Origin of the sequence: Microbacterium phyllosphaerae (assembly GCF_017876435.1) — a bacterium.
GTDB lineage: Bacteria > Actinomycetota > Actinomycetes > Actinomycetales > Microbacteriaceae > Microbacterium > Microbacterium phyllosphaerae.
Genome location: NZ_JAGIOA010000001.1, coordinates 1 through 57,671, shown reverse-complemented (window position 1 = coordinate 57,671; position 57,671 = coordinate 1). Strand labels below are relative to the sequence as shown.

Here is a 57,671-nt window from a genome sequence, read left to right as displayed (position 1 = left end):
GCGGTGCCGAAGATGCGCAGGATGCCGGGATCTCGACGGTGTACCAGGAGGTCAACCTCGCACCCAACCTCTCGATCGGCGAGAACGTGATGCTCGGTCATGAGCGCAGGGGCGTGTTCGGCATCAACTGGACGGCCACCCATCGCGCCGCGACCGAGGCCCTCGGCCGCCTCGGGCTCGGCCACCTCGACACCCGCAAGCCGCTCTCGACCCTCTCGATCGCGCTGCAGCAGCTCGTCGCCATCAGCCGTGCGATGGCCATCAAGGCCAAGGTGCTCATCCTCGACGAGCCGACCTCGAGCCTCGACGCCGCCGAGGTCGAGGGGCTCTTCACCGTCATCCGCTCGCTGCGCGACCAGGGGGTCGCGATCCTCTTCGTCTCGCACTTCCTCGATCAGGTCTACGCGATCAGCGACCGACTCACCGTGCTTCGAAACGGCCGGTACCAGGGCGAGTACCTCACCCGCGACCTCGACCGACACGCCCTCATCTCGACCATGATCGGCAAGGACCTCGACGCACTGAAGTCCCTCGGCGGCAATCGCCGCCGCGCCCCGAGAGACACCGACGAGAAGCCGCTGCTGTCTGCAGTCGGCATCGCCAGGCGGGGTGCCGTCGAGGCGACCGACCTCGACATCCGCCCCGGTGAGGTCGTCGGTTTCGCGGGCCTTCTGGGTTCGGGTCGCACCGAGCTCGCTCGTCTCCTCTACGGTGCCGACCGCACCGACCAGGGTGCGATCGAGTTGCACGGACGCCGGATCGATCTGCGATCGCCGTCCGACGCGCTGCCGAAGAAGATCGCCTTCTCGACCGAGAACCGACGCGACGAGGGGATCATCGGCGACCTGACGGTGCGCGAGAACATCGTCCTCGCGGTGCAGGCCGAGCGCGGGTGGGCGCGGCCGATGAGCCGCAAGGAGCAGGATGCCATCGTCGACCGCTACATCGAGCAGCTGAACGTGCGCCCCGCCGACCCCGATCGGATGATCAAGAACCTCTCCGGCGGGAACCAGCAGAAGGTGCTCCTCGGGCGTTGGCTCGCCACGCAGCCCGAGCTGTTGATCCTCGACGAGCCGACCCGCGGCATCGACGTGGGCGCGAAGGCCGAGATCCAGGAGGCGGTCGCAGAGCTGGCCGAAGACGGCGTCGCCGTCGTCTTCATCTCGTCGGAGCTCGAAGAGGTGGTGCGACTGTCGGAGCGGATCGTCGTGCTGAAGGACCACCGCAAGATCGGCGAGATCCAGAACGGCCCCGACGTCACCGCCCAGGTGATCGTCGACGTGATCGCCGCCCACGGGGTCGAGGCCGCCGCCGAGACCCTCGACGACGCCGACGGCGCGCTGCCGGATACCATCGGCCACACGACTGACAAGGAGGCAGCGCGATGACCGCCGCAGCCGGCACCACCATCTGGCGGGATCTGATCCACAAGCCGTTCTTCTGGGGCATCGTCGCGATCCTCGCGCTGCTCGCCCTGAACGTCATCAAGGATCCGACGTACCTCGCGCTCTCGATCAACCCGAACAACGGCAACCTCGTCGGCAACCTCATCGACATCCTGCGCCAAGCGGCGCCCGTGATGATGATCGCGATCGGGATGTCGCTGGTCATCGCGACCGGCGGCATCGACCTCTCGGTCGGCTCGCTGATGGCGGTCGCCGGGGCCGTCTCGATGGAGTTCCTCAGCGCCGCCGGCGACTCCTTCGGCGCGGCGCTCGCCGCGGTCGGACTCGCGCTGGTGATCACCGGCATCCTCGGGGCGGTGAACGGACTGCTCGTCGCCTACGTCGGGCTGCAGCCGTTCATCGCCACCCTCGTGCTCATGCTCGCCGGCCGCGGCATCGCCAAGGTGATCACGGGCGGACAGAACACCACGGCCTCGAACGACGCCTTCCGCTGGATCGCGAACGGCTTCGTGATCGGCATCCCCGTGGTGTTCATCCTCGCCGTGCTCATCGTGCTCGCCGTCGGCTGGGTCGTGAGACGCAGTGCGCTGGGGCTCATGATCGAGGCGATCGGCATCAACCCGCGCGCCAGCCGCATGGCGGGCATCAAGCCGAAGGGCCTGCTGCTCACGGCGTACATCATGAGCGGCATCCTTGCGGGCATCGCGGGCATCATGTCGGTCGGCAGCGTCATGACCGTCGACATCTCGCGCACCGGGTATCAGCTCGAGCTCGATGCGATCCTCGCGGTCGTCATCGGCGGTGCCTCGCTGGCGGGCGGAAAGTTCTCGCTCAGCGGGGCGTTCGTCGGAGCGCTGCTGATCGCCACGCTCGACAAGACCGTGCTGTATCTCGGCGTCTCGTCGTCGGCGACCCCTGCCTTCAAGGCCATCGTGATCGTCGTGCTCTGCCTGCTGCAGTCGCAGCGGGTGCGCAGCTGGTTCCGCCGGCGCCGCACAGCCCGACCGGTCGAACAGCTGCTGCAGAAGGAAGAGGTGTCGGCATGAGCGCCCTGACCGTCAGCCCCAGCCCCACCGTGCGCCCGGCCGAGACGATCGCCGACCGCGTGCGCCGCATGATCAGGGCGAATCCGTCGGTGCTGCCGACCATCGCCTCGGTGGTCATCTTCGTCGGCATGGTGATCTTCGGCGAGGTGGCCTACGGCCGCATCCTGCAGTTCAACACGCTGTCGAACCTGCTCATCAACAACGCGCACCTCATCGTGCTCGCCGTCGCGCTGACCTTCGTGATCCTCACCGGGGGCATCGACCTCTCGGTGGGCTCGATCATCGCGGTGTCGTCGGTCGCGGGCGTCATGCTCTCGAACGCCGGGTGGAACGCCGTCGCCGTGATTGTCGCGATGATCGGCATCGGCGTGCTCTTCGGCATCATGTCCGGCGTGCTGATCCGGTATTTCAACGTGCAGCCGTTCATCGCGACGCTGGCGATGATGTTCCTCGGGCGGGGCCTCGCCTCGCTGCTCAGCACCAAGCCCGAGCGGCTCGGCGAGGATTCACCCATCCGCTGGATCGGCACGCAGCTGAAGATCATCGACGGCCCCAAGGTGAACGACCTGGTGATCACTCCCGCGGTGCTCGTCGCGGTCATCGTCGTGGCTGCCGCGTTCTTCGTGCTGCACCGCACCCGCACCGGGCGCACCGTCTACGCCATCGGCGGCTCCGAGAGCTCGGCGCTGCTGATGGGGCTGCCGGTGCACCGCACGAAGGTGCTCGTGTATGTGATCAGCGGCGCTCTCGCCGGTCTCGCCGCGGTGCTGTACACCGCGCGACTCGGCACCGCTCAGAACATCACCGGCATCGGCTGGGAGCTCGACGCGATCGCCGCCGCGGTGATCGGAGGCACTGTGCTCACCGGCGCCTACGGCTACGTGCTCGGGTCGGTCGTCGGTGCGCTGGTGCTCGGTCTGATGAACGTGCTGATCACCCGCGACGGGGGCATTCCGCCCGAGATGACGACCATCATCACCGGCGGCATCCTGCTCGTGTTCGTGCTGCTGCAGCGAGCCGTGACCCGAAGACGCGAGTAGCTCCGGTCGAACGGCAGCGACGAACGGCCCCCTCTCGATCGAGAGGGGGCCGTTCGCCTGTTCCGCGTGCGGGGGTGCCGGTTCAGGTCGTCGGGATCCAGACCCGCATGGTCGACGGGCCGCGCCTGGCCCAGTCGTGATAGGCGATGAGCGGCGTATCGACCGTGTCGCCGGTCGAGCGATGCCGCACCGGCAGCACGACGTGACCGTCGCGTTCGACGGGATCGCCGACCACGACCGCGTCGCCGACGTCGGCTCCGAGATCGATCGACTCGAGGGCCAGGACCTCCGGCCCGCGCTCGATCACCACACTGCCGCGCACGGCATCCACCATCGGATGCGGTGCGGTGGCGCGCGCGACGATCGGCAGGTGCAGGTCGACGATGTCGCCGGCGCGGAACGCGCGCGTCACCGACACGGAGCCGACCGGGGCCGCCTCCGACGACTCGACCTCGCCACCGCTGTGCACGCGCACTGTCGCTCCCTCGGCCCATGCCGGCACGCGCAGCGTCAGAGTGAACTCGGCATCCGCGCGGAGGGTGATGCGGATGCCGCCATCGGCCGGATACCCCGTCTCGACGTCGAACGCCACGACCCGGCCGTCGGGGAGCGTCGTGCGGACGGCCGACGGCGCGTACTGGTGCACCTGCACGCCGTCGTCATCCGCCGTGGCCAGATAGGCCGCGAGACTCGCGAAGGTGCGGGCCACATTCGGCGGGCAGCACGACACCTCGAACCACGGGGCCCGCAGCGACGACGAGGCGCGCGGCGACGTGGCATCCGGATCCGCGGGGATGCCGGGTGTGCGCTGGTGCAGCGTGTTGGCGTAGAAGAAAGAGCGGCCATCGTCGCCGGGCGAGGTCGCGACGACGTTGAACAGGGTGCGCTCGATCAGGTCGGCGTACTGCGCCTCGCCGGTCGCGAGCAGCAGCCTCCACGAGAACATGATCGAGCCGATGCCTGCGCAGGTCTCGGAGTAGGCGCGATCCGGCGGCAGCTCCCAGTCGTCGCCGAACGCCTCGTCCTGATGGTGCGACCCCTGGCCGCCCGTGACGTAGGTGCGACGTTCGACCGTGCGGTCCCACTGCGACCGGAGCGCGGCGAGCAGCGACTCGTCCGACAGCTCCGCAGCGACGTCGACCGCGGCGGAGGACAGGTAGTTGGCCCGCACGGAGTGCCCGCGCAGCGCCTCGGCGTCTCGCACCGACACGTCGTCCTGGAAGTAGCTGCGACCCCATTCGATCTCGCCCAGAGACCCTCGGCCGTGGCGTTCGACGAAGAGGGCGGCCTGGTCGACATAGCGCTGCTCGCCGAGGGCCCTGCCGAGCTCCGCGAGACCGACCTCGACCTCGGCGTGCCCGCAGATCGCGTCGCGCCCGTCGGCGCCGAACTCACGGCAGACGAGGTCGGCGGCGCGGCGGGCGATGTCGATCAGCCCGTCGCCGGCGTCCGGTCTCGTGCGCACCCGGGCGACGGCCGCCTGGAACAGGTGTCCGAGGCAGTAGAGCTCGTGCCCCCACTGCAGGGCCGACCAGCGCTCGCCCTGACCCTCGCGCCCGAACATCGTGTTGAGGTATCCGTCGGATTCCTGCGCGGCGGCGACCCGGTCGACCACGCGGCGGAACCGCCGCTCGAGGTCATCGTCGGCCGCGGCATCCGTGCGTCCGATCTCCCACGCGAGAGCCTCGAGGTACTTGTAGATCTCGGAGTCGGCGAACTCGCGCCCCCGGCGCCCGGCGGGAAGCGTGCCGGCGGCGGCGAGGTCGAAGTTCGGCAGCCAGCCCTCCGACTCCAGACGCGACTCGATGTGCGTGAGCGTGGCCGTGCCGTTGACGGCTTGGCGATCGCCCCAGAAGCCTCCCGTGATGCGCACCTCGTCGAGGCCGAGGGGGCGCAGGCGTCCGCGCGTGGGAACCACCGGAGCGGCCGGTGTGGTGGTGTCGAACATGGTCATCCCTTGAAAGCGCCGGACATGAAGCCGCGCACGTAGTGTCGTTGCAGGATCAGGAAGAGCAGGATGCAGGGGAGCGCCAGCACGACGACCCCCGCCTCGGTGGCGCCGTAGTCGACGACGCCCTGCACCTGCCCTCGGAGGTTCGCGACCGCGAGCGGCAGCGTCATGCGGTTGGTGTCGTTGATGAGGATCAGCGGGGCCATGAAGTCGTTCCACGCGGTGAGGAACGCGAACAGGCCGACAGTGACGAGTCCCGGCTTGACGGCAGGGAGCAGCACCCGCCACAGGGCGCCCCAGCTGGAGCATCCGTCGACCATCGCGGCCTCGTCCATCTCGCGCGGGATCGACTCGAACGAGATGCGCATCATGAACATCGAGAACGGCAACTGGAACATGGTGATCACGAGTGCGACGCCGACGAGCGAGTTCTGCAGGCCGACCGCGTTGAGGATCACGTAGAGCGGAATGAGCAGCGTCGCGTACGGCACCATCAGGATCGCGAGCGTCAGCAGGAACAGGGCGTTCTTGCCGGGGAACGAGAAGCGCGCGAACGCGTAGCCGCCCAGCAGCGAGATGAACAGCGTGAGCGCCACGGTGAGCACCGAGACGAACAGCGAGTTGCCGAGGTACACCCAGATGCCCGCCTGGTACTCGCCGAGGGCGGCGTAGTTGCCGAAGCCCCAACCGTCGGTCTGGCTGGTGCCCGCCATCGGGCTGACCGACGAGACTCCGGTCCAGATGAGCGGGTAGAGGAAGATCACCGCGAGGGCGGTCGTGAACACCCAGTACGGGATGCCGAAGACGACGCGGGCGGCCTTCGAGCGGTACCGGGGCGCGGTGGGCTGATGATTCGGGGCGACGATGGTGCGTGTCAGTGTCTGGGACATGATTCTCAGCTCAGTTCTCATCCGTGCGGCGGAACGCGCGCAGCTGGAAGACGTTGATGACGATGAGCGCGAGCAGCACGATCACCGAGAGGGCGCCGGCGATCCCGAGGCTGTTCTGCCCCTGGAAGGCGACGTTGTAGATCAGCTGCACGACGGTCATGGTGCTGTTGTCGGGGCCGCCCTTGGTGAGGATGTAGAACTGCTCGAACGCGAGCAGCGACCCGGTCACGCACATCACGGTCGTGAGGGCGAAGGTCGGCTTGAGCAGCGGCACCGTGATGTCGCGGAACGTCTGCCACCGGTTCGCGCCGTCGATGCGCGCGGCCTCGTAGACGTCGTCGGGGATGCCCTGGAGTCCCACGAGCATCAGCAGCATGTAGAAGCCCGCGTAGCGCCAGACGATCAGGAAGATCGTCGACCACAGCGCCCCCTCCGGGGTGCCGAGGAAGGTGATTCCCCACGACTTCATGAGGTTCGCGAACGGGCCGGCGATGGGGGAGTACAGCACGTAGAAGAGCAGCGAGGCGGATGCGAGTCCCAGGGCGCTCGGGATCAGGAACGCCGTGCGCAGGAACCCCTTCCACCGGGTCGACTCCTGCACGAGCAGGGCGAGTCCGAGTCCGAGTCCGATCAGGATGACGGTCGTGATGACGGTGTAGAGCAGGGTGAAGCGGATCGAGTCCCAGAAGAGGCGGTGCGTGACGGCATCCGTGTAGTTCTCGGGGAAGTTGATGCCCCGGTTGCCGCTCAGCAGCGGCCAGTCCGAGGCCGACATCTGAACGACGAGCACCAGCGGCACGATGAACAGCAGGGCGACGAAGATCGCGGTCGGGGCGGCATACAGCCAGCCCTGCACGGGGCCTCCGAAGCCGGTGCGCGGTCTGCGGCGAGGCAGCGGGGGTGCGGCCTGGGTCATCTCGTTCTCTTCCGATCGGGAGTGCGGGGCGTGCGGGAGGATGCGGGGGCGACGCGATGCGCGGCGCCCCCGCACGAGATCACTGCGACAGGATCGCGGTGATCTCCTCGTTGTCGGCGGGGACCGAGTCGTCGCCGTTCAGCACCGCGTTGCGGACGAGCGTGAGCCACGGGCTCCCCGGTGCGTTGAACGCCTGCTGGAAGTTCAGCGCCACCGGGGTGTCGCCCTGGGCGGCGACCTCGTTGATCGTGACCAGACGCGGGTCGGCCGCCGCATACTCGTTGTCGGCGAGGTCGCCGCGCGAGACGGCGTTGCCGTCCTTCGCGAGGACCTCGACCTGGGCGTCCTCCGACATCATCCAGTTGAGGAAGTTCCACGCCTGTGCGGACTTCTTCGAGTCCTTCGAGATGCCGATGCCGTCGCCGCCGACGAAGGTCGAGGCGCCGCCGTCGACACCGGGGATGCCGGCGACTCCTGCGTCGAACTCGAGGGAGGGGAGCAGCGTCGCCGGGAACGGCATCACGCCGACCTTGCCCTCGCTGAACGCGGCGGTCCAGGTGGGGCCGGCCTCGTCGGTCGAGCTGGGGAGGATGGCTCCGGCGTCCTGCAGCTCGGCCCACGTGTCGTACACGGCCTGGGCGGAGTCGCCGTCGAGCAGGGACTCGGTGCCGTCGTCGCTCATGACCTCGTCGCCGGACGCCCAGATCGAGGGGAACCAGGTGAAGACCAGGCATCCGCCGCAGTTGAGGCCGGTCGCCGTGCCGTACGTGTCGGGCTTGTTCAGCGCCTGCACGGCCATGGCCGCCTCGGCGAACTCCTCGAGCGTGGCGGGTGCCTTCTCGGGGTCGAGGCCGGCCTCGGCGAAGAGCTCCTTGTTCCAGAACAGCATCGAGAGGTCGAGCGCGAAGGGCAGCACGTACTCGGCGCCGTCGACGGTGCCCGCCGAGAGGTGACCGGGGTTGATCTCGTCCTTGAAGTCGAGCGCGTCGATCTGCTCGGACATGTCCTGGAACAGGCCCTGCTGCGCCCAGTTGGGCACGTAGACGATGTCGGCGGCGAACAGGTCGGGCAGCCCGCCCGACCCTGCGGCGGCGCCGACCTTGGCGACGTAGTCGTCGTTGGGGACGACCGTGAGCTCGACCTGGTTCTCGTGGCTCTCGTTGTAGGCGTCGACCAGCAGCTTGGCCTGGCGCTCGATCGGAGCGCGGGTCCACAGCGTCAGCGTGGTGCCGTCATCCGTGCCCTCGGCGGGGATGGGTTCGTCGGATGCGTTGTCGTCGGCGGCGGGCGCGCAGGCGGCGAGACCGCCGACGAGCAGGCCTGCCGCGATCACGGCGGCTGCTGCCCGGCGTGCGGCGTGTGTACGGGTGGTGTTCATGGGCGGGGGCTCCTCTGGGCTCGTCCTCGAGCGGGTGCGGTGTGGCGCTTCGACAGTGCAGCGCCGGGTGTGGAGATGAGGTGGAGATCGGGTTCTCCGAAATCTACGAAAACCCTTTCGAAAAGGTATAGCGTGGTTTCGGCGGGGGCGTCAACCCTCGTTCCGATAACCTTTCAGCAACAGGGAGCGGGATGAGCGACACGACGGGAACAAGGGCGGTGACCCTCGGCGACGTCGCCGCGCGCGCCGGGGTGTCGATCTCGACGGCGTCGAAGGCGCTGAATGACCGGGGAGACGTCTCTGCCGCGACGAGGGCCAAGGTGCGGGCGATCGCGGAGGAGCTGGCCTTCACGCCCAACGCCATGGCACGAGGGCTCCTCGCCGGACGCACCGGAACCGTCGGCCTGCTCACGAGCGACCTCGAAGGCCGTTTCATGATCCCGATCCTGATGGGAGCCGAGGACGCCTTCGGGGCGGGCCGCATCAACGTCTTCCTCTGCGACGCGCGCGGTGACGCGATCCGCGAGCAGCACCACCTGCGCGAGCTGCTCAGTCGCCGGGTCGACGGAATCATCGTCGTCGGTCGCCAGACGGATGCCCGCCCCTCGCTCGGGCAGGAGATCCCCGTGCCCGTCGTCTACGCGTACGCGCCGTCCGACGACCCGCGCGACCTGTCATTGACGCCGGACAACTACGCGGGTGGACGCCTCGCGATCGAGCATCTGCTCGCCTGTGGACGCCGGCGCATCGCGCACATCTCGGGTGACCCGACCTATGCCGCAGCGCAGGACCGCCTCGCCGGGGCCAGGGCCGCGCTCGCCGAAGCCGGCCTCGAACTCGTCGGCGAGCCGATGTTCTCGGAGTGGACCGAGCACTGGGGGCGGGATGCCGCGGCGATGCTGCTGAACCGGCATCCCGACATCGACGCCGTGTTCTGCGGCTCGGACCAGATCGCTCGCGGCGTGCTCGACTCGGCGCGGGATCTCGGACGCACTGTTCCCGACGACCTCGCGGTGATCGGCTACGACAACTGGGAAGTGCTCGCGACGAACGCGCGACCCGAGCTCACCAGCATCGACGCCAACCTGCAGCAGCTGGGTCGTCAGGCGGCGCTTCGGGTGTTCGACGCGATCGACGGGATCGACATCGGAGAGGGGTCGCACCACCTGCCGGTGCGCCTCGTGATCCGCGGGTCGACGATCGCCCGACGCTGAGGCCGCCCCTCGCGTCTTCGAATCGCGTGAATGACCCCGTTTCCTCGCGAAACAGGGTCATTCACGCGATTCGAATGCGGTCCGTCCGATCAGACGTGGTCGCGCCAGGAGTGCTGCGGGTCGAACCCCAGGATGCGGCGGGCCTTGTCGATCGACAGCAGCGTCTCGTTCGGGCCGAACTCGTGGGCGACCGGCACATCGGGGAAGACCTCGGCGAGCAGCTCGGCGTTCGGGCGGGACATCACCGTGTCGGCCGCCGCGATGATGAAGTTGTCGAACCCGGGGGCCGCCACCTCGAGCGCGCGCTCCACGGCCTGTGCGCCGTCGCGCGCGTCGATGTAGCCCCAGAGGTTCCACTTGCGGCGCAGGGCGTCGGCGTCGAAGTCGGGGAACTCGGCGTAGTCCTCCGGGTTCATCACGTTCGAGAAGCGCAGCGCCGTGATCGAGAGATCGGGATGCCAGCGCACGAGCTCCCTCGCCAGCTGCTCCTCGAGCGTCTTGACCAGCGAGTACACCGATTCGGGGCGGGCGGGGTAGTCCTCGTCGACGGGCACGTAGGGCGGCGGCACATCGAACGGCAGGCCCAGCACGGTCTCGCTCGACGCGTAGACGACGCGCCGGATGCCGAGGCGCACCGCCGCCCAGAACACGTTGAACGTGGCCGGCATGTTGTTGTGGAACGTGGCGACATCGCTGCGGATGCCGGGGGCCGGGATCGCGCCCAGATGCACCACGGCGTCGATGCCGTCGTGCCGGTCGCCGACGGCTGTGAAAGCATCCACGACCTGGCCGTAATCCGTGAGGTCGACCTGCACGAAGTCGGGCCCGCGGACCCCCGCGACGTCCATGCCGATGACCTCGTGGCCGTGGGCGCGGAGTTCCCGCGCGACGACGCTGCCGAGCTTGCCCGATGATCCTGTGAGTGCGATGCGCATGTCACCAGGGTGGCACGACGACGAGGTGTCGGGGCCGCTCGGCATACACTCGTCGGCGTGAGTGACACGAGCAGCGAGCCCCGCCGCACCGTCGGCGTGCGCGATGTCGCTGTGCTCGCGGGGGTCTCCCGGCAGACCGTGTCGCGCGTGCTCAACGACCACCCCGAGGTCGCGGTCGAGACCCGCGAGCGCGTCCTCGCCGCGATGGCCGAGCTCGGCTACCGCATGAACAACGCCGCCAGAGCGTTGGGCACCCGGCGATCCCGCACCCTCGGGGTGCTGGCCACCGACGCCCTGCACTACGGACCCTCGCGCAGCATCGCCGCGCTCGAGGCGTCGGCCCGCGAGGTCGGCTACTGGCTGAGTGCGGCCTTCGCGGATGCAGGCGATGCCGATGCCGTCGTCGCCGCGGTCGACCACCTCGTGATGCAGGGAGTCGAGGGCATCGTCGTCGTCGCACCCCACGCCCATACCCTCGACGCCCTCGATGAGGTGCGCATCGGCGTTCCCGTGGTGACGCTGCACGCGGCCGACCGGGGTGCACGCGGACTCTCGGTCGACCAGGCGGCCGGCGCCAGGCTCGCCGTCGCGGCGCTCGCCGATGCCGGGCACACGCACATCGCCCATCTCGCCGGACCCGCCGACTGGCTCGAAGCGGAGTCGCGCACCCAGGGATTCGCCGCCGAGCTCGCCGCCCGAGGGCTTGCCGCCGGACCCGTGTTCGAGGGCGACTGGACCGCGGGTTCGGGCTACGCGGCGGCCGACGCCGTGCGGCGATCGGGGGTCACGGCCGTGTTCGCGGCGAACGACCAGATGGCGCTCGGCCTGCTCGGCGGCCTGCACGAGGCCGGGCTCGCGGTGCCGGGCGACATCAGCGTGGTCGGTTTCGACGACACTCCGGACGCCGCGTACTACTGGCCGAAGCTCACGACCGTGCGACAGGACTTCTCGGAGCTCGCCCGCCGCGCGGTGGCGGCGGTGCTGGCGGGGATCTCCGGCGAGGCGGCATCCGACCTCCCGCCTGTGGCGCCCCTGCTCGTGACCCGCGCCTCGGTCGCCCCGCCGCGCTGAGCCGCGCCCGGGTGTGTGCCGGCGCGGTGCGGGGTCAGTTCTGCACGTGCGGCGCGGTGCGGGGTCGATTCTGCATGTGCGGCGCGGTGCGGGGTCAGTTCTGCACGTGAATACGCCGTATCCGATGCGAAAGTGACCCCGCACGAGACGGGAGATGCGAAAGTGGCCCCGCACACCGCGGCGCCGAGCGGGCGCCGGCGTCTTGACGGTCCGCCGACCTCCGTGACACACTGCTGTGACCGGTCACAGTGACCACCGCCGACCCCGAGGTACCCGTGAGCAACGAAGCCCCTGCCTTCTCTGACGAGAATGCCTTCTCCCCGGAGATCGCCGCCGCCATCCAGGCCGTCCGCGAGGACGTCGCCCGTCTGCACGGCGAGCTGGTCCGCTATGACCTCATCGTCTGGACCGGCGGCAATGTCTCCGGCCGCGTGCCCGGCGCCGACCTCTTCGTCATCAAGCCCTCAGGCGTGAGCTACGACGACCTCGCCCCCGAGAACATGATCCTGTGCGACCTCGACGGCGCGGTGATCCCCGGCACCCCCGGCAGCGAGCGCTCGCCCTCGAGCGACACCGCAGCCCACGCCTACGTCTACCGCCACATGCCCGAGGTCGGCGGCGTCGTGCACACGCACTCGACGTTCGCGGTCGCCTGGGCCGCCCGCGGCGAGGAGATCCCCTGCGTCATCACGGCCATGGCTGACGAGTTCGGCGGACCGATCCCGGTCGGCCCGTTCGCGATCATCGGCGACGACTCGATCGGCCGCGGCATCGTGCAGACCCTCAGCGGTCACCGCAGCCGCGCGGTGCTCATGCAGAACCACGGCCCGTTCACCATCGGAGTCGACGCGAAGGATGCCGTCAAGGCCGCCGTCATGGTCGAGGACGTCGCCCGCACCGTGCACTACGCCCGCGAGGCCGGCCCGCTGATCCCGATTCCGCAGGAGGCGATCGACAGCCTCTTCAACCGATACCAGAACATCTACGGACAGAACTCGGACGCCCGACGATGAGCGACACGGCCACCACCAGCGACACGACCACCACGACCGCGCGCGACGACATCACCGCCGGTCGCACGAGCCTCGGCATCGAGCTCGGCTCGACCCGCATCAAGGCCTGCCTGATCGGACCGAACGCCACCGATGTGCTCGCCACCGGGTCGTTCGCGTGGGAGAACCGGCTCGAAGACGGACTCTGGACGTACGCGATCGACGAGGTCTGGACAGGCCTGCAGGCCGCCTACGCCGCGCTCGTCGCCGACGCGGAGAACCGCCATGGCGTGCGCCCCGAGACGTTCGGTGCGATCGGCATCTCGGCCATGATGCACGGGTACCTCGCCTTCGACGCGAAGGGCGAGCTGCTCACGCCGTTCCGCACGTGGCGCAACACGAACACGGGAGTGGCCGCGGCGGAGCTGACCGACCTGCTCGGCGTGAACATCCCGCTCCGCTGGTCGATCGCGCACCTGCATCAGGCGGTGCTCGACGGCGAGGCCCACGTGCCGCAGCTCGACTTCGTCACGACCCTCGCCGGATACGTGCATGCGAAGCTGACGGGCGAGCGCGTGCTCGGCGTCGGCGATGCGTCCGGCATGTTCCCGATCGACTCGGCCACCGGAGACTACGACGCGCGGATGCTGCAGGCCTACGACGCTCTCGCCGCAGACCGCCTCCCCGCAAGCGCCAAGGATCTGCTCCCGACCGTCCGTCCCGCAGGTGCCGCCGCCGGCAAGCTCACCGAGGAGGGTGCGGCCCTGCTCGATCCGACCGGTGCGCTGGCATCCGGCATCCCGCTCTGCCCGCCTGAGGGCGACGCCGGCACCGGCATGGTGGCGACGAACTCCGTGTCTCCGCGCACGGGCAACGTCTCGGCCGGAACGAGCATCTTCGCGATGGTCGTTCTCGAGCGCCCGCTGGCCGAGGTGCATCACGAACTCGACCTCGTGACGACTCCCGCCGGTGACGCCGTGGCGATGGTGCACTGCAACAACGGTGCGAGCGAGCTCGCCGCCTGGGCGGGGCTCTTCACCCGCTTCTCGGCCGCGGCGGGTCAGCCGCTGAGTGACGACGCGGTCTTCGACGCCCTCTTCCGTGAGGCTCTCGACGGTGAGGCGGATGCCGGTGGGCTGCTCGCCTACAACCACCTCGCCGGCGAGCCCATCGCCGGCCTGACCGAGGGGCGCCCGCTGTTCGTGCGCACCCCCGACAGCGCCTTCACCCTCGCGAACTTCATGCGCTCACAGCTGTACGGCGTGTTCGGCACGCTGGCGCTGGGGATGCAGGTGCTCGCCGCCGAGGGCGTCGAGCTCGACCGCATGTTCGCCCACGGAGGCATGTTCCGCACCGCCGGGGTGGCACAGCGCTTCCTGGCCGGAGCGCTCGGCGCGCCGGTCGCGGTGGGCGAACTGGCCTCCGAGGGTGGGGCGTGGGGCATCGCGGTGCTCGCGTCGTACCTCGCACGCGCCGAGGGGCAGACACTGGGGGAGTATCTCGAGAGCGACGTCTTCGCCTCGGCATCCCTCGCGGTCGCCGACCCCGACCCCGACGACGTCGCCGGCTTCACCGCCTATCTCGACCGCTACCGCGCGGGCCTCGCCATCGAAGCCGCCGCGACCACGGCTCTCTGAACTCTTCCCGCTGATACCGGAACACCGAAGGACCACTCATGCCCCGCACCCCGCTCACCACCTCGCTCGACGGCTACGAGGTCTGGTTCCTCACCGGCAGCCAGCACCTCTACGGCCCCGAGACGCTCGCCCAGGTCGCCGACCAATCGCAGGAGATCGCCCGCATCCTCGACGAGGCCGGCGAGGTGCCCGTGAAGATCGTCTGGAAGCCGGTGCTGACGGATGCCGCGGCCATCAAGCGCACCGCGCTCGAGGCGAACGCCGACGACCGCGTCATCGGCCTGATCGCGTGGATGCACACGTTCAGCCCCGCGAAGATGTGGATCGCCGGTCTCGACGCGCTGCAGAAGCCGCTCGCGCACCTGCACACGCAGGCGAACGTCGAGCTGCCGTGGGCCGACATCGACTTCGACTTCATGAACCTGAACCAGGCGGCGCACGGCGACCGCGAGTTCGGCTACATCCAGACGCGTCTCGGGGTGCCGCGCAAGACCGTCGTCGGTCACGCGAGCGACCCGCGGGTGCGTCAGGAGATCGCGACGTGGCAGCGTGCGGCCGCAGGCCTCGCGGCCTCCCGTTCGCTCAAGCTCGCCCGCTTCGGTGACAACATGCGCTTCGTCGCCGTCACCGAGGGCGACAAGACCGAGGCTGAGCTGCGCTTCGGTGTGCAGGTCAACACGTGGGGCGTGAACGATCTGGCGGATGCGGTCGCCGCGGCATCCGAATCCGAGATCGACGCCCTCGTGGCCGAGTACGAAGAGCTGTACGAGGTCGTCCCCGAGCTTCGTCGCGGAGGCGACCGCCACCAGTCGCTGCGCGATGGGGCCGCGATCGAGATCGGTCTGCGGACGTTCCTCGAGGAGGGCGGCTTCGGCGCCTTCACCACCTCGTTCGAGGATCTCGGCGCCCTGAAGCAGCTGCCGGGTCTCGCGGTGCAGCGCCTGATGGCCGAGGGCTACGGCTTCGGTGCCGAGGGCGACTGGAAGACGGCGATCCTCGTGCGCGTCGCCAACGTGATGGGCGCGGGGCTGCCGGGTGGTGCGAGCCTCATGGAGGACTACACCTACGACATGACCCCCGGCGACGAGCTGATCCTCGGGGCGCACATGCTCGAGGTCTCGCCATCGCTCACCACCGCGAAGCCGACGCTCGAGATCCACCCGCTCGGCATCGGCGGCAAGGACGACCCGGTGCGCCTGGTCTTCACGGCCGACCCCGGCCCCGCGATCGTCGTCGCACTCAGCGACATGCGCGACCGGTTCCGCCTCACCGCGAACGTGGTCGAGAACGTGCCGCCGCGTCAGTCGCTGCCGAAGCTGCCGGTCGGCCGCGCCGTCTGGAAGCCGCAGCCCGACTTCAACACCTCCGCCGCCGCCTGGCTGACTGCGGGTGCCGCGCACCACACCGTGATGTCGACGGCCGTGGGGCTCGAGGCGTTCCGCGACTTCGCCGAGATAGCTGAGGTCGAGCTGCTCGTGATCGACGATGCGACCACGCTGCCCGAGTTCCAGAAGCAGGTGCGCTGGAACCAGGCGTACTACCGACTCGCTCAGGGGCTGTGATGACTGACGTCTCTTCGGTCACCGTGGAGGTCGCGACCGCCGCGCGCCCCCGCTCGGGTCGGCAGCTGCGCATCGCCGGACACGGCTACGAGGCCGTGATCGCCAGCGTCGGCGCATCGCTGCGCGTGCTCACCTTCGAGGGCCGCGACCTGGTCGTGCCGTTCGACGCCGACGAGGTGCGGCCCGGATACCGCGGCACCACTCTCGCGCCGTGGCCCAACCGCATCGTCGACGGCCGCTACACGTTCGGCGGCGTCGAGCACCAGTTGGCCCTCACCGAGCCCGCCCGTGGTCAGGCGCTGCACGGCCTGCTCGCGTGGGCCGAGTTCGAGGACCGTCTCGTGCTCGACGACCGGGTCGTGCTCGCGGCCGTGATCGAGCCGCAGACCGGGTACCCCTTCCGCGTCGAGGTCGAGACGGAGTACCGCATCGACGCCGACGGACTGCGTCAGACCGTGACCGCGCACAACCTCGGGGCGGATGCTGCGCCGTGGGGCACCGGACCGCATCCCTATCTCGTCGCCGGGCCCGACGGACGCGTGGACGACTGGACGCTGACGCTGCCGGCATCCGAGGTGCTCACCGTCACCGACGACCGGCTGAGCCCCGTGGCTCTCGAGGGGGTGGCGGAGCATCCGCAGTGGGACTTCCGCGCTGCGCGCCCGATCTCCGACGTGTTCATCGACCACGCCTTCACCGGGCTCACGCGCGAGGGCGGTGTCGCCGAGGTGCGACTGGTGACGGATGCCGGAACCGGCGTCGCGATGACGTTCGACGAGCGCTGCCCGTGGGTGCAGGTGCACACGGCCGACAACCCCGAGATCGACGCGATCCACCGCATCGGCCTCGCGGTCGAGCCCATGACCTGCCCGCCGGACGCGTTCAACTCGGGAACCGACCTCTTCGTGCTCGAACCGGGCGCTGCGCACGCGGCATCCTGGAGGATCTCCGCCGTCTGAGGGTGGCGAGCCTGCGCCGCCTTTTGCTGCGCGGGGGGCGGTGCGGGGTCACTCTCGCATCCGGGTCGTCGGTGCGGGGTCAAAAGTGCACCGTAAACGACCGATTCCGATGCTTTCTTGACCCCGCATAGTGGCTGGGTGTCGGGCTGGTGCCGCGGGCTGTTGTCTCAGGGGCTCGGGGTCGATTCGCACCCGCCCGCCGGTGCGGGGTCACTTTCGCATCCGTTCGCTTGTGGGGGGTCAGTTTCGCACCGGAAACGTCCGAATCCGATGCGTTACTGACCCCGCCAGCACGCAGGCCAGTAGGCAGGCCAGCACGCAGGCCAGTAGGCAGGCCAGCAGGCAGGGAGGCCAGGCGTCAGCGGTTGAGCCAGGTGCGCAGCGACCGCGTGACGAAAGGCAGCACCCAGTAGGTCATGATCGGCGTGAGCACGACCGTCGTCGCGAGCACCCGCAGCCAGATCGGCAGCTCGTTCCAGCCGGGCACGGGGCTCAGAGCGTAGGTGAGGGCGACGTTCAGCGGGAAGAATCCGAGCCAGATCGACACGGCCTGTTTCCACCGCGGGGGAGTGCTGACCATCGCGACCGTGGTCGTCGATCCGTCCGCCCGCGGCAGCGTGATCGTGTCGGTGGTCGGCTCGTCGAACCAGCCCTCGATGCCGCTGCGTCGGCGTACACGCTCGCTGCGCACGAACTGGTCGCCGGTCGACTTCCACCACTCCCGCTCGCCGGACTGCTCCCAGGCGATCAGCGACTTCTCGTCGGAGAACCGGTAGAGCATGTGCCAGACGTGCGAGTCCTCGCCGTCGCGCACCCATCCGGAGCCGAGGAATCCCGGATACCGGTGGGCGAGGTTCACGCCGGTCTGCACCCAGGCGGTGGCTGCGGCCACATGCTCGGGGTCGACCTCGCGGCGGATGGAGACGGTGATGGGTTCGCTGGACATGGTGGGTCCTCGGAGACTGCGGTCGCCCGGGTCACGGGCGCCTCGACGGTGGGGGATGCGCCAAGGTGCGGGCGCATCAACGATTGTATTTCGGATGCCGGGGTCGCCGCCCTGTTTTCGCGACGCGCGAAGACGGCATCCGTGGTTCCGTCGGCGCGCGTGAGGCCGGATGCCGGAGTTCGAATGCTCGGTGCTCGGTGCTCGGTGCTCGGTGCGCGGTGCGCGGTGCGCGGTGCTGGGTGCTGGGTGCTGGGTGCTGGGTGCTGGGTGCTGGGTGCCGGATGCCGGAGGCCGGATACTCGGTGCTTCCGACGGTCGAATGCGCCTGGGAAGGCCGGATGCCGGGAATTCGGCCTTCGCGGGTGCGTATGGCCGAGGCAGGGCAGGGCAGGGCAGGGCAGGTCAGGGCAGGGCTGGGCCAGGGCAGGGCAGGGCAGGGCAGGGCAGCGAAGCGAAGCGGCATCCGTCCCGAACTCCGTGACGGGGAGAGAATGGGACGCATGAGCACGCGCAGCGAAGCCGTCCTGATCGATGTCGTCCGGACCCCCGTCGGGCGGGGCAAGCCGGGCGGAGCCCTGTCGGGGGTGCATCCGGTCGATCTCGCTGCCGGAGCGCTCGCCGCGATCCTCGAGCGCAGCGGGCTCGATTCGCGACAGATCGACGACGTGCTGCTCGGCTGCGTGAGCCAGGTGGGCGACCAATCGTCGAACATCGCCAGGCAGGCTGTGCTCGCGGCCGGATTCGATGAGTCGATCCCCGGGGCGACGATCGACCGTCAGTGCGGGTCGAGCCAGCAGGCCGTGCACTTCGCCGCGCAGGGCATCATCGCCGGCGCCTATGACGCGGTGATCGTCGGTGGTGTCGAGTCGATGAGCCGAGTGCCCCTCGGGTCATCCGCCGCGGGTGGCTCGCCGATGTCGCCGCGTCTGCGCGAGCGGTATCCGGACGGGCTCGTGAACCAGGGCGTCTCGGCCGAGCTGATCGCCCAGCGCTGGAACCTCGACCGCGCTGCCCTCGACGCCTATGCGGCAGAATCGCACCGTCGCGCCGCGGCCGCGTGGACCGACGGATTCTTCGACCGCACGGTCATCCCGGTGACGGAGGCTCCGGATGCCGTCGACGACGAGACCGTCCGTGCGGGCACGACGGCCGAGGGGCTGGCGGGACTTCACCCGGCCTTCCGCACGGATGCGCTCGCCGCGCGGTTCCCCGACGTCGACTGGCGCATCACCCCCGGCAACTCCTCGCCGCTCACCGACGGAGCATCCGCCGCGCTGCTGATGAGCGCTGAACGCGCCGACGCGCTGGGGCTCACACCGCGGGCAAGGTTCCACGCGTTCACGGTGGTCGGAGACGACCCGCTGATGATGCTCACGGGGCCGATCCCCGCGACGCGGCGCATCCTCGAACGCACCGGACTCACGATCGACGACCTCGATGCCTACGAGGTCAACGAGGCGTTCGCGTCGGTGCCGCTGGCCTGGGCCGCCGAGGTCGGGGCGGATGCCGAGAAGCTCAACCCCCGAGGAGGGGCGATCGCCCTCGGGCACGCCCTCGGCTCGTCCGGCACCCGCCTGCTCGGGACGCTCGTCGACCAGCTCGACGCCGTCGACGGCCGGTTCGGCTTGCAGACCATGTGCGAGGGCGGCGGCATGGCGAACGCCACGATCATCGAGCGGCTGTAGGCCCGGCACCCGGCATCCGGCATCAATCTCTTTCGAATCGCGCACTTTGCAGAAAGGCCGTCTGGAAAACTGCAAAGTAGGCGATTCGAAGGGGGTTAGGCGCCGAGAGCTGCCGATACGCGCCGCACCAGCTCCTCGGGCCGACGCAGCAGAGGTGAGGTGACCTCGATGACGACCCACCCGGCGGCGCGGAGGCGTTCGAGTCTCTCCACGTCCGCCGCCCACTGCTCCCCATGCAGCATGCCGAGATACTCGATGACGACACGAGCCTCGCGGTAGACCATGTCGACGCATCCGAGGAAGCGCCCGCGCTCGTCGTGGATGTCCACGTTGAGCTCCGGTTCCGGCAGCCCGCCGGCGAGCAGGATGCAGCGCACTCGCGTCTCACGCGGCGACCAGGAGTCCTCGCGAACGAGCTCGAGTGCATCCCTGAGCCGTGCCGCTCCGCGTCGTCGCCCTGCTTCCAGCATCGTCCGCAGATCTGCCCGAGTCGAGAGGGGTGCGCGTCCGGGGGCCGGTCTGCCCCTCCCGCTTCGCCACACGCGGCACATGTGATCGCCGATGGCGACGACGTCGAAGAGCGGAAGTCCGCCGAGCGACGCCCAGGTCGCGGCGGGCGAGGTGACTCGCAAGCCGTCGTGCACTGTGATCTCCGTCAAGCTCGACAGTGTCCGGTGACCGACGATACCGCTCGCGCGGGGGAAGGGCGTGTGCCCCGCGGCGCTGACGTGCAGATGAAGGTCGCTGTAGGCGGCGATCTGGTCGTCGTCGGTGAATTCGAGAGGCAACGGCGCACCCCAGATCGACGCGGCCGTCTGATGGCTGAAGAAATGGCCGTTGTGCAGTCGCGGGGCGTAGACGTGTGCGCGGCGGGCCCGCGCGCGGCGCTGCCGTTCATGGGGATCCACGATGTCGTCGAACGTCGGCACTGTTCCGGCGGGTGCACGCACGCCGAAGAAAGGGGCTTCGAGGTCGACGCTGCGCAGTCGGTTGCGGCTCACACCGTGCAGTCGTGCGATGTGCACCGAGAAGCCGATGCCGCGGATCTCGTCCGGAAGGTTCTCGCGTGGCGTCATGGTCCACACCGTGGCATGCCCCGGCGCTCGACGGATGCGGTTGTCCACAGCCCTGGCCGGTTCCCACTGGCTTCGAATCGCGCACTTTGCAGAACCAACGACCCGAGATCTGCCAAGTGCGCGATTCGAAAGCGAAAGCAGGGCCGGGACGACCGCAAGGCAGAGAAGACCCCCGCCGACCCGATTCGGCGGGGGTCTTTCGCGGTGTGTCACCGCAACGGGAGCAGACGCTCACCGTGGTGCGCGGATGACGTGACTACCCGATCCGGTCTGAGTCTGTGTCCGCGCACCTGTAGTTGTAGTCGGTCGACGTGTACGAACGGTGAACGACCGGCGAACACCGGTTCGGGACGGTCACCAGGCGTACGCCTCGGGGGCGGTGCCGCCGGGCCCGGGCCAGATGCGGTCGAGTTCGGCGAGCGTGTCGGCATCGAGCGTCACGTCGAGCGCCTCGACGGCAGAGTCGAGCTGGTCGATCGTGCGCGGACCGATCACCGGGGCGGTCACGGTCGGCTGGTGCAGCAGCCAGGCGATCGCGACGACACCGGGGCGGATGCCGAGCTCGGCGCAGAACTCCTCGTAGCGCTCGATCGCGGGGCGCCGGTCTCCGAGGGCGTCGAGGCTCGACCGCGAGCGGTCGGTCTTCTGCAGCACCCCGCCGAGCTGTCCGCTGGCGAGCGGCGACCAGGGCAGCAGCCCCATGCCGTACTGCTCCGCGGCGGGCACGACCTCGAGCTCGACCGTGCGCTCGGTGAGGTTGTACAGCGACTGCTCGGTCACCGGGGCCGGATAGCCGGATGCCGCGGCGATCTCGTGCACGCGCGCGAGGTGCCACCCGGCGAAGTTCGAGCTGCCGAGGTAGGTGATCTTGCCCTGCTCGCGCAGCGTCACGAAGGCGCTGAGCGTCTCGTCGAGCGGCACATCGCGGTCGATGTGGTGCATCTGGTACAGGTCGAGGTGGTCGGTGCCGAGTCGTCGCAGCGACGCGTCGACCGAGGCGCGGATGTGCACCGCCGACAGCCCTCGATCGTTCGACCGAGGCCCCATCGCGCCGAACACCTTCGTGGCGACGATCAGGTCGTCGCGGTTGCCGCGGTCCTTCATCCAGCGACCGAGGATCTCTTCCGACTGCCCGGGGTGGTCGCCCCACCGGCCGCCGCCGTAGACGTCGGCGGTGTCGATGAAGTCGATGCCGGCGTCGACCGCGCGGTCCAGGATGGCGCGCGAGGCCTCCTCGTCGATCACGGGACCGAAGTTCATGGTGCCGAGGGCCAGACGGCTCACCCGGGCGCCCGCTCGTCCGAGACGTGTGTACTGCATCAGCTGTTCTCCTTCTGAGAGTTCTGCGAATCCTGCGAGTCCCGCGAGTCCTGCGAAACCGACGACGGCGAGTCGCTCGTGTCCACGAACGCCCATCCGAACGCCCCGAGCTCGCGGCGCGCGTCCGTCGAGCCGGTGAGCACATCGGTACCGGCCACCTCGACCGCGAACGGCTCGGCGCTGTGGTTGATGACGGTGAGGATGCCGCCGCGGCGGGCGATCTCGACGTGCGCGGGCAGTCCTTCGATCTCGGCCGTCACTCCGGCCTCGGCCGCGAGCCAGCCGAGCACCGCGGTCATGCCCGCGTCGTCGGGGATCGTCGCGAGATAGTAGCCGTGACCTGCGCCGAAGTCCTTGCGGGTGAATGCCGCCCGGCCCTCGGTGCGGCCCTCGGTGAAGCGGCCGAGCACCTCGGCATCCTGCACCAGCAGCTCCTCGGCGAAGTACTGGCCGACGATCCGGCCGGCGGGCCCGTCGAGCGGGGCCTCCGACTGACCGGGCCCGTCGGGCACCGCGTGCAGGGCGACCTCGCCGGCCGAGTCGGCCGAGCGCACGGACTCGGGCGGAACGAGCGCACCGAAGTCCTCGAGGGCGACGCCGAGCGCGTCGCGCAGCGAGACGATGAACCCGCCGTCACGGAAGGCGTCGTCCTGGTCGACGACGTCGCTGAACGCCGAGACGAACAGGTTGCCACCTCGGTGCACGTAGGCCGAGAGGTTGGCCGCGCCCTCGTCGCTCAGCAGGTACTGCTGAGGTGCGACGACGAGCGAGTACGCGCTCAGGTCACTGGTCGTGTTCACGATGTCGACGGCGAGGTTCTGACGGTGCAGAGCCGCATGCCAGCGGTGCGAGAGCGTGAGATAGTCGAGCACGATCGGGTGGTCGCGGCCGTCGATGGCCCACCAGTTCTCCCAGTCGAACACGAGCGCGATCTTCGCTCCCGAGGTCACGTCCGGCAGCTCGGGCAGCTGTGCGAGCCGGCCGCCGAGGTCGACGACCTCCCGCCACGTACGTGTGTCGAGCCCGGCCTGCGGCACCATCGCCGAGTGGAACTTCTCGCTGCCGCGGCGGGACTGGCGCCACTGGAAGAACATGATGCCGTCGGCACCGCGCCCGACCGCCTGGGCGCTGATCGCCGCCATCTGACCCGGCGCCTTCGGCGCGTTGGTCGGGCGCCAGTTCAGCGCGTTCGTCGACTGCTCGGTGAGGATCCACGGCACGCCCGGCTTGAGCCCGCGCATGAGCTCACGGGCGAACGCCGCGCCGCGGAACGACTCGGGGTCGTTGGGGTCGGGGTAGTTGTCGTCGCAGATCACGTCGACCTCGTCCGCCCACTTCCAGTAGTCGGCCGGCGGGAACGCGCCCATGAAGTTCGTGGTGATCGGCTGCGTCGCCCCGGAGGCGCGGATGATGTCGCGCTCCATCACGTACAGCTCGAGCAGGGTGTCGGAGGTGAACCGCTTGAAGTCGAGCACGCTGGTGGGGTTGATGCTGTACGGCGCCTTGCGCGGCGGCACGATCTGGTCGAACGCGGTGTAGCGCTGCGACCAGAAGTCCGTGCCCCAGGCGTGGTTGAGGGCGTCGATCGTCGCGTACTTGCGCTCGAGCCACACGCGGAACGCGTCGCGCGCCGCGTCGGAGTAGTCGTAGTGCAGGTGGCATCCGTACTCGTTGTTGACGTGCCAGAGCACGACGGCCGGATGCTGCGCGTAGCGCTCCGCGAGGGCGGTGACGAGCTCCGACGCGAGGCGACGGTAGACGGGCGAGGCGGGCGCGTACGCCTGGCGGCTGCCCGGCCAGAAGGTCGATCCGTCGGCATCCTGCGGCAGCATCTCGGGATACGCGGCGGAGGCCCACGGTGGCGGGGATGCGGTGGCGGTGGCGAGGTCGACCTGGATGCCGCCCTCGTGCAGCAGCCCGATGATCTCGTCGAGCCACTCCCAGTCGAACTCGCCCTCGGCGGGCTGGATCCGCGACCACGAGAAGATCCCGAGGCTCACGAGCGTCACACCCGCTTCGCGCATGAGCCGCACGTCTTCGGGCCACACCTCTCGTGGCCACTGCTCGGGGTTGTAGTCGGCGCCGTAATGCATGGATCTCCTGGGTCGGTGGTCGCGAGGACCGGATGGGTGGGGAAGGTCAGTGGGAGCGGGTCGAGGCCCGAATCACGAGCTCGGGCACGAAGCGCGCCTCGATCGGATCGTCGGAGCCTGCGAGGTGGTGCATGAGCAGCTCGACGGCCCTCGCGCCCATCTCTCGGGCGGGTTGGCGCACCGAGGTCAACGGCACGACCGCGGCGCCGGCGAACTCGATGTCGTCGTAGCCGACCAGCGAGATGTCCTCGGGCACGCGCAGGCCCCGCCCGACGAGCCCCTGCAGCAGGCCGAGGGCGAGGTGGTCGTTACCGGCGAAGATCCCGTCGGGGCGGTCCGCTGCGGGCAGCTCGGCGATCTGCTCGCCGATCTCACGGCCGAGGCCAGTGTTCAGCGTGGTCGTCTCGATGAGCGTGGTGCGCACACCGGCGGCATCCGCCACCTCGTGCAGTCCGGTGAGACGCTCGTTCATCTGCTCGCGCGACTTCGGTCCGCCGATGAACGCCAGGTGCCGGCATCCGCCGTCGAGGAGCGCCTGAGCCGCGATGCGTCCGCCGAGCCTGTTGTCGACCGACACGGAGGAGAACTCGCCGCGCGGATGCCGCTGGTCGACGAGGACGACGGGCACCCCTCGGCGGCGGAAGCGCTGCAGGTACTCCTCGTGGTACTCGACCGGGGCGATGAGCACGCCGTCGACGCGCTGCCGCTCGAACAGGTCGAGGTAGCGGGACTCGCGCTCGGCCGAGTCGAAGCCGTTGCCCACGAGCACGGAGTAGCCGGCGGTCAGCGCCTGCTCCTCGGCGCCGAACGCGAGGTCGGCGAAGAACGGGTTGGTGATGTTGATCACCGAGAACCCGATCGCGTCGCTGCGGCCGGCCTTGAGCTGTCGGGCGGCGATGTTGGGCACGTAGCCGAGCTCGTCGACGGCCTCGGCGACGCGGGCGGCCGCAGACTCAGAGACGAGCTCCGGTCGATTCAGCGCGTTCGAGACGGTTCCGATCGAGACCCCGGCGCGCTCGGCGACGTCTCGGAGGCCGATGTCAGGCATGCCGCTCCTCCTGCGTCCGAGACAGAGCCCGCAGGTCGTCGAGCAGTCGGACGCGATTATCGAGCTTGACGCGCGCCGGGCCGTGCACCACGGCGACGCGCCAGTCGTCTCCGAGCAGGATGGCAGATCCGCCGTCGCCGCCCTGCCATCGCCCGTGTTCGGCGACCAGCGCGATCCCCGCGTCGGCGGAACGCAGCATCCGTCCGTCGATCGCGGCTCCGGGCAGGTCGACACGCAGACCGCCGTCGACGGACGCGAGTCGACCGACCTCGCGGCCGTGGCTGTGCAGGGCGGCACCGCCGGCGGGCAGGCGCTCGAGCAGGAGGTATCCGGATGCCAGCAGCTCGCCGTCGTCGAAGTGATCGGCGAAGCCGGCCACTCCCACATCGCCGCCGCGCGGTGCGATCGCGATGAGTTCGTAGTCGAGCGCGGCGGCCTCGAACGCCGGTACCGGCGGGATCGCCGACGGGGCCGGGTCCAGCGCATGTTCGGTACCGACCAGTTCGTCGATCAGCGCATGCAGCAGCGCGCGCGTGCCGTCGGCCCGATAGGCCTCGACGCCGTGGCCGAGTGCCGAGTACGCGACGCCGCCGTGTCCGTCAGCGCCGTGGCGTGACCAGGCGAGAGCGTGGGTGATGCCGTCGTCGGTGTGGATCGCCCGCACCGCGGAACCGTCGCCGACCTCGAGGTGCGAGTACCGCTCGTCGTACACCCGGAACGGGGGGAGTGGAGCGGCCGGCTGCACCACGCTCCAGCCGATCTGCGGATGCATCGTCACGCCCGGCACCCATCGCCCACCCAGCAGCTCGGCCCAGCGGGGGTCGTCACGGAAGGCGAGAGCCGAGGAGTGCACCGCGAGCAGCGGGATGCCCGAGGCCACGGCGTCGAGCAGAGGATCGAGCACGGCTCTCGCCGCAGCGGCCTCCGCGCCCAGATCGCCGCTGATGTTCACGACGAGCAGTGCGGCATCCGTCAGAGTCGCTCCGTCGGCCACGTCGTCGGTGTCGAGGCGGCGCACCGGCATCCGCTCGGCGAGCACGTCCGCGAGCGCCTCGCTGGTCGCTGCGAGTCCGTGCCACGGGTCGGCGTGCGCGCCGACGCCGGTGACGAGCAGGGCGGGTCGGTCAGTCATCGATCCACGAGTCCCGTGAGGGGCGGAGCGCGTCGAGCTCCTCCCAGAGGGCGTCGGGAATCTCGGTCTCAGCCATGCGCACAGTCTCGTCGAGCTGCTGCGGCGTGACCAGCCCGCACACGGTGGAGTGGATGCGCGGATCGCGCAGCGAGCTCTGCAGCGCCGCCACGATCAGGGGCACTCCGTGGCGTTCGCACGCCGCGCCCATCGCGTCGATCGCTGCGAGCATCTCGGCTGACGCGGGGGCGTAGTGATAGCGGTCAGAGGTGCGGGGCCAGCTCGCGAGGATCCCGCCTCCGTAGATCGCCGCATTCACCACGCCGATGTCCGCCGCGGCGGCGGCGTCGAGCAGAGCATCCGCGGTGCGGTCGACCAGTGTGGCCCGGTTGTGCGTGATGAGCACGTCGAAGACGTCCGTCTCGACGAATCGCGTCAGCATCCGCGCCGGCCCTCCCGAGATGCCGATGAAGTCGGCGTATCCCTGATCGCGCAGTGACTGCAGCACCTCGACGGGGCCGCCCGGTGCCATCGCCGCGTCGAAGCCGATGTGCTCGGGGTCGTGCAGGTGCAGGATCGGCACCCGGTCGATGCCGAGCCGCTCGAGGCTCTCGTCGAGCGAGCGACGCATGCGGTCGGGGTCGAACGAGTCGGTCTCGGGATCGCGGTCGAGTTTCGTCTGGATCACGAAACCCTCGGGCACGCCTCCCGCTCGACGAACCGCCAGACCGATCCGCCGCTCGCTCTCGCCGTCGCCGTAGTTGTTCGAGGTGTCGATGAAGGTGACGGGGCTCTCGAACGCGGCCAGCGTCAGCTGCACTGCATCCTCCTCGGGCACCGTCAGGCCGTGCACGGGGGAGGACACTCCCCACGCCGCGGTGCCGATGCAGATCGGCGAGACCGCGAGGCCGGTGCGGCCCAGGATCGTGCTCTGGAGCGTGAGCGGATGGTCGGTGCTCATTCGAAGGCGTCCCCTCCGCGGAAGCGGTCGACCAGCACGGCGGCCAGCAGGATCACCGCGACGATGAGGTCGAGGTAGTCGGGGTCGATGAAGCTCACGTTCAGGATGTTCGTGATGCCCGCCACGACCAGCAGGCCCAGAAGCGCACCGATCGGGTTGCCGACGCCGCCTCGGGTGATCGAGTATCCGCCGATCATCAGCGCCGCGTAGATCTGGAACTCCAGTCCGGTGCCGAGGATGTTGGATGCCGAGCCGAGCTGCCCCACATAGAAGATGCCGCCGATCGCGGCTCCCACCGCGCTCACGATGAGCGCGACCGTGCGCACCCTGACGACCGAGATGCCGGCGCGCTGGGCGGCCCGCGGGTCGCCGCCGACGGCCTGGATCTTGCGTCCGACCCGGGTCTTCGAGACCACGCCCGCCGCGACGAGCGTCAGGCCGACGCCGATCAGCAGCAGGGTCGGGATGCCGAACGTGGTGCCCTGCGTGACGTCGTAGAGCGGCTCGATGAGCGTGGTCGGCGGAGCCTGCACGACGATCGCCTGGCACACGCCGCGCAGCAGCGTCAGCATGCCCAGGGTGACGGCGAGCGGTTCGGCGCCGAGGCCGACGATCACGAACGCATTGATCGAGCCGACGACGATGCCGAGCAGGATGGTGACCCCCGCGGCCATCCACGGATCGATCCCCGACGCGACGAGCTGGTTGAACGCGACCGCGCCGAATCCGACCATCGATCCGATCGACAGGTCGACCACACCGGCGAGCAGCGCGAACGAGGCGAGCACGCCGACGATGAGGGGGATCGCGACCGCGACGCCGACGATGCGCACGTTCGAGACCGAGAAGAAGGCGGGGCCGACCGCGATCGCACCGATGATGATGACGGCCGCGAGCATCAGGCCGATGCTGCCGACGGGGCCCTTGAGGTACGAGAGCACTTGGGGGAGAGCCCGGGGCGACTCGACGTCGGATGCCGGGGCGAATGCCGTGGTCATCGTGCACCTCTCTTGATGCGGAAGCCGTCGATGCCGACGGCGATGATGAGGAGAGCGCCCTGGAAGATCAGCGCGAATGCCGGCGGGAGTCCGAAGAAGGCGATCGACACCGGGATGGTCGAGAGGAATCCGACGCTCAGCAGCAGCACGAGGAAGTTGCCCTTGCCGCCGGAGAGGCTGATGCCCGCGAGGATCACCGCGGCGATCACGATCAGCTGGTAGCTCGCTCCGGCGTTGGGGGTGAAGCTCGGCGTCACCGAGGCGAACAGCACTCCGGCGAGTCCCGCCACCGCGCCGGCGCCCGAGAACGTGGCCAGGCGGACGCGACGCAGCGAGACACCACGAGCGCGGGCGGCCTGCGGGTTGCCGCCGACTGCGGTGAGCCGCCGGCCCCAGCGAGTCCACGCGATCGCGAGGCCGGCGAGCACGACGATCGCGAGCATGGGCCAGAAGATGTTGGGGAGTCCGAGGAACTGCCCCAGGCCGAAGGCCCGGAGCGCGGACCCCGAGGGGATCTGCGCCGACTTGAACCCGATCATCATGATCGCGAGGCCGCCGAAGCCGGTGGCGAGCGTCACGATGATGGGGTTCAGCTTGCCGAAGACGATGATGAGGCCGTTGAGCAGGCCCCACGCGGCACCCGCGACGATGCCGGCGACCACCGCGAGGAGGTCGGGCACGCCCGCGGCGAGCAGGGTCACGGTGGCCCAGGCGCTGACCACCAGCGAGACCGGGAGGCTGAGGTCGAGCAGGCCGCCGCCGATGACGACGATGCCCTGGGCGACGGAGAGCACACCCGAGATCGCCATGGTGAACGTGATGGCCAGCAGGGACTGGCTCGACAGGAAGTCGGGGCGGACGATCGTGGTCGCCGCCGCGAGGAGGAACCACACGGCGGCGATGCTCAGGGCATCCCGCAGCGTGGTGCGGCTCCCCGCGTCCGAGCGCGACGTGCGCACGCTCGGACGCGGGGCGGCCGGATCGGCCGTGAGGGTGGGAGTCGTCATGAGAGTCTCGTTCTTCTCGAGACCGATCCGGGAGGAACGGTTAGTTCTTGCAGTAGAGGTCGTAGAGCGTGGTGCCCTCGTCGGCCTCGGAGATCGCGGCGACGCGCTCCTCGATGCCGGGGATGGCCGCGGCCTGCTCCTGGGTGACGGCGCAGGGCTGCACGCTCACGGCCGCGTCGTCGCCGGAGTCCTTGACTGCGGGCGGGTCGCCGGCGGCGATGGCATCCGCGATCTCGAAGGCGTAGGCCGCGTACCCCTCGAGGAAGTACATGACGCTGCCGGCGAGGTTCGGGTCGACGTTGTCGCCCGTGATCAGGCCGCCGTCCTGGCCCCAGCCCATGATGTGCGCGTCGCGACCGAGCTGCGTCGCCGCCTGCAGGGCGCCGACGACCGCCTGGTCGTTGAGTCCGACGACGAGGATGTTCTCGGCATCCGGGTGCGCGGCGAAGACGCCGGGCGCGTTCTGCAGCGAGGTGGTGAGGTTGCCGTCGGCCTCGTAAGCGACGTATGCGTCTTCGGGGATGTCGGGGCAGACCTCGCCGACGGCGGTCGCGGCGTTGCCGGTGCGCCAGGTGTCGATCTGTCCGGCTGCGGTGCCCTGCGCCGAGATGACGAGGTCGACATCGCAGTCCCACTCGCTCTTGGCGAGCTCACCGAGAGCCGTACCGCCCTCGGTGCCGGCCGCGGCGTTGTCGATGCCGACGAAGTACCAGCCCTCCTGGGCGATGTCGAACGTGATGACCGGGATGTCGGCATCCTTGTACTTCTTCGCGATGACGGGGTTCGCCTCGGGGCGGCCGTTGAACATCATCACGGCGTCGACGCCCTGCTGCACGAAGAGGTCGGCGTTCTTGACGGCCGTGGCCTCGTCGCCGTCGTTGCTGAGTTCGACGTACTTCCAGCCGCGCTGCTCGGCCAGGGCCTGGGCGACGTCGCCCTGGTAGTCCTGCCAATCGGCGTCGGCCTGGCCGCCGACGGCGAACCCGAGGGTGAAGGTGTCGTCGTCGCCGCCTGCGGATCCGCCCGCGGGCTGATCGGCGCAACCGACCATCGAGATTCCGGCGACGAGTGCCACGCCGGCGCCGAGAAGGCGCAGGGCGGTGCGGGGTGAGTGATGCGTCATTGCAGTGCTCCTCTTGAATGGGTGTGTTCGGGTGGTGCGGGTGGTGCGGTGTTCGGGTGGTGCGGTTTTCGGGTGGTGCGGGTGGTGAAGTCTGGTCGTCGTCAGCTGACGAGGGTCTCGGTGTCTTCCGGGGTGGGCACGTCTGCCGGGATCGCTCCGGTGATCAGGCCGACGATGTCCTGCGCGGTGACGTCGGCGATGTCGCGCACGGCGACCGAGCGTCCGAGGCGCATCACCGTCACGCGGTCGGCGACCGTGTGCAGCTGCTGCATGTTGTGGCTGACCAGGATCACGCTCACGCCGTGCTCGCGCAGGCGGCCGATCAGGTCGAGCACCTGCTGCGACTCGCGCACGCCCAGGGCGGCGGTGGGTTCGTCGAGGATCACGATGCTGCGACCCCAGAGCAGTGCGCGGGCGATCGCGAGGCACTGGCGCTGTCCGCCCGACATGCCCTTGACCGACACGTTGACCGACTGGATGCCGACGCCGAGCTCGGCGAGCACCTCGCGAGACCTGGCGCGCATGCCGCGGTCGTTCACGATGTTCAGCGCCTTGAGGAACGGGTTGGTCGAGAGCTCTTCACGACCGAGGTACACGTTCTGCACGGCCGACATCGTGTCGACGAGCGCGAGATCCTGATACACCGTCTCGATCCCGGCGGCGAGGGCGTCGGTCGGGCGGCGGAAGTCCACGGGTGCGCCCTCGACCTCGATCGTGCCGCCGTCGGGGATCACGGCTCCGGAGAGCACCTTCAGCAGCGTCGACTTGCCGGCTCCGTTGTCGCCGACGAGGCCCATGACCTCTCCGCGGCGCAGGGTGAGCGACGCGTCGGCGAGGGCCGTGACCGCGCCGTAGCGGCGCGAGATGTTGCGAGCGTGGAGGACCAGGTCCTGGTCAGCAGCGAGTGCCATGATCAACCTCATTGTCGAAGGGCTGGAACGTCGACTTTAAACGTTTCAGGTGTTTAAAACGTTTCAGACTCTACAACCGGATCTTCGGATCCGGCAAGGACTTTTCTCGCCGGAACATGTTCGAATCGCGCACTTTGCAGAAGTCGAACCCCGGAAACTGCAAAGTAAGCGACCCGAAAGCGGAGATACAAGGACGCCCTAGTAAATCTCAGGATGCCGAAGTACCATTCTCATAGTGCCAACGACGGCGCGAAGGGACATCGCACAATGACTCGTACCATTCCCCATTTCGTAGGCGGATCGCACCTCAACCCCGAGGGTGGCCGCTTCGCCGACGTGTTCGATCCGAGCACCGGCTCCGTGCAGGCGCGGGTGCCGCTGGCATCCGCCGACGAGGTCGCCGACGTGATCGCGAATGCCGAGGCCGCGCAGGTCGAGTGGGCGGCCACCAATCCGCAGAAGCGCGCTCGGGTGCTGCTGCGGTTCCTCGGTCTGGTGCAGCGCGAGATGCAGTCCCTCGCCGAACTCCTCGCGAGCGAGCACGGCAAGACGGTCGACGACGCGAAGGGCGACATCCAGCGCGGCCTCGAGGTCATCGAGTTCTCAGCCGGAGCCCCGCATCTGTTGAAGGGCGAGTACTCCACGGGCGCCGGAGCAGGCATCGACGTGTACTCGATGCGTCAGCCGCTCGGTGTCGTCGCGGCCATCACTCCGTTCAACTTCCCCGCCATGATCCCGCTCTGGAAGGCCGGCCCCGCGCTGGCCGCGGGCAACGCGGTCGTGCTCAAGCCCAGCGAGCGCGACCCCTCGGTGCCGGTGCGCATCGCCGAGCTGTTCCTCGAGGCGGGGCTCCCCGCCGGCGTCCTGAACGTCGTCCACGGAGACAAGGAGGCCGTCGACGCGCTGCTGACCGACGACCGCATCCGTGCCGTCGGATTCGTCGGCTCGACGCCGATCGCCGAGTACATCTACTCGACGGCTGCCGCGCACGGCAAGCGCGCGCAGTGCTTCGGCGGCGCGAAGAACCACATGATCGTGATGCCGGATGCCGACCTCGATCAGGCCGTCGACGCACTGATCGGTTCGGGGTACGGCTCGGCGGGCGAACGGTGCATGGCGATCTCGGTCGCGGTGCCGGTGGGACAGCAGACGGCGGATGCTCTCGCCGCAAAGCTCACCGAGCGCGTGGCGCAGCTGCGGATCGGCCCCTCGCTCGCGGCCGACGTCGACTACGGGCCGCTTGTCACGCGCGCAGCGGTCGAGCGCGTCGAGGGGTACATCCAGCAGGGTGTCGACGAAGGGGCGATGCTCCTCGCCGACGGACGAGGCTTCTCGGTGCCGGGGCACGAGCAGGGCTTCTACCTCGGACCGACGCTGTTCGATCACGTCACGACTGACATGGCGATCTACCGTGAGGAGATCTTCGGCCCGGTGCTCGTCATCGCACGCGCCGCCGACTACGAAGAGGCGCTGCGCATGGCGTCGGAGCACGAGTACGGCAACGGCGTCGCGATCTTCACGCGCGACGGCGACGCTGCCCGCAACTTCGCCGCCCGGGTCGAGGTCGGCATGGTCGGAGTGAACGTGCCTATCCCCGTGCCGATCGCGTATTACACGTTCGGCGGCTGGAAGCGCAGCGGCTTCGGCGACCTCAACCAGCACGGTGCAGACGCGTTCCGCTTCTACACGAAGACCAAGACGGTCACGAGCCGCTGGCCATCTGCGGGGATCCGCGAGGGCGCCAGCTTCGTGATCCCCACCATGCACTGATCCCGCGTCACCTCCCACAAGGACTCACGATGACCATGACCACCGTCACCACCACCGCCGAAGAGCGCGAGGCCATCCTCGATGCCGTCCGGGAGTTCGCCGACACCGAGCTCGCCCCCTTCGCCGCCGAGCGCGACGAGAAGCACATCTTCCCCCGCGAGTCGCTGGGCAAGGCCGGCGAGCTCGGACTCGGCGGCATATACGTGCGCGAGGACTTCGGCGGCACGGGACTCAGCCGCTCCGACACGGTCGCGATCTTCGAAGAGCTCGCCAAGGGCGACCCTGCGGTCGCCGCCTACATCTCGATCCACAACATGGTGGTCTGGATGATCGACACCTACGGCGACGACGCGCAGCGCGGCGAGTGGCTGCCGAAGCTCACCGCGATGGACGAGTTCGGCGGCTACTGCCTCACCGAGCCGGGAGTCGGATCGGATGCCGCGAACGTCGCCACGAGCGCGGTGCGCGATGGAGACGACTACCTGCTCACCGGTGTGAAGCAGTTCATCTCGGGCGCAGGAGAGGCCGCGGTCTACGTGGTCATGGCGCGCACCGGCGAGCCGGGCGCACGGGGCATCAGTGCGTTCCTCGTTCCGGGTGACGCCGAGGGGCTCAGCTTCGGCGCCCCCGAGAAGAAGATGGGCTGGCACGCGCAGCCCACTCGTCAGGTCATCCTCGACGGCGTCCGCATCCCTGCATCCGGAATGCTCGGCGACGAGGGCCGCGGCTTCGCGATCGCGATGTCGGCGCTCAACGGCGGTCGCCTCAACATCGCCGCCTGCTCGCTGGGCGGTGCCCAGTGGGCGCTCGACCGTGCGGTGCAGTACGTGCACGAGCGGGTGGCCTTCGGCGAGCCGCTGGCCGAGAAGCAGTCGATCCTCTTCGCGATCGCCGACATGCGCACCGATCTGCAGGCCGCGCGTCTCATGGTCCGCGACGGCGCGCTGGCTGTCGACGAGCAGGCACCGGATGCGACGATGCGCTGCGCCATGGCCAAGCGCTTCGCGACCGATGCGGGCTTCGACGTCGCGAACCGTGCGCTGCAGCTGCACGGCGGATACGGATACCTGCAGGACTACGGCATCGAGAGGGTCGTCCGCGATCTGCGGGTGCATCAGATCCTCGAGGGCACGAACGAGATCATGCGCCTCATCGTCGGCCGCGAGATGCTGCGACCCGCAGGGTCGGCCTCCATGCGGAGCGCATCATGACCGAGGCGCAGAAGAGTCGGATCGCCTTCCTCGGTCTCGGCCACATGGGCCTGCCGATGGCGAAGAACCTGGTGGCAGCCGGGAACGAGGTGCACGGCTTCGACCTGGTGCCGGCGGCGATCGAGGCGGCGCAGGCCGCCGGCATCCCGATCGCGGCGAGCGGAGCGGATGCGGTCGCCGACGCCGACGTCGTCATCACGATGTTCCCCGCGGGCAGGCACGTGATCGACGCGTACCGCACCGAGCTGCTCGCGGCGGCTCGCCCCGACACCCTGTTCATCGAGTCCTCGACGATCGCGGTCGACGAGGCGCGAGCCGCCCACGCGCTCGCTCTCGCCGCCGGTCATCGCAATGTCGATGCCCCGGTCTCGGGCGGCGTCGTCGGCGCCGAGAACGGCACTCTCGCTTTCATGGTCGGCGGCTCCGACGACGATTTCGCCGCAGCCCTGCCCGTGCTCGAGGTCATGGGAAAGCGCATCGTGCATTGCGGCGGCCCCGGACTCGGCCAGGCGGCGAAGGTCTGCAACAACATGGTGCTGGCCGTCTCGCAGATCGCCGTCGCCGAGGCGTTCGTGCTCGGAGAGCGGCTCGGACTCGAGCATCAGGCGCTGTTCGACGTCGTGTCGCAGGCATCCGGTCAGTGCTGGTCGATCACGACGAACTGCCCCGTGCCGGGGCCGGTTCCGACGAGTCCGGCGAACCGTGACTACCAGCCGGGCTTCGCGGGAGCGCTCATGGCCAAGGACCTCGGCCTCGCGCTGCAGGCGATCGATCAGACGTCGACCGACGCCAGGATGGGGCGCCTCGCGCAGCAGCTGTACGCCGCGTTCGCCGCGGGCGAGGGCGCGAGCCGCGACTTCTCGGGCATCATCACCGACATCCGCGACGGGTCTGTGTGACTCGCGCGCGGCATCCCGTCCCGATCTGCGGATGTTGTCCCGATCTGCGGGCGCATCTCGCGAATCCGTCCGCAGAACGTGCCGGCGTCCGCAGGACGGGCGGGGCGGATTCCGGACACCCCGCGACATACTGAGATGACCACGACGGAGAGGGCTTCACGATGACCGAGTACGAGACGATCCTGGTCGAGCAGCGCGGACGCGTCGGGTGGATCACCCTGAACCGACCGCAGGCGTTGAACGCCCTGAACAGTCGGCTCGCCGAAGAGGTCACCGCTGCGGCCGTGGCGTTCGATCTCGACGACGGCGTCGGAGCGATCGTCGTCACCGGCTCCGAGAAGGCCTTCGCCGCCGGCGCCGACATCAAGGAGATGGAGGGCATGTCGGCCGCCGAGATGCTCGAGACCGACCACTTCGGGGTGTGGCACGAGTTCGCGGCGGTGCGCACGCCCGTGATCGCCGCCGTCTCGGGCTTCGCGCTCGGGGGAGGATGCGAGCTCGCGATGATGTGCGACATCATCCTCGCCGCAGACACCGCGAAGTTCGGGCAGCCCGAGATCAACCTCGGCGTGATCCCGGGGATGGGAGGCACGCAGCGCCTGATCCGTGCGGTCGGCTACTACAAGGCGGCCGAGCTCGTGCTGTCTGGTCGCTTCATGGGTGCCGAGGAGGCGGAGCGCTCCGGCCTCGTGTCCCGCGTCGTGCCGGCAGCCGACCTTCTCGCCGAGGCGTCGACGCTCGCCGAGACGATCGCCTCGAAGTCGCTGCCGTCGGTGTTCGCCGCCAAGGCCGCCCTCGATGCGGCGATGGAGACGACGCTCGCCGACGGTCTGGCGCATGAGAAGAAGGCGTTCGCCGCGCTCTTCGACACGGACGATCAGAAGGAAGGCATGTCGGCCTTCCGGGAGAAGCGTGCGCCCGACTTCCGAAACCGCTGAGCCGCACGACGCGGCTCCTCGGGGCTCAGCCGCGCAGCGCCTCGACGATCTTCTCGACGCGGCGGTCGCGGGTCGCAACCTGCTTGGCCTCGGCGACCGTGCGGGCGTGCTCCTTGCGCGCCGAGTACGACAGGGCGTCGAAGGCGGCGCGCAGCGCGGGGTCCGCGTCGAGGGCGGCCGAGAGCGCGGGCGGGACCTCGACCTCGCGTTCGGCCGAGTCCACCCGGATGACCGCGTCGACCTCCTGGTCGATCTCGACGCCGAGCTCGGCGCGCACGGCCTTGCTGAAGCCGATCATGTTCTGTCCGCCCATGCGGGCGAGGCGCAGCCGGGCGGTGCGTCCGTCGATCGTCACAGCCACCGGGAATGCCTTGCCGGCATCGAACGAGGCGACCTGCTCGTCGGTGAGGATGATGGCGGCCGCAGGGCCGCGGCCTTCGAGGGTGGCGTGCAGGCGCAGTTCGCTCATGCGGGCAGTGTACGCCCGCGCTCCTCGGCCTCGGATTGCACATGGTCGTTGCGCTCCTCGATCAGCCGCCGCATGTACTCGCCCAGCACGAGGCGATCGACGAGCCGTCCGATCGGGCCGAACGGCGAGCGGAACCTGATCGTGTCGCGCATCAGCGTGCCCCGCGGATGCTCCTCGAAGACGTGCTCGTGCCAGAACGAGCCGAAGGGACCCGAGATCTGCCGGTCGCGGAAACCGTGGGGCGGGTCGATGTCGTACACGACCGACCGCAGTCGGAACGGGATGCCGAAGTGCCGCGCACGCCATGTGACGGTCGTTCCCTCGGTGAACGTGCCACCGGCCGGGGCCTCGACCATCGTCTCGCCATATCGCGCCATCGATCGCAGGTGCAGGCCGGGGTCGAGGGCGACGGCGAAGACGTTCTCGGGCGCGGCGGAGATCACTCGCTCGAGCACGAACTCGACCATGTCAGAGCGCGTCCGGCTGCGGCCTGGGGTCGCTGAAGTCGCCGGCGGCCTTGCGCATGCGCGCCACGATCGCGACGAGCTCGGCGGCGTCGGCCTTGCTGATGCCCGGGTCGGCGAAGACGTCGTCGTTCAGAGCCACGGTGGCGCGGTCGACGAGGTCGCGACCGGCTTCGGTGAGTGCGAGCAGGGCTGCGCGCCCGTCGTGCGGATGCGGTTCCCGCACGATCAGACCGTCACGCACCAGTCGCTCGGCGGTGCTCGTGACGGTCGTCGCATGGACCTGCAGTCGGGCGACGACACTCGACAGGGGCAGGCGCCCGGATCGGCTGAATGCCAGCAGTCGCAGCATCTCGTATCGGGCGAAGCTGAGTGCGAAGGGCTTCAGCGCGGCATCCACCCGTGCGAGCAGCAGCTGCTGGGCCCGCATGACGGAGGTGACCACGGTCATGCCGTCGGCGGCATCCGTCCACCCGTGCGCGAGCCACTGCCGCTTCGCCTCGGCGAGCGGATCCACAGGCAGGGGGCGGGGTCGGACCACGGTTCTACGGTAGGGCATCCGCTTCGAGGCGCGGGGAGGCGGCGCTCGAGCCGCATGGTTCTCAGTCGCTGCTCGGATGGGACTCAGTATCAACGCGCTAGAATCGACGCAGTCGTGAGGAGCAATCGATGAAGATCTTCGTCCTGGTCAAAGAGGTGCCGGACACCTATGGCGATCGCAAGCTGGACCTCGAGACCGGGCTCGCCGACCGCGGCGCCGGTGACGTGGTCCTCGATGAGATCACCGAGCGGGCCCTCGAGGTCGCGCTGAGCCATGCCGACAAGAACGAGGGCACCGAGGTGGTGGCGCTCGCGATGGCCCCGGGCGGCTCGACGGCGTCGGTGCGACGGGCACTCGCGATCGGAGCCGGCTCCGCCGTGCACATCGCCGACGAGAAGCTCGCCGGAGCCGATCTCGGACTCACCGCCGAGACGCTGGCCGCGGCGATCCGCCGCGCCGAGCCCGACCTCGTGATCACCGGCAACCTGTCGACCGACGGCTCAGGCGGCGTCATGGCGGCGATGCTCGCCGAGCACCTCGGCTGGGCTCAGGCGACCGCACTCACGAGCGTCGAGATCACGCCCGAGGGCATCACGGGAACCCGAGGGGCGGATGCCGGGGCGCAGCCGATCTCGGCATCCCTTCCCGCCGTCATCTCGATCACGGAGGCGCTGCCGGATGCGCGTTTCCCGAACTTCAAGGGCATCATGGCGGCCAAGAAGAAGCCGCTCGAGGTGCTCACCCTCGACGACCTCGGCGTCTCCGCCGACCCTGCCGCGGCTCCTCGCACCATCATGACCGCGGTGGCCGAGAAGCCGCCGCGCGCGGCGGGCGTGAAGATCGTCGATGAGGGCGATGCCGCCGAGAAGCTGGTGGAGTACCTCGTGCAGAACAGGCTGGTGTGACATGACCTACCCCGAGAACCCGATCCTCGTCCTGATCGACCTCGACCCGGCGGGCAACCCGGCCAGCAGCACGGCCGCCCTCATCGGCGCCGCGTCGACGATCGGATCGCCCATCGCGCTGATCGTCGGCGGATCCGCGGATGCCGCATCGAAGGCCGCTGAAGCCGGAGCATCCGTCGTGCTCACGGCCGACGCCGACCAGGCGACGCTCACGGTGCCGATCGTCGACGCGCTGCAGGCGGCATTCACGCAGGTGAAGCCGGACGCCGTGCTGATCTCGAACTCGATCTCCGGCCGCGATGTCGCCGGTCGTTTCGCCGTGCGCGCGAAGCTCGCCCTCTCGGTCGACGCCGTCGGCGTCTCCCGCGACGACGAGGGCGTCATCGCGCACCACTCGGTCTACGGCGGCGCGTACCTCGTCGATTCGGCGCCCACCTACGGCGCCGCGGTCATCACGGTGCGTCAGGGTGCGGTCGACGCGAGGGCGGAGGCCGTGGCCTCGCCGACCGTCGAGGCGCTGAGCGTCGCGGCATCCGGTGCTCCGGGTGCGACCGTCGGCGCGGTCGAGGCGGTCGAGGCGACGTCGTCGAGGCCGGAGCTGCGCGGCGCGACCCGGGTGGTCTCGGGCGGGCGTGGTCTCGCCTCGAAGGAGAAGTTCGTGCTCGTCGAGGAACTGGCGGATGCCCTCGGTGCCGCCGTCGGCGCGTCGCGCGCCGCTGTCGACGCCGGCTACATCCCGCAGTCGCATCAGGTCGGCCAGACCGGTGTCTCGGTGTCGCCGCAGCTGTACATCGCTCTCGGCATCTCGGGCGCGATCCAGCACCGTGCCGGCATGCAGACGGCGAAGAACATCGTCGCGATCAACAAGGACGGCGAGGCGCCGATCTTCGACGTCGCCGACTTCGGCATCGTCGGCGACCTGTTCACGGTGGTGCCGCAGGTGATCGCGGCTCTCGAGGCGCGGAAGAAGTAGTCATGGCGACGCGGATGCTGAGGCGCGGACTGCCGCGTGTGCGCGGCGGGGAGCCCTGGCCTCCCGGGGTCATGGTCGACGAGCCGACCGACGAGAGCGCCGTTCCTTCGCCGATCGTCGAGCGAGAGGGTGCCTCCCCGGTCTCTGACTCCCCGCTCGTCGAGCGAGGAGCGGAGCGACGAGACGAAACGCACTCCTCGTCTCCGGTCTCTGCTTCTCCGGTTGCCGCTTCTCCGGTTGCTGCGTCTCCGGTTGCTGCGTCTCCGGTCGTCGAGAGTGGGGTGCAGCGACGAGACGAGACGTCCGCCGCGACTGGCGCATCGCTCCGCCGGGGACTGCCGCGTGTGCGCGGCGGCGAACCCTGGCCCCCCGGCGGCGTTGCGACCGGTGCTGCCGCTGCGGCCGGTGCTGCCGCTGTGGCGTCGGGTGTGCAGAACGCACCTCGGTCCTCGTCGAGCGGTCCGGCGGAAGCAGCGCTCGCGGTCGAGCACGCGTCATCGGCGTCGTCGATCGATGTGCCCGCGGTCGCATCGTCCGCCACCTCTGCGATCTCCGCGGTCGAGTCGACCGCCGCCCCGGTCGCCGCACAGACCGGTTCCGTACGCCGCGGCCTGCCGCGGGTGGTCGGCGGGGACTCGTGGCCGCCGGCCGGCACCGTTCCCCTGGTCGCCGCCGACGGCGCGCCGGCCGCGGTCGCAGACACCGCCGCGCCGTCCCCAGTCGTCGCGAACCCTGCCGCCCCCGCCCCTGCCGTCGCCACCCCGGTCGCCGACGTCGCGGCATCGGCGCCCTCCGCGGCCGCGGCCCCGGCATCCGCACCCCTCGCGCTCCGCGACACCAGCATCCCGCTGTCGGCGCCGCGCACCGTGTGGAACGGCAGCGCTCCTCGGCGCATCCCGGCCGTCGCTCCGGCGTCCGGTCGCCCTCGTCCCACCTGGACCCAGGCGATCGCGGGTCTGGTCGGCGCCGCGGCCCTCGGCATCCTCGCCGCCGCCGCGGTGGCGTTCGTGCGCGCCCTGCTGAGCTTCCCGTTCATGCAGGACTTCCTCGCCGCGTTCCCCGGTGAATACGAGCCGGCCGTCGCCGTCGAGCCCGGCTTCGCACCGTGGACCAACTGGGCGCACTTCTTCAACGTGTTCCTGATGGTGCTGATCATCCGGTCGGGACTCCGCATCCGCAACGAGAAGCGCCCCACGGCCTTCTGGACCCCGCGGGGCGACCCCAAGGGCAAAGTCAGCCTGACGATCTGGTTCCACCAGGCGCTCGACATCCTGTGGCTGGTCAACGGCGTGATCTTCGTGGTGCTGCTGTTCGTCACGGGGCACTGGGCGCGCATCGTGCCGACGAGCTGGGAGGTCATCCCCAACGCGCTGTCGGCCGCGCTGCAGTACATCTCGTTCGACTGGCCGACCGAGCACGGGTGGGTCAACTACAACAGCCTGCAGCAGCTCGCCTACTTCGTCACCGTGTTCATCGCGGCACCGCTCGCTGCGGCGACCGGCATCAGGATGTCGGGGATGTGGCCGAAGAAGGCCGAGCGTCTCTCGAAGGCGTACCCGATCGAGTGGGCCCGCGCGCTGCATTTCCCGGTCATGATCTACTTCGTGGTGTTCATCATCGGGCACGTCACCCTGGTGTTCCTCACCGGGTTCCTGCGCAACCTCAACCACATGTACGCGTCGTCGGATGCCGTCGGCTGGACAGGGTTCTGGGTCTTCGTGGCGTCCCTCGTGGTCATCGCGATCGGCTGGGTGGCCGCGCGCCCGCTCGTGATCGCACCGATCGCCAAGCTCTTCGGCAGCGTCTCGGGGCGCTGACCGGTTCACGGCTCAGCACCGACTGCACCTCGACGCAGAGGAACGGCCCCCTGCCGATGGCAGGGGGCCGTTTCATGCGGACTGGTGAACACGAGGTTCACCGCGCCGAGGCTCAGCGGACGAAGCGCACCTCGGTGAGCGTCTCGCCGAGGAAGGGCTCCGTGTGGCTGGCTCCGTCGAGCGTGAAGCCGTTGCGCGTGTAGAAGCGGTGGGCGCGAGGGTTGTCCTCCGCGACCCAGAGGTAGAGCGACTCGTCCTTCTCGACCGCGGCGTCGAACAGCTTCTGGCCGATGCCGGTCGAGTGATACGCGTCGAGCAGGTAGATGAAGTAGAGCTCGCGGAACGCGGGAGCATCCTTGTCGCGGGCGGGGCCGGAGCCGACGAAGCCGACGATCTCGCCGTCGACGAGCGCTGCGCGCATCGTGAACTCGGGGCCCTGAGAGGCCCAGTGCGTCCACAGCTCGGCCATGCGCCGGGGCGAGACCTTCTCGAGCGCGGCCTTGCTGATCAGGTGGTCGTAGGTCTCGTGCCAGCACTGCGCGTGCACGCGACCCAGGGCTTCCGCATCCACATCACGGACCGGACGGACGATGACTTCAGGCTGGGCTTCGGCGCTCATATCGTGACTCTACGCGCGGCCTCCGCGAACGGGAAATCGAGCGGATGCCCTCACAAACCCCCGGTGCAGTGCTGGAGGGTTCGCACAACGATGTTCGTGATCCGTTCATCGATGGCTACGATCGATCCTCGTGAACGTGATCTGGCGCACTCTCCTCGTGATCCTCTCGGCCCGTCGTCGCGTGCGTCGGGGCAAGACCCTCGATGCCGCCTCCGTCAGCAGCATCAGACTGACGACCCTCCCCACGGACATCGACATCCTGCGCCACATGAACAACGGTCGCTACCTGTCGCTGTTCGACCTCGGCCGCTGGGATCTGCTGATCCGCACGGGGCTGTTCGACGCGATGACCGAGCGAGGCTGGTACGCCGTCGTGTCGAGCGAGACCGTGACCTTCCGCAAGTCCCTGCAGCTGTGGCAGCGGTTCGAGGTGCAGTCCCGCTTCATCGGGCACGACGACAAGGCCGTGTTCCTCGAGCACCGAGCCGTCGTCGGCGGCGAGATCTACGCACGGGCGATCGTGCGCTCGCGTATGCTGCGTCGCACCGGAGGCACGGTCAGCAACGAAGAGCTGTTCGCCGCGGTCGGCAAGCCCGAGGGCGTGCCCGAGATCGATTCGTGGGTGCACGACTGGGCCGCGGCATCCGCGCTGCCTCCCGTGCGCAGCTCGGCACCGAGTGTGTGGAACTGAGATGACCGATCCGTGGGGACTCGAGACTCGCGCACCTGGGTCGGTGCTGCTGGTCGGATGCGGCAAGCTCGGCGCGCGCCTGGGTGAGCGCCTGATCGCGCAGGGCGCGGAGGTCACGGCCATGCGGCGCCATGCGAGCGACCTGCCCTTCCCGACGATCGAGGCCGATCTGAGGCATCCGCTCGACCGGGAGCTGCCGGCGTACGACTCCGTCGTCATCACGCTGCCGCCGAGCACCGAGGGCGACTCGATCTATCCGCCGGCGCTGCGCGGACTCGCGGATGCTCTCCCGGCGATGCCGTCGCGCGTCGTGTTCGTGTCGTCGACCAGGGTGTTCGAAGGCCGCCCCGGCGAGACGCCGTTGACCGAGCGCGACGCGCCCCGGGTGTCGAGCGAGCGAGGCGGCGACCTGCTCGAGGGTGAGCAGCTGGCGATGGAGCTGTTCGGCGCTCGGATCGTGCGACCGGCCGGCATCTACGGGCCTGGCCGCGACTTCCTGATCCGTCGGGTCACCGAGGGGGCGGCCGTCGATCACTCGCGCCGCACCAACCGCATCCATGAGACCGACCTCGTGCGTCTGCTCGAGGCGATGCTGCGCGCGGACTCGGCGCCCCCGCTGATCCATGCCGTCGACACCGAGCCCGTGCTGCTCGGCGACGTGGTCTCGCACCTCGCGAGGAGGCTCGGCGTCGAACCGCCTCCGCACCTCGACCCCGAGGTCGGCGGCGGCACGGTTCTGGACGGGCATCTGCTGCGGGAGTTCCTGGGTGCGCTCGAGTATCCGACCTTCCGCGAGGGCTACGACGAGATGATCGCCGCGCGCTGAGTCGCTCGCCCGCGTCGCGGTCGCACTTCGTGCCGTGTGGCTCGCGTGGGTTCGGTTGCGGTCGCACTTCGTGCCGTGTGGCTCGGCGGAGGCCCGGCTCCGGTCGCACTTCGTGCCGTCCGCTCGCGCGTTCGACGGCACGAAGTGCGACGGGAGCCGCCGATGCGCCCGATGCGACGGCACGAAGTGCGACCGGAGCTGCCGATGCGCCCGAGGCGACTGAGTGCCCGTCGCTCAGGGCCGCGCGCTCACCGCAGTCTTAGGCTGAGGTCATGGCCGACCCGACGCCCTCCACGGATCCCGAATCCGCCTCTCTCGCGGACCGTGCGGTGGAACTCGCTCGCCGCTGGGTGGTCGAGGCTGCGGCCGCCGACGTCGACCCTGCGGCGGAGCGCCTCGCCGGAGTGCTGCAGGATGCCAACGGGCTGCCGTTCACGCTGGGGTTCGTCGATGGGGTCATGCGCCCAGAGAGCCTGGGGGCCGCGGCATCGCAGCTGCACCGCATCGCGCCGATCGTGCCCGACTTCCTGCCCTGGTACCTGCGTTCCGCCGTGCGGCTCGGTGGCGGCGTCGCACAGATCCTGCCCAGCCCCGTGGTGCCCATCGCGCGCAGGGTTCTGCGCGACATGGTCGGCCACCTGGTCGTCGACGCCCGTCCGGCCAAGCTGGGTCCGGCGATCGAGAGGATCCGTGAGTCCGGTGCGCGTCTGAACCTCAACCTGCTCGGTGAGGCGGTGCTCGGCGAAGCCGAGGCGCAGCGGCGGCTCGACGGCATCCACGATCTGATCCGTCGCCCCGACGTCGATTACGTCTCGGTGAAGGTGTCGGCGATCATCAGCCACATCTCGATGTGGGCGTTCGACGAGGTCGTCGACGCGGTGGTCGAGCGCCTGCTGCCGCTGTATCTGACGGCCGCGTCCGACCGCACGTTCATCAACCTCGACATGGAGGAGTATCGCGACCTCGACCTGACGATCGCGGTGTTCACCCGCGTCCTCGAGGACCCGCGCCTGGAGGGCATCGAAGCGGGCATCGTGCTGCAGGCCTATCTGCCCGACGCCCTGCCCGCCCTGCAGCAGCTCACCGCGTGGGCGCGCGACCGCGTCGACCGGGGTGGCGCGCCGATCAAGGTGCGGCTCGTCAAGGGCGCCAACCTCGCCATGGAGCGGGTCGAGTCGCAGATGCACGGGTGGGAGCAGGCGACCTACGACACCAAGCTCGACACCGATGCGAACTACCTGCGCTGCCTCGACTGGGCGCTGCGCGCCGAGAACATCGACGCGGTTCACCTGGGCATCGCCGGGCACAACCTGTTCGGCATCGCGTACGCGTGGCTGCTCGCGGGGGAGCGGGGCCTGCGTGGTCTCGCGGCTGACGGCACGGCGGCCGGGCAGCCGCCGATCGAGTTCGAGATGCTGCTCGGCATGGCCCAAGGGCAGGTGCAGGCCGTCTCGCGCGAGGTCGGCGAGGTGCTGCTCTACGTGCCGGTCGTGAAGCCCGACGAGTTCGACGTGGCGATCAGCTATCTCGTGCGCCGGCTCGAGGAGAACGCCTCGAACGACAACTTCCTCTCCGCCGCGTTCCGGCTCGGCGATGACGAGTCGCTCTTCGTGCGCGAGCAGGACAGGTTCCTCGACGCGCTCGACCGCTCGACCTCGCCGACCCTGCAGGTGGGGGCGCTGCGCACCCAGGATCGGCTCGCCCCGGTGCACGAGTCGGTGCGCCCGGCACCCGCGGCCGTGGCGCCGGAAGAGGGCTTGACCAAGGCCGTCCTCGGCATCTCGAGGGGGTCGGATGACTCGGGCGAGCCGTTCCTCGAGACTGCTGTCTACGCCCCACGCGAGCTCGACGAGGGCACGGGGGGTGCCCCCGGGTTCGAGAACACCGCAGACAGCGACCCGTCGCTTCCGGTCAACCGCGAGTGGGCGCGCGAGATCCACGCGCGGATCGCCGACTCGACTCTGGGTGCGGCGACCATCGAGGCCGCCCGCATCGACGACGACGCCGTGCTCGAGAGCACGATCGCCGGGGTGCGGGATGCCGGAGCCCACTGGGGAGCCCGTCCCGCCGCGGAACGTGCCGACGTCCTGCTCCGCGCCGCTGCCGCGCTCGAGGCCCGGCGCGGGGAGCTCATCGAGGTCGCCGCCGCCGAGACGGGCAAGGTCTTCGCCGAGGCCGACATCGAGGTCAGCGAAGCCGTCGACTTCGCCCGCTACTACGCCGCAAAGGCGCGAGAGCTGGATGCCGTCGCCGGCGCCGCCTTCGAACCTGCGCGCGTGACCGTCGTCACCCCTCCGTGGAACTTCCCCCTCGCGATCCCCGCCGGCGGAGTGCTCGCCGCGCTCGCCGCAGGATCCGGTGTCGTGTTCAAGCCCGCCCCGCAGTCCCGACGCTGTGCGGCCGTGATCGCCGAGACGCTCTGGGAGGTGGGCGTGCCTCGCGATGTGCTCGCGCTCGTCGACATCGAGGAGGGCGACCTCGGCCGCACGCTGATCGCGCACGAGTCGGTCGACCGTGTCATCCTCACCGGCTCCTGGGAGACCGCCGCGCTGTTCCGCTCGTGGCGGCCCGACCTGCCGCTGCTCGCCGAGACCAGCGGCAAGAACGCGATGATCATCACGCCCTCGGCCGACCTCGATCTCGCGGTCTCGGACCTGGTGCGCAGTGCCTTCGGGCACGCGGGGCAGAAGTGCTCGGCCGCGTCCTTGGCGATCCTCGTCGGGCCGGTCGGTCGCTCCAAGCGGTTCGCCCGGCAGCTGGCGGATGCCACGCGGTCGCTGCATGTCGGCTGGCCCACCGATCCGCGCGCCGAGGTCGGGCCCGTGATCGAGAGGCCGCAGGGCAAGCTCGCCTGGGCGCTCACCGAGCTCGAGGGCGAGGAGCAGTGGCTCATCGAACCCGCGGTCTCGGTCGACGACGAGAGCGGACGGCTGTGGCGCCCCGGCATCCGCGTCGGTGTGCAGCCGGGGTCGCGCTTCCACACCGAGGAGTTCTTCGGGCCGGTGCTCGGCATCATGCATGCGCCGACCCTCGAGCGGGCGATCGAGATGCAGAACGCCGTGGCCTACGGGCTGACCGCGGGGCTGCACACGCAGGATCCCGCCGAGCTCTCGCTGTGGCTCGACCGGGTGCAGGCGGGCAACCTCTATGTGAACCGCGGCATCACGGGCGCGATCGTGCAGCGTCAGCCGTTCGGCGGCTGGAAGCGCTCATCGGTCGGACCGGGCACCAAGGCCGGCGGCCCCAACTACCTCGTCGGACTCGGAACCTGGCGCTCGAGCGGATCGGGCCCCGTGTCGAGCACGCTGCACCTGCGGGGCCTGGACTCGCGCATCACCGAGCTGATCGAGTCGGCCCAGCCGTCCCTCGACTACGAGGCGTTCGAATGGCTGCGTCGCTCGGCGCTGTCGGATGCCCTCGCCTGGGACCGCGAGTTCGGCCAGGTGCGCGACGTCTCGCGCCTCGGCATCGAGCGCAACCTCTTCCGCTACCGCCCCGTGCCGGTCGCGATCAGGGCGACCGCGGATGCCGGGTGGCAGGAGCTGCTGCGCGTCGTGGTCGCCGCGGTCCGCGCCGGTTCCGCGTTCGTGCTGTCGACCCCTGTCGGGCTGCCGCCTGAGGTGCGTCGCGCGCTCGGAGCCCTCGGGGCGGTCGTGTTCATGGAGAGCGACGAGGAGTGGATCGACCGGATGCGGCGGCGAGAGGCCGGTTCCGGAGATGCGCTCGCATCGCTCGGCGCCGAGCCCCGGCCGAATCGGGTGCGGCTCGTGGGATCGCGCGACGCGGTCGCGGCGCTGCATCGCGCGCTGGCCGTGGCAGTCGACGGCGACCCCGACCTCGCGGTGTACGACGGCGAGGTCACCTCGGCCGGACGCATCGAACTGCTGCCCTTCGTGCACGAGCAGGCCATCGCGATCACCGCGCATCGCTACGGCAATCCCGACGACTGGAGCGCCTCGGCCATCTGACGCCGCCTCGGCCCGCCTTCCGTCCCGTCCCGGCATCCGCCAGCATCCCGCCGCATCCGGCATCCGGCATCCGGCATCCGGCATCCGGCATCCGGCATCCAGCATCCGGCATCCCGCCGCATCCGGCATCCCGCCGCTGCCCTTCCCACACCCATCTCCCAGTGCGTGGTCAAAAGCGCACGTGAGCTCGGGTGCGTGGTCAAAAGCGCATCGCAATCGCGCGATTCGGATGCTTTTTTGGCCACCGCTGCCGACGCGACCCCGCCACCACCGAGCGTGTAAAGAATTCTTGACACGGCGGATGCCACGGGCGTACTCTCGTGTCAAGAATCTTTTACATCGGAGGGCATCATGGTCTACGAGGAGCGCAACGCCTGGTCGGGTCTGATCGTCAGCGCCGTCGTGATCTCGGCGTACGTCATCATCGTGCTGCAGCAGGCTGCCGGCAGGGCGGTGGCCGAGGTCGACTGGCTCCCGCCGATGCTGTGGACGATCGGTGCCGGCATCGTGGCCACGATCGTGATCAGCATCGTCTGGGGGATCATCGCCGGCGCGAAGGATCCCGACGGTGTCGGCAGGTCCGACGTCCGCGACCGCGACATCAGCCGCATGGGCGCCCGCGTCGAGCAGGCCTTCGTCGTGATCGCCGGGCTCGGCGTGATCGCCCTGTGCGCCGTCGGGGCCGATGTCTTCTGGATCGCCAACACGATGTTCGCGGGCTTCGCCGTGTCGGCCGTCGTCGGCAGCGTCGCGCGCGTCGTCGCCTACCGGCGGGGGCTCGTCTGATGGTCAAGCCGACGCTCGTCTCCAACCGCATCCGCGCCCACCGCGAAGAGGCGGGGCTCACGCAGGCCGAGCTCGCGCGCAGCATCGGCGTGACCCGGCAGACGCTCATCGCGATCGAGCAGGAGAAGTACTCCCCGTCGCTCGAGCTCGCGTTCCAGATCGCCCGCGCCTTCGGCGTCGGGCTCGACGACCTGTTCCAGTACCCGGAACCTTCGATGAAGGATGCCTGAGATGACCGACATGATGCCCGCCTGGGTGCGGGAGACGTACGGCCCGGCCGACGGGTTCCGGCTCGAGCACGTCCCGATGCCGGTGCCGCGCCGGGGCGAGGTCGTGCTGCGGGTCGAGGCGACCGCTCTCAGCGCGGGAGACGTTCGACTGATGCTCGGTGACCCGCTGCTCGTGCGCCCGGTCTTCGGCCTGACGCGACCCAAGTATCCGGTGCGGGGCATGGAGGTCGCCGGCACCGTCGTGGCCGTGGGCGAGAACGCGATCGGCGCCGAACTCGGAGAGCGCGTCGTCGGCGAGCTCGTCGGCGGCGGCGGCCTCGCCTCGCACGTCGTGATCCCGGCCGCGCGACTCGTGCCGATCCCGCCCGACGTGTCCTCCGTGACCGCGGCCACGCTGCCGGTGTCCGCGGGTACGGCCTGGCAGGCGCTCGACCGCGCGGGCATCGGCATCCACTCCGAACTCCGCGCCGACCGACGACGATCTGCGCACGCGGTGCCTCGGGTGCTCGTGATCGGTGCGTCCGGAGGAGTCGGAACGTTCGCGGTGCAGCTCGCCGCGCTGCGCGGGGCCGAGGTCTGGGCGACGTGCGGGGAGCGCAACGCGCGGCTCGTCGAGCACCTCGGCGCGGTGCGCACGCTCGATCACCGCCGCTCGCCGCTGTCGGCCCTGCCCGCGGGGCACTTCGACGCGGTGATCGACATCGCCGGCGGCATCGGCCTGCGGGAGCTGCAGCGACTGGTCGCGCCGGGTGGTTCGGTCGTGCTCGTGACGGGAGACGGCGGGCACGTGCTGGGGCCCATCCCGCGGATGCTGAAGGCGGCCATCCTGTCAGTCGGGTCGAGTCGGCGCATCCGCCCGCTCGCGGCGACGCCCCGCCCCGAAATCCTCGCGAAGCTTCTGGAGCTCACGGCCGAGGGTCGCATCACCTCTGTGATCGAGCACGAGTACGGCTTCGATCAGGCATCCGCTGCGCTCGCGCACCTCGAGGCAGGGCACACGGTCGGCAAGGTCGTCGTGCGTGCCGCCCTCGAATCGCGTGAATGACCCGAGTCCCGTTCGCCCCCAGCCCCGTTCGACCCCCAGTCCCGTTCGAATCGCGCACTTTGCAGCATCAGCCGCCCCGAAGCTGCAAAGTGAGCGATTCGAAAGGGGAGGAGCGAAGCAGGGCGGTTCGCGCTCTGGCGGCGTTCAGGGGCGGGTGACAGAATGGATGCTGGCGTGCCCGAGTCGCATCTTCCCCGGGCGCCGACTCTCACCGAGCGGCGCGGGTCGAAGGACCGCCGGGCCCCTGGACAGCGTCCGCCGCATCCGTTCGAGGAGCCCCATGTCTGTCGAAACCACTGCGTCGACGTCCGAGACCGCCACTCCGGTGCGCACTGCACACCACCGTCACTACCTGATGTGCAAGCCGTCGCACTTCACCGTGAACTACTCGATCAACCCGTGGATGGAGCCGTCCAAGCCGACCGACACGGCCAGGGCCGTCGAGCAGTGGCAGAAGCTGCACGACCTGTACCTCGAGCTCGGCCACGAGGTCGAGCTGATCGAACCCCTCGCCGGCTACCCCGACATGGTCTACACCGCGAACGGCGGATTCCTGATCGACGGCCGCGCGTACGTCCCGAAGTTCCGGTTCGTCGAGCGCCAGGGTGAGGCACCCGCGTTCGCCGACTGGTTCCGCGGCGCCGGGTACGACACCGTCATCCCCGAAGAGGTCAACGAGGGCGAGGGCGACTTCCTGCTCGTCGGCGACGTGATCCTCGCAGGCACGGGTTTCCGCTCCACGGGCGACAGCCACCGTGAGGTCGGTGAGGTCTTCGGCCGCGAGGTCGTCTCTCTCAACCTCGTCGATCCGCGCTTCTACCACCTCGACACCGCCATCGCGGTGCTCGACCCGGTGCAGGGCGTCGAGCACGGCGGACCCGAGCGCGCCAACATCGCCTACCTGCCCGGTGCGTTCGACGACCAGAGCCGCGCGATCCTCGAAGAGCGTTTCCCCGACGCGATCCTCGTGTCCGATGAGGACGGCTCGGTCTTCGGCCTCAACTCCGCCAGCGACGGGTACAACGTGATCATCTCGCCGCGGGCGAAGGGCTTCGAGGTGCAGTTGCGCGAGCGCGGCTACAACCCGATCATGGTCGACCTGTCCGAGCTGCTGCTCGGTGGCGGCGGCATCAAGTGCTGCACCCTCGAACTGCGCGGTGAGGCATGACCGCCGTCGAGCCCGGTGTCGAGGTCACGGCCGAGCCGCACGTCGCCCACAACTACCACCCGCTGCCGGTCAACATCGCCCGCGGTGAGGGTGCGTGGGTGACGGATGTCGAGGGCAAGCGCTACCTCGACCTGCTCGCCGCGTACTCGGCCGTGAACTTCGGGCACCGTCATCCGGCGCTCGTGGCCGCGCTCACCGAGCAGCTCGGCCGGGTGACCCTGACGAGCCGCGCGTTCATGAGCGATCGTCTCGAGCCGTTCGCCGCGGCGCTCGCTGCACTGTCGGGCAAAGACATGATGCTGCCGATGAACACGGGAGCCGAGGCCGTCGAGACGGGCATCAAGGTCGCCCGTGCATGGGGGTACCGGGTCAAGGGCATCGCCGAGGGCAAGGCGCGCATCATCGTCGCCGCCGGCAACTTCCACGGGCGCACCACCACGATCGTCAGCTTCAGTGACGACGAGCAGGCGCGGGCCGACTTCGGTCCGTACACTCCGGGTTTCGACGTGGTCCCCTACGGGGATGCGGATGCCGTCGCCGCCGCGATCACCGAAGACACCGCCGCCGTGCTGATCGAACCGATCCAGGGTGAGGGCGGGGTGGTGATCCCACCCGAGGGATACCTGCGTCGCATCCGTGAGATCTGCGACGAGAAGAACGTGCTGTTCATCGCCGACGAGATCCAGTCTGGTCTCGGCCGTGTCGGTGAGACGTTCGCCTGCGACCGCGAGGGCGTCGTGCCCGACCTGTACCTGCTGGGCAAGGCGCTCGGTGGGGGGATCCTTCCCGTCTCGGCAGTGGTGGGGAACACCGATGTGCTCGGCGTGATCCGTCCCGGTGAGCACGGGTCGACGTTCGGAGGCAATCCACTGGCGGCGGCCGTCGGTCTTCGCGTGGTCGAGATGCTCGAGTCGGGGGAGTTCCAGGAACGCGCTCGCGCTCTGGGTGCTCATCTGGCCGCCGGCCTCGAACCTCTGATCGGTCATGGTGTCACTGAGGTGCGCATCGCCGGCCTGTGGGCGGGCGTCGACATCGACCCGGCCAAGGGCACCGGCCGCGAGATCGCCGAGAAGCTCCTCGATCGTGGAGTCCTGGTGAAGGACACCCACGGTCAGACCATCCGCATCGCTCCGCCGCTCGTCATCCGGGCGACGGAACTCGACTGGGCCGTCGAGCAGCTGAAGCTGGTCCTGGGGTCCTGAGCCCTGTCCGCCGGGCCGACACGCCCGGCGGACAGCCCGGATTTGCCGGAACCCCGGAACCCACGTAACTTATTACTTGTTCGCCCCACAGGGAAGCGGAGAGGCCGAGAGCCTTACCCCCCTCAAGCGGAGAACCACCTCCACTCGATCAGCTCCTCGGAGCAGATCGCAGACACACTTCTGTCTGACCTGGAGCTTCCACTTCGGAGAAACGGTCGATTTGACAGCGACTCCGGAACGGATAAGCTAGTGAAGTTGGCTCGGCGGCCTTGAGCCCCGAGCTGCAGATCTGGTTCTGAGCCGCACGGCGTGTCGATTTGACAGGCTGAAAAGCACAGATAAGATAGAGAAGTTGCCCTTCGGGCCTGGTTGTGATGACTGGGTCGTGGGAGCATCCGATCCTTGAGAACTCAACAGCGTGCACTTGTCAAATGCCAAATTATCCTCGTCTAGCTTCGGCTAGTTGAGAATTCCTTTGGATCAAAGACCAACCTCCTTGTGGGGTTGGCATTCGGATGAAGTCAGCAATGAATTTGTCTCTTTGGTCAGCATCAAACTCGCTGCGTCACCGTTTTCCCGGTGTCGTATGCATTTCTTTTTTACGGAGAGTTTGATCCTGGCTCAGGATGAACGCTGGCGGCGTGCTTAACACATGCAAGTCGAACGGTGAAGCCCAGCTTGCTGGGTGGATCAGTGGCGAACGGGTGAGTAACACGTGAGCAACCTGCCCCTGACTCTGGGATAAGCGCTGGAAACGGCGTCTAATACTGGATACGAGTAGCGACCGCATGGTCAGTTACTGGAAAGATTTATTGGTTGGGGATGGGCTCGCGGCCTATCAGCTTGTTGGTGAGGTAATGGCTCACCAAGGCGTCGACGGGTAGCCGGCCTGAGAGGGTGACCGGCCACACTGGGACTGAGACACGGCCCAGACTCCTACGGGAGGCAGCAGTGGGGAATATTGCACAATGGGCGCAAGCCTGATGCAGCAACGCCGCGTGAGGGATGACGGCCTTCGGGTTGTAAACCTCTTTTAGCAGGGAAGAAGCGAAAGTGACGGTACCTGCAGAAAAAGCGCCGGCTAACTACGTGCCAGCAGCCGCGGTAATACGTAGGGCGCAAGCGTTATCCGGAATTATTGGGCGTAAAGAGCTCGTAGGCGGTTTGTCGCGTCTGCTGTGAAATCCGGAGGCTCAACCTCCGGCCTGCAGTGGGTACGGGCAGACTAGAGTGCGGTAGGGGAGATTGGAATTCCTGGTGTAGCGGTGGAATGCGCAGATATCAGGAGGAACACCGATGGCGAAGGCAGATCTCTGGGCCGTAACTGACGCTGAGGAGCGAAAGGGTGGGGAGCAAACAGGCTTAGATACCCTGGTAGTCCACCCCGTAAACGTTGGGAACTAGTTGTGGGGTCCATTCCACGGATTCCGTGACGCAGCTAACGCATTAAGTTCCCCGCCTGGGGAGTACGGCCGCAAGGCTAAAACTCAAAGGAATTGACGGGGACCCGCACAAGCGGCGGAGCATGCGGATTAATTCGATGCAACGCGAAGAACCTTACCAAGGCTTGACATATACGAGAACGGGCCAGAAATGGTCAACTCTTTGGACACTCGTAAACAGGTGGTGCATGGTTGTCGTCAGCTCGTGTCGTGAGATGTTGGGTTAAGTCCCGCAACGAGCGCAACCCTCGTTCTATGTTGCCAGCACGTAATGGTGGGAACTCATGGGATACTGCCGGGGTCAACTCGGAGGAAGGTGGGGATGACGTCAAATCATCATGCCCCTTATGTCTTGGGCTTCACGCATGCTACAATGGCCGGTACAAAGGGCTGCAATACCGCGAGGTGGAGCGAATCCCAAAAAGCCGGTCCCAGTTCGGATTGAGGTCTGCAACTCGACCTCATGAAGTCGGAGTCGCTAGTAATCGCAGATCAGCAACGCTGCGGTGAATACGTTCCCGGGTCTTGTACACACCGCCCGTCAAGTCATGAAAGTCGGTAACACCTGAAGCCGGTGGCCTAACCCTTGTGGAGGGAGCCGTCGAAGGTGGGATCGGTAATTAGGACTAAGTCGTAACAAGGTAGCCGTACCGGAAGGTGCGGCTGGATCACCTCCTTTCTAAGGAGCATCTGACTCTTCGGAGTCCAGAACCCAGTTCGAAGGCATACGTTCTTCGCTGGGAGCTCATGGGTGGAACATTTGACATGGTGCGAAGGATGAAGGTTTCTCTTAGTACACCGCTTGCGGTGGGAACGGGGAGGGTTTCGGGTGTCGCACCTGCACGCTGTTGGGTCCTGAGGGACCGGATGCGGATCCGCAAGGATTCGTTTCTGTACCTCTGGGCCTCTTGTTGTTTCCCCTGTGGGGGAAGTGAGAAGGGGTACCGCCCGTACTTTGAGAACTACACAGTGGACGCGAGCATCTTGCAGCCGGCTTCGGTCGGTTGCACAAGATGATCTTAAAGATCATTAGTCAATTTCATGCCAGGCTTTCGGGCCTGGTGTCGATTCTGATTCAAACTCATGTGATTTCAAGTCTTTAAGAGCAAACGGTGGATGCCTTGGCATCTGGAGCCGAAGAAGGACGTAGCAATCTGCGATAAGCCTCGGGGAACTGATAAGCAAGTTTTGATCCGAGGGTGTCCGAATGGGGAAACCCCGCTGGGCGGCGTGCCGACCTAGTGACTCCCGCCTGAATATATAGGGCGGGTAGAGGGAACGTGGGGAAGTGAAACATCTCAGTACCCACAGGAAGAGAAAGCAACCGCGATTCCGTTAGTAGTGGCGAGCGAAACCGGAACAGGCTAAACCTAGCGTGTGTGATAGCCGGCAGGCGTTGCACGTTGGGGGTTGTGGGACTTTTCAGTCATCTCTGCCGAGGTGGCGGCGTTACACGATGGTATAGACGAACGGTCTTGAAAGGCCGGTCATAGAGGGTGCCAACCCCGTAGTCGAAATGCCAACCGTGGCGCGAAGAGTATCCCAAGTAGCACGGGGCCCGTGAAATCCCGTGTGAATCTGTCAGGACCACCTGATAAGCCTAAATACTCCCAGATGACCGATAGCGGACAAGTACCGTGAGGGAAAGGTGAAAAGTACCCCGGGAGGGGAGTGAAATAGTACCTGAAACCGTTTGCTTACAAACCGTTGGAGCAGCCTTAGTAGCTGTGACAGCGTGCCTTTTGAAGAATGAGCCTGCGAGTTAGCGATATGTGGCGAGGTTAACCCGTGTGGGGTAGCCGTAGCGAAAGCGAGTCTGAATAGGGCGATTCAGTCGCATGTCCTAGACCCGAAGCGAAGTGATCTATCCATGGCCAGGTTGAAGCGACGGTAAGACGTCGTGGAGGACCGAACCCACTTAGGTTGAAAACTGAGGGGATGAGCTGTGGATAGGGGTGAAAGGCCAATCAAACTTCGTGATAGCTGGTTCTCTCCGAAATGCATTTAGGTGCAGCGTTGCGTGTTTCTTGCCGGAGGTAGAGCTACTGGATGGCCGATGGGCCCTACAAGGTTACTGACGTCAGCCAAACTCCGAATGCCGGTAAGTGAGAGCGCAGCAGTGAGACTGTGGGGGATAAGCTTCATAGTCGAGAGGGAAACAACCCAGACCACCAACTAAGGTCCCAAAGCGCGTGCTAAGTGGGAAAGGATGTGGAGTTGCCTTGACAACCAGGAGGTTGGCTTAGAAGCAGCCACCCTTGAAAGAGTGCGTAATAGCTCACTGGTCAAGTGATTCCGCGCCGACAATGTAACGGGGCTCAAGCACGCCACCGAAGTTGTGGCATTGACATTATTGGTAGGCCTTCGTGGTCCAGCCGTGTTGATGGGTAGGAGAGCGTCGTGTGGCCAGCGAAGCGGCGGTGTAAACCAGCCGTGGAGGCTACACGAGTGAGAATGCAGGCATGAGTAGCGAAAGACGTGTGAGAAACACGTCCTCCGAAAGACCAAGGGTTCCAGGGTCAAGCTAATCTTCCCTGGGTAAGTCGGGACCTAAGGCGAGGCCGACAGGCGTAGTCGATGGACAACGGGTTGATATTCCCGTACCGGCGAAGAACCGCCCAAGCTAATCCAGTAGTGCTAAGTGTCTGAATCCCAGTGACTGATCCCTTCGGGGTGACGCTCTGGGCCTAGCGCACGACCCCATTCTGGTGCGGTTAGCGTATTAACAGGTGTGACGCAGGAAGGTAGCCCAGCCAGGCGATGGTTGTCCTGGTGCAAGTGCGTAGGCCGAACGGTAGGCAAATCCGCCGTTCACATAGGCTGAGACACGATGCGAATAAAAAGTGGGTGATCCTATGCTGCCAAGAAAAGCATCGACGCGAGGTTCTAGCCGCCCGTACCCCAAACCGACTCAGGTGGTCAGGTAGAGAATACCAAGGAGATCGAGAGAATCGTGGTTAAGGAACTCGGCAAAATGCCCCCGTAACTTCGGGAGAAGGGGGGCCTTCGACGTATTAGGACTTGCTCCGAAAGCGTTTGGAGGCCGCAGAGACTAGTGGGTAGCGACTGTTTACTAAAAACACAGGTCCGTGCCAAGTCGCAAGACGATGTATACGGACTGACGCCTGCCCGGTGCTGGAAGGTTAAGAGGACCGGTTAGCCGCAAGGCGAAGCTGAGAATTTAAGCCCCAGTAAACGGCGGTGGTAACTATAACCATCCTAAGGTAGCGAAATTCCTTGTCGGGTAAGTTCCGACCTGCACGAATGGCGTAACGACTTCCCAACTGTCTCAACCGCGAACTCGGCGAAATTGCATTACGAGTAAAGATGCTCGTTACGCGCAGCAGGACGGAAAGACCCCGTGACCTTTACTACAGCTTGGTATTGGTGTTCGGTGTGGCTTGTGTAGGATAGGTGGGAGACTGTGAAGCATGGACGCCAGTTCATGTGGAGTCATTGTTGAAATACCACTCTGGTCACTCTGGATATCTAACTTCGAACCGTAATCCGGTTCAGGGACAGTGCCTGGTGGGTAGTTTAACTGGGGCGGTTGCCTCCCAAAAAGTAACGGAGGCGCCCAAAGGTTCCCTCAACCTGGTTGGCAATCAGGTGTCGAGTGTAAGTGCACAAGGGAGCTTGACTGTGAGACTGACAGGTCGAGCAGGGACGAAAGTCGGGACTAGTGATCCGGCAGTGGCTTGTGGAAGCGCTGTCGCTCAACGGATAAAAGGTACCTCGGGGATAACAGGCTGATCTTGCCCAAGAGTCCATATCGACGGCATGGTTTGGCACCTCGATGTCGGCTCGTCGCATCCTGGGGCTGGAGTAGGTCCCAAGGGTTGGGCTGTTCGCCCATTAAAGCGGTACGCGAGCTGGGTTTAGAACGTCGTGAGACAGTTCGGTCCCTATCCGCTGCGCGCGTAGGAAATTTGAGAGGATCTGACCCTAGTACGAGAGGACCGGGTTGGACGAACCTCTGGTGTGTCAGTTGTTCCGCCAGGAGCACCGCTGATTAGCTACGTTCGGGATGGATAACCGCTGAAAGCATCTAAGCGGGAAGCCGGCCTCAAGATGAGATTTCCATACCTTCGGGTGAGAGGCTCCCAGCCAGACTACTGGGTTGATAGGCCAGATGTGGAAGTGCAGTAATGCATGCAGCTGACTGGTACTAATAAGCCGATGACTTGATAACACACCGTTTGTTGGTGCTACGCGTCCACTGAGTGGTTCTCGATGTACGGTCGAGAACCGCATGACAATGACTTTGTTATGTGTTTGATTGAAACATCAATAGTGTTTCGGCGGCCATAGCGTGAGGGAAACGCCCGGTTACATTCCGAACCCGGAAGCTAAGCCTCACAGCGCCGATGGTACTGCAGGGGGGACCCTGTGGGAGAGTAGGACACCGCCGGA

Annotated in this window: 45 protein-coding genes and 3 rRNA genes (1 of these 48 running past the window's edge); 28 read left to right on the top strand and 20 right to left on the bottom strand. The window is 68.2% G+C overall.

The window, feature by feature from the left end; all coding sequences use genetic code 11:
• The 3 genes in view from JOF42_RS00240 to JOF42_RS00230 are tightly spaced (each overlapping or abutting the next) and all read left to right on the top strand, a layout consistent with a single transcriptional unit that may run on beyond the window.
• Window positions 1-1,388, top strand: partial view of a sugar ABC transporter ATP-binding protein gene (locus JOF42_RS00240; RefSeq protein WP_210096008.1) — the 3' portion only. 220 nt of this gene lie to the left of the window's left edge; only the last 1,388 of its 1,608 coding nucleotides appear in the window; its start codon lies beyond the left edge, outside the window; its stop codon occupies window positions 1,386-1,388.
• Window positions 1,385-2,452 (top strand): ABC transporter permease, encoded by a 1,068-nt coding sequence (locus JOF42_RS00235; protein WP_210096007.1) that lies wholly within the window; start codon window positions 1,385-1,387, stop codon window positions 2,450-2,452. The genes JOF42_RS00240 and JOF42_RS00235 overlap by 4 nt, the downstream gene beginning before the upstream one ends.
• Window positions 2,449-3,492 carry an ABC transporter permease gene (locus tag JOF42_RS00230; RefSeq protein WP_210096006.1) on the top strand — a complete coding sequence of 348 codons (1,044 nt, stop codon included), beginning with the start codon at window positions 2,449-2,451 and terminating at the stop codon, window positions 3,490-3,492. The genes JOF42_RS00235 and JOF42_RS00230 overlap by 4 nt, the downstream gene beginning before the upstream one ends.
• Before the next feature lie 82 nt (window positions 3,493-3,574).
• Here the strand turns inward: JOF42_RS00230 and JOF42_RS00225 are convergent, their stop codons facing one another.
• The 4 genes from JOF42_RS00225 to JOF42_RS00210 form a co-directional block, all read right to left on the bottom strand.
• A complete protein-coding gene (locus tag JOF42_RS00225) occupies window positions 3,575-5,446 on the bottom strand; it encodes a glycoside hydrolase family 127 protein (RefSeq protein WP_210096005.1) in 1,872 nt (623 codons plus the stop codon).
• The gene (locus JOF42_RS00220) at window positions 5,443-6,333 is read right to left on the bottom strand and encodes a carbohydrate ABC transporter permease (RefSeq protein WP_194762532.1); all 891 of its coding nucleotides are present in this window, start codon (window positions 6,331-6,333) and stop codon (window positions 5,443-5,445) included. The genes JOF42_RS00225 and JOF42_RS00220 overlap by 4 nt, the downstream gene beginning before the upstream one ends.
• Window positions 6,334-6,343: 10 nt before the next feature.
• Window positions 6,344-7,249, bottom strand: a complete 906-nt coding sequence (locus JOF42_RS00215; protein WP_210096004.1) for a carbohydrate ABC transporter permease — start codon at window positions 7,247-7,249, stop codon at window positions 6,344-6,346.
• A gap of 79 nt (window positions 7,250-7,328) precedes the next feature.
• Window positions 7,329-8,627, bottom strand: coding sequence for an ABC transporter substrate-binding protein (locus tag JOF42_RS00210; RefSeq protein WP_210096003.1), 1,299 nt, complete (start codon window positions 8,625-8,627; stop codon window positions 7,329-7,331).
• Between the two features lie 191 nt (window positions 8,628-8,818).
• Here JOF42_RS00210 and JOF42_RS00205 point away from each other — a divergent pair, with 191 nt between their 5' ends.
• The gene (locus tag JOF42_RS00205) at window positions 8,819-9,841 is read left to right on the top strand and encodes a LacI family DNA-binding transcriptional regulator (protein ID WP_210096002.1); all 1,023 of its coding nucleotides are present in this window, start codon (window positions 8,819-8,821) and stop codon (window positions 9,839-9,841) included.
• 89 nt (window positions 9,842-9,930) lie between these two features.
• Here JOF42_RS00205 and JOF42_RS00200 read toward each other — a convergent pair whose 3' ends face one another.
• Window positions 9,931-10,821, bottom strand: coding sequence for an NAD-dependent epimerase/dehydratase family protein (locus JOF42_RS00200; protein ID WP_425559642.1), 891 nt, complete (start codon window positions 10,819-10,821; stop codon window positions 9,931-9,933).
• 12 nt (window positions 10,822-10,833) lie between these two features.
• On the opposite strand from JOF42_RS00200, the gene JOF42_RS00195 reads away from it, so the two are divergent.
• The 5 genes from JOF42_RS00195 (at window position 10,834) to JOF42_RS00175 (ending at window position 16,997) form a co-directional block, all read left to right on the top strand.
• Window positions 10,834-11,847: a LacI family DNA-binding transcriptional regulator gene (locus JOF42_RS00195; protein WP_210096000.1), complete on the top strand. Its 1,014-nt coding sequence runs from the start codon at window positions 10,834-10,836 to the stop codon at window positions 11,845-11,847.
• A gap of 326 nt (window positions 11,848-12,173) precedes the next feature.
• Window positions 12,174-12,860, top strand: a complete 687-nt coding sequence (locus tag JOF42_RS00190; protein WP_210099019.1) for an L-ribulose-5-phosphate 4-epimerase — start codon at window positions 12,174-12,176, stop codon at window positions 12,858-12,860.
• Window positions 12,857-14,476, top strand: a complete 1,620-nt coding sequence (locus JOF42_RS00185; RefSeq protein ID WP_210095999.1) for a xylulokinase — start codon at window positions 12,857-12,859, stop codon at window positions 14,474-14,476. Before JOF42_RS00190 ends, JOF42_RS00185 begins: the two co-directional genes overlap by 4 nt.
• A gap of 38 nt (window positions 14,477-14,514) precedes the next feature.
• The gene (gene araA, locus JOF42_RS00180; RefSeq protein ID WP_210095998.1) at window positions 14,515-16,038 is read left to right on the top strand and encodes an L-arabinose isomerase; all 1,524 of its coding nucleotides are present in this window, start codon (window positions 14,515-14,517) and stop codon (window positions 16,036-16,038) included.
• Window positions 16,038-16,997, top strand: a complete 960-nt coding sequence (locus JOF42_RS00175) for an aldose 1-epimerase family protein (protein WP_210095997.1) — start codon at window positions 16,038-16,040, stop codon at window positions 16,995-16,997. The genes araA and JOF42_RS00175 overlap by 1 nt, the downstream gene beginning before the upstream one ends.
• A gap of 358 nt (window positions 16,998-17,355) precedes the next feature.
• Here the strand turns inward: JOF42_RS00175 and JOF42_RS00170 are convergent, their stop codons facing one another.
• Complete coding sequence (locus JOF42_RS00170; RefSeq protein WP_210095996.1) at window positions 17,356-17,943, bottom strand: antibiotic biosynthesis monooxygenase; 588 nt, start codon at window positions 17,941-17,943, stop codon at window positions 17,356-17,358.
• Window positions 17,944-18,443: 500 nt separating this feature from the next.
• Here JOF42_RS00170 and JOF42_RS00165 point away from each other — a divergent pair, with 500 nt between their 5' ends.
• A complete protein-coding gene (locus JOF42_RS00165) occupies window positions 18,444-19,628 on the top strand; it encodes a thiolase family protein (protein ID WP_245340676.1) in 1,185 nt (394 codons plus the stop codon).
• A 95-nt stretch (window positions 19,629-19,723) separates the two neighbouring features.
• Here the strand turns inward: JOF42_RS00165 and JOF42_RS00160 are convergent, their stop codons facing one another.
• From JOF42_RS00160 to JOF42_RS00115, 10 genes are all read right to left on the bottom strand, one after another.
• The gene (locus tag JOF42_RS00160) at window positions 19,724-20,704 is read right to left on the bottom strand and encodes a DUF559 domain-containing protein (RefSeq protein ID WP_210095994.1); all 981 of its coding nucleotides are present in this window, start codon (window positions 20,702-20,704) and stop codon (window positions 19,724-19,726) included.
• Window positions 20,705-21,058: 354 nt separating this feature from the next.
• Entirely contained in the window at window positions 21,059-22,024 is a 966-nt protein-coding gene (locus JOF42_RS00155; RefSeq protein WP_210095993.1) for an aldo/keto reductase, read from the bottom strand.
• On the bottom strand, window positions 22,024-24,117 hold the full coding sequence (locus tag JOF42_RS00150) for a beta-galactosidase (protein ID WP_210095992.1): 2,094 nt from the start codon (window positions 24,115-24,117) through the stop codon (window positions 22,024-22,026). Before JOF42_RS00150 ends, JOF42_RS00155 begins: the two co-directional genes overlap by 1 nt.
• A gap of 46 nt (window positions 24,118-24,163) precedes the next feature.
• Window positions 24,164-25,165 carry a LacI family DNA-binding transcriptional regulator gene (locus JOF42_RS00145; protein ID WP_210095991.1) on the bottom strand — a complete coding sequence of 334 codons (1,002 nt, stop codon included), beginning with the start codon at window positions 25,163-25,165 and terminating at the stop codon, window positions 24,164-24,166.
• The gene (locus JOF42_RS00140) at window positions 25,158-26,297 is read right to left on the bottom strand and encodes a ThuA domain-containing protein (protein ID WP_210095990.1); all 1,140 of its coding nucleotides are present in this window, start codon (window positions 26,295-26,297) and stop codon (window positions 25,158-25,160) included. The genes JOF42_RS00145 and JOF42_RS00140 overlap by 8 nt, the downstream gene beginning before the upstream one ends.
• Complete coding sequence (locus JOF42_RS00135; RefSeq protein ID WP_210095989.1) at window positions 26,290-27,255, bottom strand: aldo/keto reductase; 966 nt, start codon at window positions 27,253-27,255, stop codon at window positions 26,290-26,292. Before JOF42_RS00135 ends, JOF42_RS00140 begins: the two co-directional genes overlap by 8 nt.
• A complete protein-coding gene (locus JOF42_RS00130) occupies window positions 27,252-28,253 on the bottom strand; it encodes an ABC transporter permease (protein ID WP_210095988.1) in 1,002 nt (333 codons plus the stop codon). The genes JOF42_RS00135 and JOF42_RS00130 overlap by 4 nt, the downstream gene beginning before the upstream one ends.
• Complete coding sequence (locus JOF42_RS00125; RefSeq protein WP_210095987.1) at window positions 28,250-29,260, bottom strand: ABC transporter permease; 1,011 nt, start codon at window positions 29,258-29,260, stop codon at window positions 28,250-28,252. Before JOF42_RS00125 ends, JOF42_RS00130 begins: the two co-directional genes overlap by 4 nt.
• Window positions 29,261-29,300: 40 nt before the next feature.
• Window positions 29,301-30,383, bottom strand: coding sequence for a sugar ABC transporter substrate-binding protein (locus tag JOF42_RS00120; RefSeq protein WP_210095986.1), 1,083 nt, complete (start codon window positions 30,381-30,383; stop codon window positions 29,301-29,303).
• A gap of 101 nt (window positions 30,384-30,484) precedes the next feature.
• A complete protein-coding gene (locus JOF42_RS00115) occupies window positions 30,485-31,294 on the bottom strand; it encodes an ATP-binding cassette domain-containing protein (RefSeq protein ID WP_210095985.1) in 810 nt (269 codons plus the stop codon).
• A gap of 267 nt (window positions 31,295-31,561) precedes the next feature.
• Between JOF42_RS00115 and JOF42_RS00110 the strand changes: the two genes are divergently transcribed.
• From JOF42_RS00110 to JOF42_RS00095, 4 genes are all read left to right on the top strand, one after another.
• Window positions 31,562-33,064: a CoA-acylating methylmalonate-semialdehyde dehydrogenase gene (locus JOF42_RS00110; protein ID WP_210095984.1), complete on the top strand. Its 1,503-nt coding sequence runs from the start codon at window positions 31,562-31,564 to the stop codon at window positions 33,062-33,064.
• A gap of 29 nt (window positions 33,065-33,093) precedes the next feature.
• Window positions 33,094-34,275, top strand: coding sequence for an acyl-CoA dehydrogenase family protein (locus JOF42_RS00105; protein WP_210095983.1), 1,182 nt, complete (start codon window positions 33,094-33,096; stop codon window positions 34,273-34,275).
• A complete protein-coding gene (mmsB, locus tag JOF42_RS00100; RefSeq protein ID WP_210095982.1) occupies window positions 34,272-35,174 on the top strand; it encodes a 3-hydroxyisobutyrate dehydrogenase in 903 nt (300 codons plus the stop codon). Before JOF42_RS00105 ends, mmsB begins: the two co-directional genes overlap by 4 nt.
• 161 nt (window positions 35,175-35,335) lie before the next feature.
• Window positions 35,336-36,112 carry an enoyl-CoA hydratase gene (locus tag JOF42_RS00095; protein WP_210095981.1) on the top strand — a complete coding sequence of 259 codons (777 nt, stop codon included), beginning with the start codon at window positions 35,336-35,338 and terminating at the stop codon, window positions 36,110-36,112.
• Between the two features lie 25 nt (window positions 36,113-36,137).
• On the opposite strand, the gene JOF42_RS00090 is transcribed toward JOF42_RS00095, so the two are convergent.
• From JOF42_RS00090 to JOF42_RS00080, 3 genes are read right to left on the bottom strand one after another with little or no spacing between them, the layout of a single operon-like run.
• Window positions 36,138-36,581 (bottom strand): YdeI/OmpD-associated family protein, encoded by a 444-nt coding sequence (locus JOF42_RS00090; RefSeq protein WP_210095980.1) that lies wholly within the window; start codon window positions 36,579-36,581, stop codon window positions 36,138-36,140.
• Window positions 36,578-37,048: an SRPBCC family protein gene (locus JOF42_RS00085; RefSeq protein ID WP_210095979.1), complete on the bottom strand. Its 471-nt coding sequence runs from the start codon at window positions 37,046-37,048 to the stop codon at window positions 36,578-36,580. Before JOF42_RS00085 ends, JOF42_RS00090 begins: the two co-directional genes overlap by 4 nt.
• A gap of 1 nt (window position 37,049) precedes the next feature.
• On the bottom strand, window positions 37,050-37,586 hold the full coding sequence (locus JOF42_RS00080) for a MarR family winged helix-turn-helix transcriptional regulator (RefSeq protein ID WP_210095978.1): 537 nt from the start codon (window positions 37,584-37,586) through the stop codon (window positions 37,050-37,052).
• Window positions 37,587-37,714: 128 nt separating this feature from the next.
• On the opposite strand from JOF42_RS00080, the gene JOF42_RS00075 reads away from it, so the two are divergent.
• The 3 genes from JOF42_RS00075 (at window position 37,715) to JOF42_RS00065 (ending at window position 41,281) form a co-directional block, all read left to right on the top strand.
• On the top strand, window positions 37,715-38,491 hold the full coding sequence (locus tag JOF42_RS00075; protein WP_210095977.1) for an electron transfer flavoprotein subunit beta/FixA family protein: 777 nt from the start codon (window positions 37,715-37,717) through the stop codon (window positions 38,489-38,491).
• 1 nt (window position 38,492) lies between these two features.
• Window positions 38,493-39,464, top strand: a complete 972-nt coding sequence (locus JOF42_RS00070) for an electron transfer flavoprotein subunit alpha/FixB family protein (protein WP_210095976.1) — start codon at window positions 38,493-38,495, stop codon at window positions 39,462-39,464.
• A 428-nt stretch (window positions 39,465-39,892) separates the two neighbouring features.
• Window positions 39,893-41,281, top strand: coding sequence for a cytochrome b/b6 domain-containing protein (locus tag JOF42_RS00065; RefSeq protein WP_307803487.1), 1,389 nt, complete (start codon window positions 39,893-39,895; stop codon window positions 41,279-41,281).
• Between the two features lie 112 nt (window positions 41,282-41,393).
• On the opposite strand, the gene JOF42_RS00060 is transcribed toward JOF42_RS00065, so the two are convergent.
• Window positions 41,394-41,900 carry a GNAT family N-acetyltransferase gene (locus JOF42_RS00060; RefSeq protein ID WP_210095974.1) on the bottom strand — a complete coding sequence of 169 codons (507 nt, stop codon included), beginning with the start codon at window positions 41,898-41,900 and terminating at the stop codon, window positions 41,394-41,396.
• A 130-nt stretch (window positions 41,901-42,030) separates the two neighbouring features.
• Between JOF42_RS00060 and JOF42_RS00055 the strand changes: the two genes are divergently transcribed.
• From JOF42_RS00055 to rrf, 11 genes are all read left to right on the top strand, one after another.
• On the top strand, window positions 42,031-42,591 hold the full coding sequence (locus tag JOF42_RS00055; protein ID WP_210095973.1) for an acyl-CoA thioesterase: 561 nt from the start codon (window positions 42,031-42,033) through the stop codon (window positions 42,589-42,591).
• Window position 42,592: 1 nt separating this feature from the next.
• Entirely contained in the window at window positions 42,593-43,417 is an 825-nt protein-coding gene (locus JOF42_RS00050; RefSeq protein ID WP_210095972.1) for a Rossmann-fold NAD(P)-binding domain-containing protein, read from the top strand.
• 272 nt (window positions 43,418-43,689) lie between these two features.
• Window positions 43,690-47,385: a proline dehydrogenase family protein gene (locus JOF42_RS00045; RefSeq protein WP_210095971.1), complete on the top strand. Its 3,696-nt coding sequence runs from the start codon at window positions 43,690-43,692 to the stop codon at window positions 47,383-47,385.
• A gap of 351 nt (window positions 47,386-47,736) precedes the next feature.
• Complete coding sequence (locus JOF42_RS00040; RefSeq protein WP_210095970.1) at window positions 47,737-48,171, top strand: hypothetical protein; 435 nt, start codon at window positions 47,737-47,739, stop codon at window positions 48,169-48,171.
• On the top strand, window positions 48,171-48,401 hold the full coding sequence (locus JOF42_RS00035; RefSeq protein ID WP_210095969.1) for a helix-turn-helix transcriptional regulator: 231 nt from the start codon (window positions 48,171-48,173) through the stop codon (window positions 48,399-48,401). Before JOF42_RS00040 ends, JOF42_RS00035 begins: the two co-directional genes overlap by 1 nt.
• Before the next feature lies 1 nt (window position 48,402).
• Window positions 48,403-49,446: an NAD(P)-dependent alcohol dehydrogenase gene (locus JOF42_RS00030; RefSeq protein ID WP_210095968.1), complete on the top strand. Its 1,044-nt coding sequence runs from the start codon at window positions 48,403-48,405 to the stop codon at window positions 49,444-49,446.
• Between the two features lie 280 nt (window positions 49,447-49,726).
• Entirely contained in the window at window positions 49,727-50,614 is an 888-nt protein-coding gene (gene ddaH / locus JOF42_RS00025) for a dimethylargininase (RefSeq protein ID WP_210095967.1), read from the top strand.
• Window positions 50,611-51,816, top strand: coding sequence for an ornithine--oxo-acid transaminase (rocD, locus tag JOF42_RS00020; protein WP_210095966.1), 1,206 nt, complete (start codon window positions 50,611-50,613; stop codon window positions 51,814-51,816). Before ddaH ends, rocD begins: the two co-directional genes overlap by 4 nt.
• A 598-nt stretch (window positions 51,817-52,414) precedes the next feature.
• Window positions 52,415-53,937 (top strand): 16S ribosomal RNA (locus tag JOF42_RS00015).
• 410 nt (window positions 53,938-54,347) lie between these two features.
• Window positions 54,348-57,450, top strand: a 23S ribosomal RNA gene (locus JOF42_RS00010).
• Window positions 57,451-57,555: 105 nt separating this feature from the next.
• Window positions 57,556-57,671 (top strand): 5S ribosomal RNA (gene rrf / locus JOF42_RS00005); the annotation flags it as partial.

Bases quoted from the DNA above. Each gene is read 5' to 3' on its own strand.
- JOF42_RS00235 (WP_210096007.1), top strand. From the start codon at position 1,385: ATGACCGCCGCAGCCGGCACCACCATCTGGCGGGATCTGATCCACAAG.
- JOF42_RS00230 (WP_210096006.1), top strand. From the start codon at position 2,449: ATGAGCGCCCTGACCGTCAGCCCCAGCCCCACCGTGCGCCCGGCCGAG.
- JOF42_RS00225 (WP_210096005.1), bottom strand. From the start codon at position 5,446: ATGACCATGTTCGACACCACCACACCGGCCGCTCCGGTGGTTCCCACG.
- JOF42_RS00220 (WP_194762532.1), bottom strand. From the start codon at position 6,333: ATGTCCCAGACACTGACACGCACCATCGTCGCCCCGAATCATCAGCCC.
- JOF42_RS00215 (WP_210096004.1), bottom strand. From the start codon at position 7,249: ATGACCCAGGCCGCACCCCCGCTGCCTCGCCGCAGACCGCGCACCGGC.
- JOF42_RS00210 (WP_210096003.1), bottom strand. From the start codon at position 8,627: ATGAACACCACCCGTACACACGCCGCACGCCGGGCAGCAGCCGCCGTG.
- JOF42_RS00205 (WP_210096002.1), top strand. From the start codon at position 8,819: ATGAGCGACACGACGGGAACAAGGGCGGTGACCCTCGGCGACGTCGCC.
- JOF42_RS00200 (WP_425559642.1), bottom strand. From the start codon at position 10,821: ATGCCGAGCGGCCCCGACACCTCGTCGTCGTGCCACCCTGGTGACATG.
- JOF42_RS00185 (WP_210095999.1), top strand. From the start codon at position 12,857: ATGAGCGACACGGCCACCACCAGCGACACGACCACCACGACCGCGCGC.
- araA (WP_210095998.1), top strand. From the start codon at position 14,515: ATGCCCCGCACCCCGCTCACCACCTCGCTCGACGGCTACGAGGTCTGG.
- JOF42_RS00175 (WP_210095997.1), top strand. From the start codon at position 16,038: ATGACTGACGTCTCTTCGGTCACCGTGGAGGTCGCGACCGCCGCGCGC.
- JOF42_RS00170 (WP_210095996.1), bottom strand. From the start codon at position 17,943: ATGTCCAGCGAACCCATCACCGTCTCCATCCGCCGCGAGGTCGACCCC.
- JOF42_RS00165 (WP_245340676.1), top strand. From the start codon at position 18,444: ATGAGCACGCGCAGCGAAGCCGTCCTGATCGATGTCGTCCGGACCCCC.
- JOF42_RS00160 (WP_210095994.1), bottom strand. From the start codon at position 20,704: ATGACGCCACGCGAGAACCTTCCGGACGAGATCCGCGGCATCGGCTTC.
- JOF42_RS00155 (WP_210095993.1), bottom strand. From the start codon at position 22,024: ATGCAGTACACACGTCTCGGACGAGCGGGCGCCCGGGTGAGCCGTCTG.
- JOF42_RS00150 (WP_210095992.1), bottom strand. From the start codon at position 24,117: ATGCATTACGGCGCCGACTACAACCCCGAGCAGTGGCCACGAGAGGTG.
- JOF42_RS00145 (WP_210095991.1), bottom strand. From the start codon at position 25,165: ATGCCTGACATCGGCCTCCGAGACGTCGCCGAGCGCGCCGGGGTCTCG.
- JOF42_RS00140 (WP_210095990.1), bottom strand. From the start codon at position 26,297: ATGACTGACCGACCCGCCCTGCTCGTCACCGGCGTCGGCGCGCACGCC.
- JOF42_RS00135 (WP_210095989.1), bottom strand. From the start codon at position 27,255: ATGAGCACCGACCATCCGCTCACGCTCCAGAGCACGATCCTGGGCCGC.
- JOF42_RS00130 (WP_210095988.1), bottom strand. From the start codon at position 28,253: ATGACCACGGCATTCGCCCCGGCATCCGACGTCGAGTCGCCCCGGGCT.
- JOF42_RS00125 (WP_210095987.1), bottom strand. From the start codon at position 29,260: ATGACGACTCCCACCCTCACGGCCGATCCGGCCGCCCCGCGTCCGAGC.
- JOF42_RS00120 (WP_210095986.1), bottom strand. From the start codon at position 30,383: ATGACGCATCACTCACCCCGCACCGCCCTGCGCCTTCTCGGCGCCGGC.
- JOF42_RS00115 (WP_210095985.1), bottom strand. From the start codon at position 31,294: ATGGCACTCGCTGCTGACCAGGACCTGGTCCTCCACGCTCGCAACATC.
- JOF42_RS00110 (WP_210095984.1), top strand. From the start codon at position 31,562: ATGACTCGTACCATTCCCCATTTCGTAGGCGGATCGCACCTCAACCCC.
- JOF42_RS00105 (WP_210095983.1), top strand. From the start codon at position 33,094: ATGACCATGACCACCGTCACCACCACCGCCGAAGAGCGCGAGGCCATC.
- mmsB (WP_210095982.1), top strand. From the start codon at position 34,272: ATGACCGAGGCGCAGAAGAGTCGGATCGCCTTCCTCGGTCTCGGCCAC.
- JOF42_RS00095 (WP_210095981.1), top strand. From the start codon at position 35,336: ATGACCGAGTACGAGACGATCCTGGTCGAGCAGCGCGGACGCGTCGGG.
- JOF42_RS00090 (WP_210095980.1), bottom strand. From the start codon at position 36,581: ATGAGCGAACTGCGCCTGCACGCCACCCTCGAAGGCCGCGGCCCTGCG.
- JOF42_RS00085 (WP_210095979.1), bottom strand. From the start codon at position 37,048: ATGGTCGAGTTCGTGCTCGAGCGAGTGATCTCCGCCGCGCCCGAGAAC.
- JOF42_RS00075 (WP_210095977.1), top strand. From the start codon at position 37,715: ATGAAGATCTTCGTCCTGGTCAAAGAGGTGCCGGACACCTATGGCGAT.
- JOF42_RS00070 (WP_210095976.1), top strand. From the start codon at position 38,493: ATGACCTACCCCGAGAACCCGATCCTCGTCCTGATCGACCTCGACCCG.
- JOF42_RS00060 (WP_210095974.1), bottom strand. From the start codon at position 41,900: ATGAGCGCCGAAGCCCAGCCTGAAGTCATCGTCCGTCCGGTCCGTGAT.
- JOF42_RS00050 (WP_210095972.1), top strand. From the start codon at position 42,593: ATGACCGATCCGTGGGGACTCGAGACTCGCGCACCTGGGTCGGTGCTG.
- JOF42_RS00045 (WP_210095971.1), top strand. From the start codon at position 43,690: ATGGCCGACCCGACGCCCTCCACGGATCCCGAATCCGCCTCTCTCGCG.
- JOF42_RS00040 (WP_210095970.1), top strand. From the start codon at position 47,737: ATGGTCTACGAGGAGCGCAACGCCTGGTCGGGTCTGATCGTCAGCGCC.
- JOF42_RS00035 (WP_210095969.1), top strand. From the start codon at position 48,171: ATGGTCAAGCCGACGCTCGTCTCCAACCGCATCCGCGCCCACCGCGAA.
- JOF42_RS00030 (WP_210095968.1), top strand. From the start codon at position 48,403: ATGACCGACATGATGCCCGCCTGGGTGCGGGAGACGTACGGCCCGGCC.
- ddaH (WP_210095967.1), top strand. From the start codon at position 49,727: ATGTCTGTCGAAACCACTGCGTCGACGTCCGAGACCGCCACTCCGGTG.
- rocD (WP_210095966.1), top strand. From the start codon at position 50,611: ATGACCGCCGTCGAGCCCGGTGTCGAGGTCACGGCCGAGCCGCACGTC.